General features: G+C 43.1%; 32 protein-coding genes. 20 read left to right on the plus strand and 12 right to left on the minus strand.

What is annotated here, in order from left to right; all coding sequences use genetic code 11:
- Positions 1-159 precede the first annotated feature (159 nt).
- The 3 genes from BHV72_RS13110 to BHV72_RS13120 all read left to right on the plus strand — a co-directional run bounded on the left by BHV72_RS13110 (position 160) and on the right by BHV72_RS13120 (position 5,045).
- Positions 160-2,664: an endonuclease MutS2 gene (locus BHV72_RS13110; protein WP_286856134.1), complete on the plus strand. Its 2,505-nt coding sequence runs from the start codon at positions 160-162 to the stop codon at positions 2,662-2,664.
- A gap of 102 nt (positions 2,665-2,766) precedes the next feature.
- The gene (corA, locus tag BHV72_RS13115) at positions 2,767-3,819 is read left to right on the plus strand and encodes a magnesium/cobalt transporter CorA (RefSeq protein ID WP_005677627.1); all 1,053 of its coding nucleotides are present in this window, start codon (positions 2,767-2,769) and stop codon (positions 3,817-3,819) included.
- Positions 3,820-3,836: 17 nt separating this feature from the next.
- Complete coding sequence (locus tag BHV72_RS13120) at positions 3,837-5,045, plus strand: L-serine ammonia-lyase (RefSeq protein WP_286856135.1); 1,209 nt, start codon at positions 3,837-3,839, stop codon at positions 5,043-5,045.
- A 116-nt stretch (positions 5,046-5,161) separates the two neighbouring features.
- Here the strand turns inward: BHV72_RS13120 and BHV72_RS13125 are convergent, their stop codons facing one another.
- The 3 genes from BHV72_RS13125 to BHV72_RS13135 all read right to left on the minus strand — a co-directional run bounded on the left by BHV72_RS13125 (position 5,162) and on the right by BHV72_RS13135 (position 6,967).
- Entirely contained in the window at positions 5,162-5,665 is a 504-nt protein-coding gene (locus tag BHV72_RS13125) for a PepSY-like domain-containing protein (RefSeq protein WP_005677625.1), read from the minus strand.
- A 45-nt stretch (positions 5,666-5,710) separates the two neighbouring features.
- Positions 5,711-6,157, minus strand: coding sequence for a PepSY-like domain-containing protein (locus tag BHV72_RS13130; protein ID WP_005680368.1), 447 nt, complete (start codon positions 6,155-6,157; stop codon positions 5,711-5,713).
- A 261-nt stretch (positions 6,158-6,418) separates the two neighbouring features.
- Positions 6,419-6,967, minus strand: a complete 549-nt coding sequence (locus tag BHV72_RS13135; protein ID WP_005677623.1) for a DUF4738 domain-containing protein — start codon at positions 6,965-6,967, stop codon at positions 6,419-6,421.
- 147 nt (positions 6,968-7,114) lie between these two features.
- Between BHV72_RS13135 and BHV72_RS13140 the strand changes: the two genes are divergently transcribed.
- The 7 genes from BHV72_RS13140 (at position 7,115) to galB (ending at position 23,826) form a co-directional block, all read left to right on the plus strand.
- On the plus strand, positions 7,115-10,660 hold the full coding sequence (locus BHV72_RS13140; RefSeq protein ID WP_022042055.1) for a two-component regulator propeller domain-containing protein: 3,546 nt from the start codon (positions 7,115-7,117) through the stop codon (positions 10,658-10,660).
- Positions 10,661-11,230: 570 nt separating this feature from the next.
- A complete protein-coding gene (locus BHV72_RS13145) occupies positions 11,231-13,837 on the plus strand; it encodes a glycoside hydrolase 5 family protein (protein ID WP_286856136.1) in 2,607 nt (868 codons plus the stop codon).
- Positions 13,838-13,906: 69 nt separating this feature from the next.
- A complete protein-coding gene (locus BHV72_RS13150; RefSeq protein ID WP_286856137.1) occupies positions 13,907-16,882 on the plus strand; it encodes a SusC/RagA family TonB-linked outer membrane protein in 2,976 nt (991 codons plus the stop codon).
- A gap of 23 nt (positions 16,883-16,905) precedes the next feature.
- Entirely contained in the window at positions 16,906-18,483 is a 1,578-nt protein-coding gene (locus tag BHV72_RS13155) for a RagB/SusD family nutrient uptake outer membrane protein (RefSeq protein ID WP_286856138.1), read from the plus strand.
- Between the two features lie 23 nt (positions 18,484-18,506).
- Entirely contained in the window at positions 18,507-20,270 is a 1,764-nt protein-coding gene (locus BHV72_RS13160) for a DUF5114 domain-containing protein (RefSeq protein ID WP_286856139.1), read from the plus strand.
- A gap of 13 nt (positions 20,271-20,283) precedes the next feature.
- Positions 20,284-21,378, plus strand: coding sequence for a glycoside hydrolase family 53 protein (locus tag BHV72_RS13165; protein ID WP_286856140.1), 1,095 nt, complete (start codon positions 20,284-20,286; stop codon positions 21,376-21,378).
- Positions 21,379-23,826, plus strand: coding sequence for a beta-galactosidase GalB (gene galB, locus BHV72_RS13170; RefSeq protein WP_217298763.1), 2,448 nt, complete (start codon positions 21,379-21,381; stop codon positions 23,824-23,826).
- Between the two features lie 130 nt (positions 23,827-23,956).
- On the opposite strand, the gene BHV72_RS13175 is transcribed toward galB, so the two are convergent.
- Genes BHV72_RS13175 through BHV72_RS13185 form a run of 3 tightly spaced genes read right to left on the minus strand, consistent with a single transcriptional unit; the run spans position 23,957 to position 27,536 of the window.
- The gene (locus BHV72_RS13175) at positions 23,957-24,988 is read right to left on the minus strand and encodes an endonuclease/exonuclease/phosphatase family protein (RefSeq protein WP_005677613.1); all 1,032 of its coding nucleotides are present in this window, start codon (positions 24,986-24,988) and stop codon (positions 23,957-23,959) included.
- A 27-nt stretch (positions 24,989-25,015) separates the two neighbouring features.
- Positions 25,016-25,702, minus strand: a complete 687-nt coding sequence (locus BHV72_RS13180; protein ID WP_005677612.1) for a potassium channel family protein — start codon at positions 25,700-25,702, stop codon at positions 25,016-25,018.
- A gap of 4 nt (positions 25,703-25,706) precedes the next feature.
- A complete protein-coding gene (locus BHV72_RS13185; RefSeq protein WP_286856141.1) occupies positions 25,707-27,536 on the minus strand; it encodes a TrkH family potassium uptake protein in 1,830 nt (609 codons plus the stop codon).
- A gap of 134 nt (positions 27,537-27,670) precedes the next feature.
- Between BHV72_RS13185 and BHV72_RS13190 the strand changes: the two genes are divergently transcribed.
- The 6 genes from BHV72_RS13190 (at position 27,671) to nfo (ending at position 34,405) form a co-directional block, all read left to right on the plus strand.
- A complete protein-coding gene (locus tag BHV72_RS13190; RefSeq protein ID WP_286856142.1) occupies positions 27,671-29,041 on the plus strand; it encodes a TrpB-like pyridoxal phosphate-dependent enzyme in 1,371 nt (456 codons plus the stop codon).
- A 278-nt stretch (positions 29,042-29,319) separates the two neighbouring features.
- Positions 29,320-30,054, plus strand: a complete 735-nt coding sequence (locus tag BHV72_RS13195; protein WP_229093675.1) for an anti-sigma factor antagonist — start codon at positions 29,320-29,322, stop codon at positions 30,052-30,054.
- Positions 30,055-30,064: 10 nt separating this feature from the next.
- Positions 30,065-31,015 (plus strand): ABC transporter substrate-binding protein, encoded by a 951-nt coding sequence (locus tag BHV72_RS13200; protein WP_022042062.1) that lies wholly within the window; start codon positions 30,065-30,067, stop codon positions 31,013-31,015.
- 12 nt (positions 31,016-31,027) lie between these two features.
- Positions 31,028-32,962 (plus strand): SpoIIE family protein phosphatase, encoded by a 1,935-nt coding sequence (locus tag BHV72_RS13205; RefSeq protein ID WP_286856143.1) that lies wholly within the window; start codon positions 31,028-31,030, stop codon positions 32,960-32,962.
- 12 nt (positions 32,963-32,974) lie between these two features.
- Positions 32,975-33,382, plus strand: coding sequence for an ATP-binding protein (locus BHV72_RS13210; RefSeq protein ID WP_005680355.1), 408 nt, complete (start codon positions 32,975-32,977; stop codon positions 33,380-33,382).
- Between the two features lie 189 nt (positions 33,383-33,571).
- The gene (gene nfo / locus BHV72_RS13215; protein ID WP_286856144.1) at positions 33,572-34,405 is read left to right on the plus strand and encodes a deoxyribonuclease IV; all 834 of its coding nucleotides are present in this window, start codon (positions 33,572-33,574) and stop codon (positions 34,403-34,405) included.
- Positions 34,406-34,484: 79 nt separating this feature from the next.
- On the opposite strand, the gene BHV72_RS13220 is transcribed toward nfo, so the two are convergent.
- From BHV72_RS13220 to BHV72_RS13245, 6 genes are all read right to left on the minus strand, one after another.
- A complete protein-coding gene (locus tag BHV72_RS13220) occupies positions 34,485-36,056 on the minus strand; it encodes a ClC family H(+)/Cl(-) exchange transporter (protein WP_055170788.1) in 1,572 nt (523 codons plus the stop codon).
- Between the two features lie 87 nt (positions 36,057-36,143).
- Positions 36,144-38,894, minus strand: a complete 2,751-nt coding sequence (locus BHV72_RS13225) for a TonB-dependent receptor (RefSeq protein WP_286856145.1) — start codon at positions 38,892-38,894, stop codon at positions 36,144-36,146.
- Between the two features lie 52 nt (positions 38,895-38,946).
- Positions 38,947-39,504, minus strand: coding sequence for a DUF4890 domain-containing protein (locus BHV72_RS13230; protein WP_122118449.1), 558 nt, complete (start codon positions 39,502-39,504; stop codon positions 38,947-38,949).
- A gap of 33 nt (positions 39,505-39,537) precedes the next feature.
- Complete coding sequence (locus BHV72_RS13235; protein WP_005677598.1) at positions 39,538-39,894, minus strand: hypothetical protein; 357 nt, start codon at positions 39,892-39,894, stop codon at positions 39,538-39,540.
- A gap of 4 nt (positions 39,895-39,898) precedes the next feature.
- Positions 39,899-40,438 carry an RNA polymerase sigma factor gene (locus BHV72_RS13240; protein ID WP_022042070.1) on the minus strand — a complete coding sequence of 180 codons (540 nt, stop codon included), beginning with the start codon at positions 40,436-40,438 and terminating at the stop codon, positions 39,899-39,901.
- A gap of 200 nt (positions 40,439-40,638) precedes the next feature.
- Positions 40,639-40,815: a DUF4250 domain-containing protein gene (locus tag BHV72_RS13245; protein ID WP_005677594.1), complete on the minus strand. Its 177-nt coding sequence runs from the start codon at positions 40,813-40,815 to the stop codon at positions 40,639-40,641.
- Positions 40,816-41,264: 449 nt separating this feature from the next.
- On the opposite strand from BHV72_RS13245, the gene BHV72_RS13250 reads away from it, so the two are divergent.
- From BHV72_RS13250 to BHV72_RS13265, 4 genes are all read left to right on the plus strand, one after another.
- Positions 41,265-41,702: a DUF8440 family protein gene (locus BHV72_RS13250; protein WP_005677593.1), complete on the plus strand. Its 438-nt coding sequence runs from the start codon at positions 41,265-41,267 to the stop codon at positions 41,700-41,702.
- A 97-nt stretch (positions 41,703-41,799) separates the two neighbouring features.
- Positions 41,800-42,435 (plus strand): DedA family protein, encoded by a 636-nt coding sequence (locus BHV72_RS13255; protein ID WP_022042071.1) that lies wholly within the window; start codon positions 41,800-41,802, stop codon positions 42,433-42,435.
- 78 nt (positions 42,436-42,513) lie between these two features.
- The gene (locus BHV72_RS13260) at positions 42,514-43,161 is read left to right on the plus strand and encodes a DUF47 domain-containing protein (protein WP_022042072.1); all 648 of its coding nucleotides are present in this window, start codon (positions 42,514-42,516) and stop codon (positions 43,159-43,161) included.
- 15 nt (positions 43,162-43,176) lie between these two features.
- Complete coding sequence (locus tag BHV72_RS13265) at positions 43,177-44,193, plus strand: inorganic phosphate transporter (RefSeq protein WP_005677590.1); 1,017 nt, start codon at positions 43,177-43,179, stop codon at positions 44,191-44,193.
- The last annotated feature ends 25 nt before the right edge of the window (positions 44,194-44,218 follow it).

Genomic DNA, 44,218 nt, shown 5'->3' on the forward strand with positions numbered 1-44,218 from the left:
GCAATCGACCACTCTGCCACCTCTCCAAAACTCCTTTATCAGAAGTGCTTTCCGTTGAAAGCGGTGCAAAGGTACGAATCATTTTTAAATCTGCAAACAATCTGACACTTTTTTCGTGAATTAATCGTATTTTTGTGCCCAGTTATAAGGAATAAAGATATGATATACCCTCAAAATTTTGAGCAAAAGACAGGATTCGACCAGATAAGGCAGTTACTGAAAGACAAGTGTCTTAGCACTTTAGGCGAAGAAAAAGTTTCAGACATGGGCTTTTCCGAACAATATGAAGTAGTAGAAGAGAATTTAAACCAGGTAACCGAGTTTGTTCGCATCATTCAAGAAGAGGACGGATTTCCCGACCAATTTTTTTTCGATGTCCGCCCTTCACTGAAACGGGTACGGATAGAAGGAATGTATCTGGACGAACAGGAATTATTCGACTTGCGCCGTTCACTAGAGACCATTCGTGATATCGTCCGTTTCCTGCATCGGAACAATGAAGACGAAGAAGAAAGTGATAGCCCCTACCCCAGTCTGAAACGACTGGCGGGAGACATTGCCGTATTCCCCCAATTGATTGGAAAAATAGACGGTATCCTCAATAAATATGGAAAGATAAAAGATAATGCTTCTACAGAACTGGCTCGTATCCGCAGAGAATTAGCCAATACAATGGGAAGTATTTCCCGCTCGTTGAACAGTATTCTGCGCAGTGCGCAATCCGAAGGATATGTAGATAAGGACGTAGCCCCTACCATGCGCGACGGTCGCCTGGTTATCCCTGTCGCTCCGGGCCTCAAACGTAAGATTAAAGGAATCGTCCACGATGAATCGGCAAGCGGAAAAACCGTATTTATCGAACCGGCGGAGGTTGTAGAAGCAAACAACCGCGTCCGCGAACTCGAAGGAGACGAAAGACGGGAAATTATCCGTATCCTGACGGAATTCTCCAATGTGTTGCGCCCGTCTATTCCGGAGATACTCCAGTCGTATGAATTTTTGGCAGAAATTGATTTTATCCGTGCGAAAAGTTATTTCGCCATACAGACCAACAGTCTGAAACCCGCCATAGAAAATGAACAGTTACTGGACTGGACTATGGCCGTACATCCCTTGTTACAACTGTCGCTAGCCAAGCATGGGAAAAAGGTCGTACCTTTGGACATAGAATTAAACAAGAAACAGCGTATTCTCATTATCTCCGGTCCGAATGCCGGAGGTAAATCAGTCTGTCTGAAAACGGTAGGCTTATTGCAATATATGTTACAATGCGGCATGTTGATTCCGATGCACGAACGCAGTCATGCAGGTATATTCAGCAGCATTTTCATAGATATCGGTGATGAACAGTCTATCGAAGACGATTTGAGTACCTACTCCTCTCACCTCACCAATATGAAGATAATGATGAAAAGTTGCAATGAACGTAGCCTCATCCTGATTGATGAGTTCGGAGGAGGTACGGAGCCGCAGATTGGAGGTGCCATTGCCGAAGCTGTACTGAAACGTTTCAACCAGAAAAGGACTTTCGGAGTGATTACCACCCACTACCAGAATCTGAAGCATTTTGCAGAAGACCATGAAGGCGTAGTCAACGGCGCCATGCTTTACGACCGCCATTTAATGCAGGCACTCTTCCAATTGCAGATCGGTAACCCGGGAAGCTCCTTTGCTGTAGAGATCGCACGGAAAATCGGATTGCCGGAAGATGTAATCGCTGACGCCTCGGAAATTGTAGGGAGCGAGTACATCAATGCCGACAAATATCTTCAGGATATCGTGCGCGACAAACGTTACTGGGAAGGGAAACGCCAAACGATCCGCCAACGGGAGAAGCACATGGAAGAAACGATCGCCCGCTATCAGACTGAAATGGAAGAACTGCAAAAATCACGGAAAGAGATTATCCGGCAGGCTAAAGAGGAAGCGGAACGAATGTTACAGGAATCGAATGCCCGTATTGAAAATACGATCCGTACCATTAAAGAGGCACAGGCAGAAAAAGAAAAGACCCGCATGGCCCGTCAGGAGCTGACTGACTTCCGTACTTCTTTGGATGCATTGGCTTCCAAGGAACAAGAAGAAAAAATGGCTCGGAAAATGGAGAAACTGAAAGAGAAACAGGAACGGAAGAAGAATAAAAAGAACGAGCAGAAAGCGGCAAGTTCCTCAACAACCGCTACTCCTAAAGTGGCTCCTATCTCCGTTGGCGAAAATGTGAAAATTAAAGGCCAGACCAGCGTCGGGCAGGTAATGGAAATCAGTGGCAAGAATGCAATCGTCGCCTTCGGAAGTATCAAGACAACCGTCAAGTTGGACCGTCTCGAACGCTCCAACGCGGCCCCCAAGACGGAAAGCATGGCCAAAAGTACCTTTGTCAGCAGCCAGACACATGACCAGATGTACGAAAAGAAACTTAGTTTCAAACAAGATATCGATGTGCGTGGGATGCGCGGAGACGAAGCGTTGCAAGCAGTCACTTATTTTATTGACGATGCCATATTGGTCGGCATGGACCGTGTACGTATTCTTCACGGAACAGGAACAGGAATCCTTCGTACACTCATCCGCCAATATCTGTCCACCGTACCGAGTATCCGCCATTATGCCGACGAGCATGTGCAGTTCGGAGGTGCCGGAATCACAGTAGTAGATTTTGATTGACCCGGATATAAGACATATTGTAAACAAAACGTCGCAAGAACTTGTTCTCATTTAGAAAACCACTACCTTTGTTGCGGTGGTTTTCTAAAACGAGAATAAAGCATGAAAAATAACCTATTAAGCGAAAAGCTCATTTACACAGGGGACAGCCTTACTCCTACCCACATTCATCTCTGCACCTACAATGCCACTGAGATGCAGGAAAGCTCCGGCGACACCTTCCAATCCGTCAAAGCAACATTAGACAGTGCGCGAATCAACTGGTTGCAAGTGCATGGTTTAAAAGATACGGAAACAATCCGCGAGATTTGCGCTCATTTTGAAATAGACTTCCTTGTTTTGCAGGATATCCTGAACGCAGACCACCCGACTAAAATCGAAGAACATGATAAATATATCGTTCTCATCCTGAAATTATTCTATCCCAACACCCATAAGGAGGAAAACGAACTGGACGAACTGCTCCAACAGCAAGTCTGTGTCATTCTGGGAAGCAACTATGTGCTAACCTTTCTCGAACAGGAAACCGACTTCTTCGATGATATTAACGCTGCCTTACGCAATGATGTACTGAAAATACGTAGCCGTCAGACGGATTATTTGCTCAGTGTACTGCTGAACAGTATAATGACCAATTACATCTCAACAATTTCTTCTATCGACGATGCCCTCGAAGATCTTGAAGAGGAGTTGCTGACTATCACCGACGAAAATGATATAGGTATCCAGATCCAGTCACTCCGGCGTCAATATATGCTGATGAAGAAATCCATTCTTCCCCTGAAGGAACAATACGTAAAACTGTTACGGGCGGAAAACCTGCTTATCCATAAAGTAAACCGTGCGTTCTTCAATGACGTGAATGACCATTTACAGTTCGTTCTCCAGACTATTGAAATCTGCCGTGAAACGCTTTCTTCATTAGTCGATCTATATATATCCAACAATGACTTACGCATGAACGACATCATGAAACGTCTGACCATTGTATCCACTATCTTCATCCCTCTCACCTTTTTAGTCGGAGTATGGGGAATGAATTACAAATGGATGCCGGAGCTTGATTGGCGATACGGATATTTATTTGCATGGATTTTAATGGGAGTTATCGGTATTGTTGTATATTTGTATTTTAGAAAAAAGAAATGGTATTAATTAAGCACACATAACTCATGAAATCAATTAAAGAGCTATATCGAATCGGTACTGGTCCTTCCAGCAGTCACACAATGGGTCCACGCAAAGCTGCAGAAATGTTCGTAGAACGTCATCCGGATGCAGCCTCTTTCAAAGTAACACTCTATGGAAGTCTCGCCGCTACCGGAAAAGGGCACATGACGGATGTAGCCATTATAGACACACTCAAAACTACCGCCCCGGTAGAAATCATCTGGCAACCGAAAGTCTTTCTTCCTTTCCACCCGAACGGAATGACATTTGCCGCTTTCGACGCCAACAACAAGATTCAGGAGAATTGGACAGTTTATAGTATCGGCGGAGGCGCACTAGCTGAAAACAACAGCAATCCGACAATTGAAAGTCCTGAAGTATATGGGATGAACAGTATGACGGAAATTCTGGAATGGTGCGAACGTACCGGAAAGAGTTACTGGGAATATATGAAAGAGTGCGAGAATGAAGATATCTGGGATTACCTCGCTGAAGTATGGGATACAATGAAAGAAGCCATCCACCGCGGACTGGAAGCGGAAGGAGTGCTCCCCGGCCCATTGAACCTGCGACGGAAAGCTTCTACCTATTATATACGTGCTACCGGATACAAACAGTCCCTTCAATCGAGAGGACTCGTATTCTCTTATGCACTGGCGGTAAGCGAGGAGAACGCTTCGGGGGGAAAGATAGTAACTGCCCCCACCTGTGGTTCCTGCGGTGTCATGCCTGCCGTACTTTATCACCTGCAAAAGAGCCGTGATTTTAGCGATATGCGTATTTTGCGTGCATTGGCTACTGCCGGACTGATCGGAAACATCGTCAAATTCAATGCGTCTATCTCCGGCGCGGAAGTAGGTTGCCAAGGTGAAGTAGGCGTTGCCTGTGCCATGGCATCGGCAGCAGCCAACCAATTATTCGGAGGTAGTCCGGCACAAATTGAATATGCAGCAGAAATGGGATTGGAACATCACTTGGGTATGACTTGCGACCCTGTATGCGGATTGGTACAGATTCCCTGCATCGAACGGAATGCCTACGCTGCCGCCCGCGCACTCGACGCAAATCTTTATTCCGCCTTTACGGACGGTATGCATCGTGTATCTTTCGACAAGGTAGTGCAAGTGATGAAACAAACCGGACATGACCTTCCCTCACTCTACAAAGAGACGAGTGAAGGAGGATTGGCCAAAGATTACCAGCAAATGTAAACCTACAATTATAGTGACGCTATCTTATCGGAAGACCGTCACTATACTAACAAAAGAGTGACGCTATCCTGACAAGATACCGTCACTCTTTCCATTTCAGTTAAATGGATAAGAAATTATTCAGCCGGAGGCCAAATCGTATCATCCCCATTACTGATATCCTTTTCGTGCAGCAATCCACCATCCTGCGAGAAAACCAGTGAATAGCGCCGGCTTCCCTGCTTCACCTGAATGACAGATTCCGTAGGATTCTGCGGATAAACGAGTACATAGACATCGGTCACCACCCAAGAACTGTATTTGGTATTATTGAAAGCAGTATATACAGCCGGAACTAAACTATCTATACTTTCCAGTTCATTTTCTGTCATCAGCCAATTCGCATTCCCGTCAAACCAGACTTCCAGTTCGTCATCGGCCACCCAGCAATCGGCCACATAATACACATCTTTCATTTCCCATTCTATATTCTGAGCTGCCGGATATAATTGTTTCAAGGCTTCCGTAATATTGGAAGGCGGATTGAAAGCCGGATCATCATCTTCATCGGAACAGGCACCGAATGAAAGGGCAGCCAACATCAGAACCACCGCCCAGGCGCCAAACTTAAATCTCAACATAGTTACTTTTTTGGTTCAGGTTTATTATTATACTATCACTTATACTTAATCGTCCGCTTTAACAAACTTCCCTTTCTTGTCAAACTTGAAAGAGACGCCTGTGGACAATTCAACTTCATATCCCTTACGGTCACGCTCCACTTTCGTCACTCCTTCAGCAGCAAAATTATGTGCTTTCAGATAATCAACGGCAAAGTTCGGAACAATACTTGCAGGAATCACCTGTCCTTTTCGGGCACTTACTTCTTCCCAGTTTCCCTTGCTGTCGAATTCTATTTCCGTACCGTCTGTCAGTAACACCTCATATTTGGTAGCCTCCAGCATTTCCTTATCAATCTTGATATGAGACACTTCGGGTTTAGTAAAATGACGGTTAATAAAATTGCGTGCCGGAAGCGGTAACTGATTCATGTCTTTAGTTATCACATCAGCAGCCCATGAAAATTGTACGGCAACAATAGCCAACACGAGTAAAGATAGAATTTTCTTCATAATCATTATTTTTTTAACGTTAATACTATACTTTATTTTATACAGCAAATAACGATACAGATTTAGGAAAGATTTGGGAATAACCGAAGAACAGTCTTTTTTTGTGTTCTTTAACTTTCAGTCCTCGGTATACAAATAAAAACAGGACAGCAAATTTATCAACGGTACAAAAATATGAAAGGCAACCTTTTTCGGTTGCCTTTCGTTTGTCTCAAATGTTTTCACATTTGTGCTATTCTACTAAAAAGCCTGTTCACAGGCTTAATCGGGTGTTTCTTCTTCATACGCGTCTTCCAGCATATCAACTTTCTGAATACTCATCTTTCCGTCGGCGGTTATCGTTATGGAAAGCGGGACATACAAATCCGTCTGCGGATAGCAGACACTCGCTGCATATACAATGCCTTGCGGAGTTGTTTTATCATATACGATTCCTTCGAGCACGGACTTTGCCAGAAAGTCGGCATCCACTACCGAAGAAAAATCATTCTTGGTGAAGGTCTTGTTGAACACTGATTCACCGCCGCGCGTCAGACGCAGCACGATTTTATTATCCATATACGTATCCCCCATTTCATTGGTAACATGAGGCAGGCTCTCGTCCGGTGTACGGGAAACGAAAGAACGATAATCCTTCCCTTTGAATTTGATGTCTATTTCACTTTTAGAAGTCTGCATCCGTTGTATTCCACGGGCGTCTACGCTATCCTGCGTTGCCAATACCGACTCCTTTTTCGAGTTTACTTTACCGCCACAAGCAGTCACAGCCACAACCAGCGGCAACAAAAGCAGATAAATAAGCTTTTTCATCCTGAAGTTTTCTGTTTATAAATAGACGACAAAGGAACAAAAAGACGGTGAGATTTACAAGAGTAACCGGCATTTTTCCTACATTTGCAATAAAGAACAAAGTTATTTGCAATAATTACTGATTTAAAAACCTGCAAACCTGACAATATGTGCCAACGAATGATAACGATTCTTTTTCTTGTCTGTGCATTCTGTATAGGCGGCAGTGCATACGGGCAGAAAGTGAATTATCAACAATTCGAGAATATCTACCTCGGTGCCGAAGCATCGGTCATCAGTTGCTTCCTGCAAGACAGCGAAGGGTTGATATGGATAGGTTCCAACAAAGGGTTATTCAGTTACGACGGATATTCCACACAGCAGCACTTCACTTATGGAGAACGCAATAACACGCGCATTTACTGCGGAATAATAGCAGACAATACTTATTTATATTTAGGGACAGATAACGGAATCCTCGTCTACAACTACCGGACGGACAAATACGAACAACCGGAAACGGATTTCCCGACAGATGTACGGACAATGGCGCTTCAAGGAGACACCTTATGGATAGGTTCGTTGAACGGTCTGTATACGTATCAACTCAACACAAAGAAACTGGCTTCACTCGACAGTAAGAGCAACGGACTTCCCCATCACACTATTTATTCTATCATCCGCACAACGGACAATCAGATATATGTAGGCACCTACAATGGTTTATGCCGATATATAGAGGAAAGCGGAAAGTTTGAAAATATCCCGTTGCCCGTCAACCGGAGCGTGAGCAATCTCTTTGTCAACTCTTTGTTGGAAGATACGTCCCGCCAATGTATCTGGATCGGAATGGAAGGATCTCTTTTCCAATATACTCCGGCCACGGGACTAATGAAACCGATAGATGCCTTCCACAACAATTCCATTAAATCACTGGCTTTGGACGGGGATGGAAATTTATTAGCGGGTACCGATAACGGACTTTATGTTTACCAGAACGATAATGGGACACTGCAACACATCGTACACGACTCCCGCAATATCCAGTCGCTAACCAACAATATTATCTGGAATATATTTGCCGATCAGGAACAGAACATCTGGCTGGGAACGGATTACGGCATCTCCCTTTCACGCTACAACAGTGCATTGCAATTCATTCCTATCTCGCAAATCACGGGTACAGGAGACGGAAACCAGTTTTATTCCCTGTTCCGGGATTCCAAAGGGTTCTACTGGTTCGGAGGAACTAACGGAGTCATCCGTTTTACCAACCCCACCGGTAACAAGCACGACGCTGTCTGGTACAGAATGGGAGATAAGCACCATCCGTTGTCCCACAACCGTATCCGACACATCTACGAAGACAGAGAACAACAACTCTGGATAGCCACGGACGGCAGTATTAACCGTTACGACTACAAGACTCACCAATTTGTACACTACAACATCGTAGACAGCACAGGAACAAACAACACCAACTGGGCTTATTACCTGTTTGAAGACACCGACGGAAAACTCTGGATAGCAACCTGCCTCGGAGGTATTTTTGTAGTAGACAAACAAAAACTGGTACAATCTTCCGGCGGAACCTACATAGCCGAGCAGAACTATTCCACTCGCAACGGCCTGTCAGGAATGTTCATCAACCAAATTGTTCCCGATGCGGAAGGTAATGTATGGGTATTGCTCTACAACAGCAAAGGAATAGACAAAATCAATCCGCGCACGCAGCAAGTAACCAAATTGTTTGCCGAAGAGTTGAGCGGTGAAAAGAGCCCGAATTATCTCCTACGAGATGAGGACGGTATGCTCTGGGTAGGATTTCACGGTGGGGTCATGCGCATCAATCCCCAAGATTCCGGTCAGCAAAGTATTACCTTCGGCAGCTTCAGTAACAATGAAATTCTGTCTATGACTTCCGTAAAAGAGCATATCTGGATTTCTACAACCAACGGGCTTTGGATTGTCGACCGGAAAACAATGGATGCACGCCAACAGAACATGACAGACAAGCGTTTCACAAGTCTTTTCTTTGACCCGAAAGACGAAAACATCTATTTGGGAGGTGCGGACGGATTCGGTATTTCCCGGCCGGACATACAGGCTATGAATCAACCGGAACGCCCGATCCTGCTGACTGCTTTATATATCAACAACCAGTTGATGTCTCCGCACACCGGAGAAAGCATACCTAATATCCGTTATACGAACTCTATCGAACTGGCATATAACCAGAATAATCTGGCTTTCGAACTTTCCGACCTCCCCTATTCGCTAGAGGAAAAGCATGAATTTGTCTATCGGCTGGAGGGAATGGACAAAGAATGGAATTTCCTGAAATCGAATACAAACCGCATTACATACAGCAACCTCAACTACGGAGATTATCAATTAATTATCAGTAAGGTGGAAAAGAGTGGCCACCCGTCCGAACATCCTTATATTTTGAATATCAAGATCCTGCCTCCGTGGTATTATACGGTTTGGGCAAAGGTGATTTATGTTCTTTTGTTCCTCAGCCTCATCATCTGGACAATCAATTTCTTCCGCGTCAAGAACCGGTTGAAAATGGAACGTATGGAGAAAGAGAAGATTCTGGAACAGTCACGCCAGAAAATGGCTTTCTTCAGCAACCTGTCCAATGAGCTAAAGACACCGCTTAGCCGGATTATTGCACCCGTGAGCCAGCTGCTCCCTGCGACGGAGGAAGCGCACGAGAAACAGACATTGGAAGAAGTGCAACGCAATGCGATGAAGATTAATTCGCTGATTCATCAGGTGCTCAACTTCAACCGTATAGAAGATAACGAAGATTCACTACTAATACTGTCGCGTATCGAACTTGTGTCATTCAGCCACAGTCTGTTCTCCGTCTACGAAGAAGACAAGCGGCTGACTTTCCTTTTCGAGACAAACAAAGCGAAGATTTATGCCGATATGGACGCTATCAAACTGGGAGTGATACTAGACAGTCTGCTTTCAAATGCAGTGAAATTCACTCCGGACGGCGGCAGTATCCGGTTGTCTCTTTTCTATCGCGAAGAAACCGGCTTAGTGGATATCTGTGTATCGGACACAGGATCGGGAATCCCGCCGCGGGACATTCCTTACATCTTCCAACGTTTTTTCCAATCCCCCCACTCCGGTAATAAGGAAGGTACGGGTATCGGGCTTTATCTGGTAAAAACTTACACAGAACTGCACGGCGGACACATCACCGGCGTCACCTCCGAAGAAGGAAAAGGGACTTCCGTCGGATTGAATATTCCCGTCATAGCAGTGGAGGAAGAGGAAATCCCCGCGACACAGGAGAAGAAGCGACTGGAATCGTTGCCCGTACTCAAACCGATTGAAGCGGAATCGCAGGACGAGAAATTCCTGTCGAATATAATTCGCCTGATTGAAGACCATCTTTCGGAGTCGGAACTGAATGTGAATGCTCTTTGTGAATTATCCGGTATCAGTAACAAACAGATTTACCGGAAAATTAAGCAATTGACCGGAATGTCTCCCGTAGAATACATCAAGTCAATCCGGATGAAAAAGGCTGCCATGTTATTGCAGCAAAAGAAGTTCACCGTTGCCGAAGTAATGTATATGGTGGGCTTCTCCAACCATTCTTATTTTTCCAAATGTTTTCAGGCTGAGTTCGGAAAAACGCCGAAGCAATATATGCAGCCTGCTGTTGACGAAGAAAATCACAATAAATAAAGCACTTGCGGGTGAGGATGAGGCATTAATTGCTGTGTTTTTACCTTTCATCATGTAGCGCTTTGTCCATTGCAACCTATCATCTTTCTTCCGGTCTATTGTTAGATAAATCCTGTTGCATTAGAAGTTAACTTTTTCCGGTCTAACGGTTAAGTTGTTTTTGATAGTATATAAACTATAAACGCAAGTTCTAATTATATAAACGCAAGCTTCATTTTTATAAATGCAAGTTGCGTTTATAAAAATGAAGCTTGCGTTTATAGTTTGCAGCAGACGGAAAGAAAATTTGCCGTTAGACCGGAGAAAATTTGTAAAGGAGGGAAAGAAATTTATCTATAAGTAGATTGCATGGAAGAACGGTAACAACCAGTTCATATTCTACGGTTATTCTGTGCAAGAGGTGAAATAGACGAACCTCATAAAAGCACATATTGGAACTAATTATGGCCTAATCGCGGCTGAAAAGCACCTTTCGTCCTATTTTTATCCTTATATGTCCAATCTGTGCTTTCATCAAATCAGCACCTATCTTATCTTTGCCGGTATAAATAACCCGCCAAATTTGATAGCATGAAAAGACAGTTTATTCTTACCTTTATTTGTCTGTTGTTTACCTTCACCGGTATGCAGGGGAAAGTAACTACACCTATAATATATATAGATGGAAACGGAGTGATGCGCTGGAGCGACACCCACGAAGAGGCCTCTTTCTTCGGAGTAAACTACACCCTGCCTTTTGCCCATGCCTACCGCGCACTCGGCTATTTGGGAGTCGACCGCAAAGCTGCCATAGATAAAGATGTATATCATCTCTCCCGCTTGGGACTGAATGCTTACCGTATTCATCTATGGGACGTGGAGCTGACAGACGGGCAAGGTAATCTCCTTGAAAACGAGCATATTGACCTCATGGATTATCTAATTGCCAAACTTAAGGAGCGCAATATCCATATTGTCATCACCGCACAGACTAACTTCGGAAACGGATACCCCGAACGGAATATACAAACCGGCGGTTTCTCTTATAAATATGATAAATGCGATATGCATTCTAATCCGGAAGCGATTGCCGCACAGGAAACTTATCTCCGCGACTTGGTGAAACATACTAATCCTTATACAGGACTGGCTTATAAAGACGATCCTTCTATCGTAGGTTTTGAGATCAATAACGAACCCTGCCATTCCGGTACGAAAGAAGAAGTAAAAGCCTACATCAACCGTATGCTGAAATCAATGAGCAAGGCGGGAAACCGTAAACCAGTATTTTATAATGTAAGTCACAACGGATATGTGGCAGAAGCCTATTATGAAACGACTGTTCAGGGAACTACCTATCAATGGTATCCTATCGGGCTCGTATCCGGACAAACACAACAAGGGAATTTCCTTCCTTACGTAGACCGTTATGACATTCCTTTCGCCGGAAAAGTGAAAGAATTCAATAAGAAAGCACGGATGATTTATGAATTCGATCCGGCGGATATTATGTACTCTTATATGTATCCGGCCATGGTAAGGACTTTCCGCACGGCCGGTTTCCAATGGATTACGCAGTTTGCTTATGACCCGATAGACCTTGCGTTCGCCAATACGGAGTATCAGACTCATTTTCTGAATCTTGCCTATACTCCGAATAAGGCTATCAGCATGAAAATTGCCGCCGAAGCTGCACGGAGTTTGAAAAGAGGAGAATCGTATGGGAGTTATCCTCAGGATACCATATTCGGTAATGGCTTTCGCGTCAGCTATGCGGAAGATTTAAGCGAGTTGAATAATGGAGAGAAGTTTTATTACTCTAATCAGACACATACACCACCCAAAGATGCATCAAAGCTGGTTTCAATCGCCGGATGCGGAAGCTCGCCGATAGTGGACTATGAAGGTACGGGAGCTTATTTCATTGATTGCCTTGAATCAGGAGTATGGCGACTCGAAGTAATGCCGGATGCGGTAGTAGTCAATGACCCTTTTGCCAAGCCGTCACTCAAAAAAGAAGTAGTCAGCATTATCTACGGTACTTGGGATATGGCATTACGAATTCCGGATTTGGGCAAAGTGTTTACTCTCACAGCTCTCGACAAGAAGAACGACCGGAAAGAAGAAACAGTGACGAATGGAGTGATTTGCGACCTTCGTCCGGGGGTTTACCTGTTGAAACGAAACGGTTGTACCCCGCAACAGAACTGGAAAGCTGATTCACGTTGGAATTCGATTCGTATCGGAGAGTTTGTAGCTCCCACTCCCCGTACTATGGATTATAAGGTCACTCATACTCCGGCAAGCATTGCCGAAGCAGGCAAAGCATTGATTATTAATGCGCAAGTAGCAGGAAGCGTTTTTCCGGATTCTGTCATTATATACACGGATAAGGTGTCTTTTTGGAACGAGCATAACCCGTATATAAAGATGAAACGTACAAGCGGCTATACATATCAGGCTATCCTGCCCGCTGCAGATATAAAGGAAGATTGTTTCAAGTATAACATCATCGTCTGCCGGGGCGACAGCACCCATACTTATCCCGCCGGAAATTCCGTCACCGGAAGTTCCTCGGGAATCCAAGGAAGTCCATTGGACTGGAACTATACTTCCGATTTCTACTGGACTACACGTGTTGTCGCTTCTGGTAGTGCGATACAACTACTGAAAGTAACGGATACAGATAGCCGGATAGAAGCATATACACTTCCTGAATGGAACGACCTGCAACGTACCTTACTTGATTCTTCTCCGACTGAGAAGCCGTTGCTCCGGTTCTGTTTCACACCGAAAGGAAAAAATCCGCAACACTTCCTCCGCGCATTCGTAAAAGATGAAATCGAAGGAAGAAAAGATAAAGTGAAAAGTTGCACTACGCTCTGTATTCGTGTAAATAGAAACAAACCTCTTCCGCAAGGACTCAGCGCATGTTTTGTCACTTCGGACGGATATACCTACAAAAGTCTCTGCCCTGCTCCGTCAGCAGAAGGCATTGTACGGATTCCTCTGAAAGAACTGCGTCTAACGGATACCGCATTGTTGCCCATAGCTTATCCGACATTCCTGAAACAGTATTTCCACCCGGAGACGGTAATTCCTTTCCGACCGGAGAAGATAGAGAAACTGGAACTGTCAATGCCTGGAACCGGCAAACCAACCGTAGAGATTGAACTTGGAGACGTGTGGCTGGAATAGCCGGATATGTTCACCCAGCGTCCCAAACAATAATAATACAATAAATCTATTATCAATAACACATTAATTATGAACAGGAATATCTTAAATCTACGCCAACTGACTGTACTCCTTATATTGTGTACAGCCTTTTTAGGAGGTATCATTCCTGCCTTTGCCCAACAGGGCGGCAAGAAAATCACCGGACAAGTGATTGATGAGAACAAAGAACCGATGATCGGAGTAAGTATCCTCATCGTGGGCACTTCTACCGGTACGGTTACCGACTTTGACGGTAACTACACATTGAACGTACCGCAGGGCAACAAAGAGTTGCAATTCTCTTATGTGGGATATGAGACTAAAATAGTTGCCCTTCCTACAAGCGGCTCTGTACTGAACGTACAGATGAAAAGTGATTCACAGGTATTGAGTGATGTAGTTGTTATCGGATATGGAACGCAACGAAAAAGCGACCTGACCGGTTCGGTAACAAACGTCAGCAGCAAAGACTTCAATATGGGACTGGTCAGCTCTCCCGAGCAACTGATTAACGGAAAAATCTCCGGCGTGCAGATTATGTCCAATAGTGGTTCGCCTACGGCGGGAAGTACCATCCGTGTGCGTGGCGGTGCCTCACTGAATGCCAGCAACGACCCGTTGATTGTTTTGGACGGTGTTCCTTTGGAACAGGGTGGTATCAGCGGGAACGACGGAAACTTTCTGAGCCTCATCAACCCGAACGACATTGAAAGTATGACCATTCTGAAAGATGCTTCTTCCACCGCTATCTACGGTTCGCGTGCATCCAACGGGGTAATCCTTATCACTACCAAGAAAGGGACTTCGGACAAACTGCAAATCACATTCAGCACTACCAACTCCATTCAGACACGCACCAAACTGGCGGATATGTTAAGCTACGACCAATTTGTCAACACGATTCGGACACAAGGAACTTCTGCCCAGCAAGCTCTGTTGGGAACAGCCCACACGAACTGGAACGATGAGATCTATCAGAATGCTTTCGGTACGGATAATAATCTGAGCGTCTCCGGAAAGATTGCCAAGAACTGGCCGTTCCGTGTGTCGGTAGGTTATTATAACCAAAGCGGTCTGCTACGCACTGATAATGCGGAACGCTATACGGGAAGCATTATGCTGACTCCCTCTTTCTTCAAAGACCACCTGAAGCTGAATATTAACGCCAAGGGTTCTATCAACAACAATACATTCGGCAATACAGACGCTATCTGGGCAGCCGCTACCATGAACCCGACCATTCCCGTTTATTCAGGACTGGATACCTTCGGCGGATACACGGAAGCGACAGACAACACAGGCGCCCCTGTCAACGGCGCCGTAATGAACCCCGTAGGACTTATCAAGATGAATGATTCTCAAAGTAACGTAAGGCGTTTTATCGGAAATGTCGATGCGGATTACCGTGTTCACTTCTTCCCCGATCTGAAACTGCACGCTACACTGGGCTATGACTACGCACAAGGTAAAGGTAGCGTATATGTTCCGGCAGAAGCGGCACAGAACTACAATACTTCCGGTCTGGATTACAGCTACGGCCCCGAAAAGAAGGAGAACCGTCTACTTACCTTATATGCCAATTACAACAAGCTCGTCGAATCTATCAAGAGTAGCTTTGACGTGACAGCCGGTTACGACTATCAGTACTGGAAATCGACTACACCGCTTTATAGCGAAATGAACACGTTGGGAGAGATACAAAAGACATCCAAAGCGAAGGATGAGCGCCACGTGTTGCTCTCCTACTACGGCCGTCTGAATTATTCTTTCGATTCACGCTATATGCTGACTACGACTATCCGCCGGGACGCCACTTCCCGTTTCGCCAAGAATGTACGTTGGGGTACTTTCCCTTCGGTAGCTTTAGGCTGGAGAGTGACAGAAGAATCTTTCCTGAAAGACAATAAAGTATTGAGTAACTTGAAGCTCCGTGCCAGCTATGGTGTGACCGGACAGCAGGACGGTATCGGCAATTATAATTACCTGCCTATCTACACTCAAAGCCAAAACGGTGCGGAAGCCAGCATGGGTAACGGATACATTCATACCTACCGTCCCAGTTCCTATGTGCCCGATTTGAAATGGGAAACAACTACTTCCTGGAACGTCGGATTCGACTTCGGCTTCCTGAAAGACCGCATTACAGGTAGCTTCGACTACTACACCCGCCAAACAAAGGACTTGATTGCCACGGTTCCCGCCGCAGCCGGGACGACCTTCGATCGTAATATCACTACAAACGTAGGAAATGTAGACAGTCAGGGTATCGAATTCAGCATAAACGCAACCCCTGTTCAAACTAAAGACTGGAACTGGGATATCAGTTTCAATATGACATGGCAAAAGATGAAAGTAAAGAACCTGTCTCTCGTAGCCGGTGCTGCCGCAACTAATACTTCGGTCGGCCCTTATATTGACAGCTATCAGGTACAGACGTTGACCGAAGGATATGCCCCCTATATGTTCTACGTCTATCACCAGCTCTATGACGAAAAAACCGGGAAGCCCGTAGAAGGCGCTTATGTAGACCTTAACGGAGACGGAGAAATCAATACGGAAGATTTATACCGTTACCACTCTCCCGCTCCTGACTATATCCTCGGTTTCAGCACTTCCCTACGCTGGAAGAAATGGACGTTGAGCACCAGCCTGCGTGCCAATATCGGTAACTATGTTTACAATGCTATGGCTATGAATGCCGGAGCCTGGGAAACAGTGAGCTACAACTCTTATCAGTTGAACAACCTGTCGCGTAGTTATCTGAAAACCGGCTTCAAGTCCCGCCAATACTTGTCCGATTACTATGTGGAGAATGCTTCTTTCCTGAAAATGGATAATCTGTCATTGAACTATAACTTCGGGCAGATTTGTAAAGGATGCAGCTTGAATGTCAGTGCAATGGTTCAGAATGTATTCTGTATCACGAAATACAGTGGTGTAGACCCGGAAGTCCCCAACGGAGTGGATAATTCCTTCTACCCCCGCCCACGTACATTCTCACTTAACGTAGGTTTCAACTTCTAATTACTTTTAAAAACAAGCGAATCATGAAAAAGATATTATATACAGCTTTCTATTTTTGCAGCGCATTGCTGTTGAGTTCCTGTATAGGCGATTTGGACCAATATCCGCATGAAGACGAAACATCTTCCACGATCTACACAAGTGCCGATAACTATAAAGCCGTTTTAGGGAAAATATACGCTGCTATGGTAACCACCGGTCAGGAAAAGGGCGGTGATCCGGATTTGAGCAGTAACAGCGGTCAGGATTATATGCGTTGCTTCTTCAATCTACAAGAATGTGGAACAGATGAAGTAGCTTCTACCTGGCTGTCGGGTGATAACGTTACCGGTCTGACTTACTTGAGCTGGGACGCCAATGACCCTTGGGTATCGGATATGTACTATCGTATTTATTACAACATTGCATTATGTAACGAATTTCTTCGTAATGCTACGGATGAGAGCATTGCCCGGTTTACGGAACAGGAACAGACTGAAATTCGCCATTACCGTGCCGAAGCCCGTTTCATGCGTGCCTTGTTCTATTATCATGCAATGGATTTGTTCCGCAACATCCCGTTTGTAACAGAGAACGACCCGACTGTCGGCTATCTGCCACCACGCTACACGGCTGCACAAGTTTTCAGCTATATTGAATCGGAACTGACAAGTATCACAAGCGATATGCTCGACAGAGCCAACTGTCCTTACGGACGGGCTTCCCGGGGAGCTGCTTATACCTTATTGGCCAAGCTGTATCTGAACGCGGAAGTTTACATCAATACACCGAAATATACCGAATGTATCAGTGCTTGTAAAGAGGTTATCAAGCAAGGGTATTCATTGGAAGATGATTACAACAAGTTATTCAACGCTGATAACGATAAACGTACTGCTAACGAAATCATCTTCACTTTGCCGGTAGACGCTACGCATACCGTTTCGTGGGGCTCTTCCACTTATATTGTCTGTGGTGCGGTTAGTAATACTTCGGATTTGCAGAAGCCGGAAGATTACGGAGTGAAAAGCGGTTGGGGTATGTTCCGTGTACGCGGAGAAATCCCCTCCCTGTTTACCGGAGAAGAAGATAAACGGGCCATGTTTTTCACTGATGGGCAAACACTGAACCTGGATAAGATTGACGACCAAAGTAACGGTTACTTTGTAGAGAAATGGACGAACCTGACGGATGCAGGAGAAACAGCTTCCAATACCGCAGACGGTGGCGTAAACACGGATTATCCTTTGTTCCGCCTGGCAGATGTATATCTGATGATAGCAGAAGCCTTTGTACGAGGTGGAAGCGGAACAACAGCAACGGAAGTTGTCGGTTATATCAACCAAATCCAAGAAAGAGCATACGGTGACGACAGCAATAATAAAAACGCAAGCCAAATCAATCTATCGTTTATTTTGGACGAACGCGCCCGCGAACTTTATTGGGAAGGACATCGCCGTACCGATTTAATCCGCTACGGAGTATTCACTACCAATGGTTACTTATGGCAATGGAAAGGCGGAGTAAAAGAAGGAACAGCGGTAAACAGCCGGTACAATATTTACCCGATACCGACTACCGAGTTAACCGCCAATCCGAACCTATACAATGAAAACTATTAATCATGCTTATTCGATACAACAATATGAAAAAAATAAATACCCTGTTGGCTTTACTCTCCGCACTCCTTTTATTAGGAGCGTGTGAGAAAGACGGAGAGAAATTCTATCTCTCCAGCCCGGTGGAGAGTGACTTAATCGCTTCTACCAATGCCGTTGTACTGACGGAAGCTACTGCCAAGCTTTACGCATTATCCCTTGCCTGGAGCGACCAGACATTGCAAATCAGCGACCCGAGATATCAAGCGACCAGCGGCATTCAAACTACCGTACAAGTATCCCGGTCTGAAGATTTTTCAGGCAGCATTATCGAATCTACGGAAAACGGAGTATCCAAAAGTTATACAGTCGCCGCTCTGAACATCATTGCTTACAAACTAAATGCACCGGCTGAAGAAGCCGCTCCTCTTTATTTCCGACTGGCAGGAAGCAATGGCAGTAACATCGCTCCTGTATATAGCAATACAGTGGCAGTCACAGTGACTCCTTATCCTATTGATATGCATTACGCCAGCATTATCAACAAGGGTAGCGGTCAAGATTCCGGTCAGGATTTCTATTCGGCAAATGCTGACGGACAATATAGCGGATTCTTCGGGGCAGCGGCTTGGGAAGGCATTTACGTACAGGAAGCAGACGGAACAACCTGGCATACAGCCCAATCCGGCGGAGTAGGAACTCCATTCTTGTTGACAACAGACGCAGCGGAAGGAACATGGGATATGTGGTTCCCCGGTCAGTCGGGATGTTATTTCGTGAATGTAAATACCGCCCAGAAACAATGGAACGCCTTACTGATACCCGAACTGAATGTAAGCGGCATAGAAGGTATCAATATGCAATACAGCCGTACAGATAACCAATGGAAAGGTGTATTTACGGGTACGGAAGGTACGAATATCAACATTCAACTTCAAGGAACAGGTAAGTTTTACAACAATACCAGTGTCAGCGGTTCCGATAATGCCATTGACGATACAAAAGCCAAAGATACCCCATTTGCTTTCGGTGGAACTGCCGGACAACTGACATTCAGTACAGGTGAGACTGCAACAGCCGGAAATATAACGGTAAGTGTTCCGGCTACGGGAGAATGTACGCTGGTTATTGACCTTAATAATCCCGAACAATGGACTGTTAGCGTTACGGAAGGTGGAAGTAGTGAACCTACTTATCCTTCTTATCTGGAAATGCAGGGTGTAGGAAACATGGATGGAAAGGGCTGGTTAGCTACATTAAACCCTGTTTACGACAATAGCGGCGAACATCACGGAAGTTATCAAGGTGTTTACCAAATGACTAATGGTTGGGATAATTTTAAGATTGTAGACCAAACAGCCAGTATCTGGTATGGATGCGACTCCAACGATGAATACAAACTGGCGGACGGTGGACAGAATATCTGGTTCCACCAGGAAGAATGTCGTACTTTCATTGTCACAGCCAGTCTGGCCGACATGACTTGGGGAGCAACAGAAATAACCCAAATCAATGTCTGTGGTGAGTTTAACAATTGGGATTTAAACAAAGATTTGATGACATACGATGAAACAAACAAAGTTTGGAAAGCCACCGTTATCATTGATAATCTGGGCAATAACTACGGTTTCTACTTCCTGCTTAATAATGCAGAAAACGGTTTGGTATGGAACTGGGCATTAAAGGGAAATAAAGAAAAACTATACTTGACCGACAGTAATGGAAGCGGAAGTATTGTTCCTGCTGAAACCGGTACTTATGCAATTACCCTTGACATTGCTTCCCTAACATTTACTATGGATAAACAATAATCAACAGAACATTATGAAACGATTTAAACAGATTCTATTCATAGCTTCCGCCCTACTTGGCGGAAGCCTTTTCACCGCTTGCAGCGATGACAATGACACACCGGTCTTCCCGGAAAAGGAAGAAGTAACTTATGATATGTCAGGTTTCGCCAGAGGAGCCGATGTCAGCTGGTTAACGGAAATGGAAAGTTCCGGATATAAGTTCTATACTGCCGAAGAAAAAGAACAGGAATGTATGTCCCTATTACGTGATTTAGGAATGAATGCCATTCGCCTGCGTGTATGGGTAAATCCGGAGAATGACACTGATGATGTGAGAGGTTGGTGTAACAAAGGAGATGTATTGCTCAAAGCATGGAGAGCCCATAACTTGGGCTACCGTATCATGATTGACTTTCATTACAGCGACCGTTGGGCTGATCCTTCACAGCAAGCTAAACCCCAAGCATGGGCAGATTACTCCGTAGAGCAATTGAAGCAAGCTATCGCCGACCATACGAAAGATGTACTCAGTACATTGAAAGAGAAAGGTATTGACGTGGAATGGGTACAAGTGGGTAACGAAACACATCAAGGAATGTTGTTCCCTACCGGACAAACTACAAGTGAAGAAGGAAGGGTTAATTTCGCATCATTTGTCACAGCGGGTTACGATGCTGTAAAAGAAGTCTATCCGGAAGCCAAAGTTATTGTTCATCTTGACCAAGGAAATAATGCCAGCCTGTACAATAGGATCTTCGGCTACTTACACGAAAACAATGCCAAATGGGACATCATCGGTATGTCACTTTATCCGGACATATCAACCGAAGACGCACACACACCGGACGACTGGGAAGCGATGAATAATGATTGTATCGCCAATATGAAAGCGTTAATAGCCAAATACAATACTCCGGTAATGATGTGTGAAATCGGTATTAGTTGGGATTACGAAGAAGCGGAAGCCTTCTATACAGACTTCGTTACCAAAGCCAAACAAGTAGACCAATGTCTGGGAGTATTTACCTGGGAACCTCAATGTTACGGTAACTGGAAAGGTTATAGTAAAGGGATGTTCGATGACAGTGGCAAACCCACCAATTCATTTAATGCTTTTAAGAGATAAATGAACATGAAACACCAAAAACAGTTAGCAACTGCACTTTTGTTGGCAGCTGCTTGCAGCCTGCAAGCACAGCGTAGCGAGACATTGCTCGAAAAGAACTGGAAATTCAGCAAAGGAGATATCAAAGAGGCCAGTCAGCCGGAGTTTAATGACACCCAATGGGAATCAGTCGTCCTTCCACATGACTGGGCTATCTTTGGTCCTTTCGATATGAACAATGATCTTCAGAATGTGGCCATCACACAAAATTTTGAGGAAAAGGCGTCTTTGAAAACAGGACGCACAGGGGGACTGCCTTATGTAGGTTCCGGCTGGTACCGTACTAGTTTTGATACTCCCGCCGACAAAGAAGTGACTCTGCTCTTTGACGGTGCTATGAGTGAAGCCCGCGTTTATGTGAATGGTAAGGAGGCTTGTTTCTGGCCCTTCGGTTACAATTCTTTCCATTGCAATGTCACTCCTTTCCTGAACAAAAACGGAAAGAGCAATACACTGGCCGTACGGCTGGAAAACCGTCCGCAATCTTCACGCTGGTATCCGGGAGCGGGCTTGTACCGCAATGTACACCTGATTGTTACTGATAGAATCCACGTGCCTGTATGGGGAACACAGATTACGACTCCTCATGTCAGTAAAGAATTTGCAGCCGTACGCCTGCAAACGAGGATAGACAATGCCGGTGAAAAAACACAAATCCGCATGGAGACGGAAATTCTTTCCCCAGACGGAAAGGTGGTTACCCGCAAAGAAAATACCGGCCGTATCAATCACGGACAGCCGTTTGAACAGAACTTCATCGTAAATGCACCTGAACTCTGGTCGCCGGAAAGCCCGTCGCTCTACAAAGCGGTTTCTAAAATCTATGCAGATAATAAGTTGGTAGATACCTATACGACCCGCTTCGGTATCCGCAGTATTGAATTTATCGCCGATAAAGGTTTCTACCTGAACGGAGAACACCGGAAATTCCAGGGTGTATGTAATCATCATGATTTAGGTCCGTTGGGAGCAGCTATCAATGTAGCGGCACTCCGCCATCAACTTACTCTTTTGAAGGATATGGGTTGTGATGCTATCCGTACATCGCATAATATGCCGGCTCCGGAACTCGTTGAATTATGTGATGAAATGGGATTTATGATGATGATTGAACCGTTTGACGAATGGGATATTGCCAAATGCGACAACGGTTATCACCGTTATTTCAACGAATGGGCAGAACGCGATATGATAAATATGCTTCATAATTACCGCAACAATCCTTGTGTAGTGATGTGGAGTATCGGTAATGAAGTACCTACTCAATGCAGTCCTGTCGGTTATAAAGTGGCCAAGTTCTTGCAGGATATCTGCCACCGTGAAGACCCTACCCGTCCCGTGACTTGCGGTATGGATCAAGTGTCTTGTGTGCTTGCCAACGGCTTTGCAGCCATGATTGACATTCCGGGACTTAATTATCGCACACAGCGTTATAAAGAATCTTACGACCAGCTTCCGCAGAACTTGATTCTTGGTAGCGAGACGGCTTCCACTGTCAGTTCACGCGGAGTCTACAAATTTCCGGTAGAAGAAAAGAAAGGTGCCAAATACGAAGACCACCAATGTTCTTCGTATGACGTGGAAGCATGTCCGTGGTCGAATATCCCGGATGAAGATTTCGCCTTAGCCGATGATAACCACTGGACTATCGGACAATTCGTATGGACAGGATTCGATTATTTGGGCGAACCTTCACCATATGATGTCAATTCATGGCCGAATCATAGTTCTATGTTTGGTATTATCGACCTTGCCAGTATCCCTAAGGACCGTTATTATCTCTACCGTAGCGTATGGAACAAAAATGCAGAAACACTACATATCCTTCCTCATTGGACTTGGCCGGGACGCGAAGGTGAAGTGACCCCGGTATTCGTATATACCAACTATCCTACTGCCGAACTGTTTATCAACGGAAAAAGCTACGGTAAACAAAGCAAGAATAACAGTTCTTTAAAGAGCCGTTACCGCTTAATGTGGATGGATGCCGTATACGAACCGGGCGAAGTAAAAGTTGTAGCCTACAATAAGGACGGAAAAGCAGTAGCGGAAAAGACAGTACGCACTGCCGGAAAGCCTCATCATATCGAACTGGTCAGCAACCGCAACGAACTGACAGCCGATGGAAAAGACCTCGCCTACGTCACTGTGAAAGTGGTAGACAAAGATGGTAACCTCTGTCCTACCGATAGCCGCCTGATTCACTTCTCCGTAAAAGGAGCCGGTAAGTTCCGGGCTGTTGCTAACGGCGACCCTACCAATCTGGAACAATTCCACCTTCCGAAGATGCACGCTTTCCATGGAATGTTGACAGCGATTGTACAGGCAGGAGAGATTGCCGGAGATCTTGTACTGACTGCCAAGGCAAGTGGAGTGAAAACCGGAACAGTCCATCTTCAGGCAAAATAAAAGGGTAGAATTATAAGAAATAGAGAAATCCATCCTACCCTATACTATTATTTAGGCACAGATTACCCTGTTGCTTTATGCAATCATAGTTCTAAAACCGTATAATCTGTGCCTAAAATATTAAAGTCGATTATTTACAGATAAATGTCACTAGCAATCCCTTATGGTCTGTCGGCCACACATCAAGCGGTACTATGAATTCATCTTTTGATGTTTCCTCTACACGTTGAGAGCGGACAATAGATTCTTTCGGACCAAACAAAACGGCTTTCTTTGCTTTCAATCCTTTTCCTTTATAGAAGATAAAATCAATACGATCCCGTTCGTCCGCTTTAGGAGCCCATGTTATCTTTTCCGGAGTTTTTGCCAGGTTATCCGAAGGATAGGTAAATCCCGGATGCGTCAGAGGATTGGGATAAATCTTACGGTAGCTGTCAATAAAGCCAGCTTCTTCCAACAAAGTGGTAACTGTCCAGGGTACAACAAAGCCGTTGTGGTCGTACAAGTTCTTATTTTTCTCAATCCAATCGCGATGAGAAGGTTCGTTGAAGTCTCCTCCCACGATCACCCGATAGCCGTTTGCAAGGTCTTTCTCAGCCTGGGCGATAAACATACGAATCGCATCATCCCGCTGAGAGGCTACATTGACTTTCATAATTTCATCTACTGACGCCGGCAGTGGAATTTCTTTCCAGGTAGAGCCGTCATAGCCACGGGCGTTATAATATGCACAGTCCAGATAATCCAGGTGGGCAGTATAAACCGCTACCTTCTTTCCGTTCACGGAACTTGTTAGACGATAAATACTTCCATGGTCATTCTTTTCCGGAAAAACCGTCAAAGAGTCCGTGATAGGATGCTTGCTTAGTAAACCGGTATCATAAGTATAAAAAGAATAATACTTCAGCCCCTTTTCCTGAAGTGAAGCGCACACACGTGCCGTGAAATTCGTTTTATTGTAATTCCTCACCTCACTGAAAGTCACAAAGTCAGGCTTCAGACGGACTATCTCATTGATAATAGCATCATATCCGCCTGGTATCATGGTACCTTCCTGCCATACATTCCATTGCAACACTGTAAATTCATTACTCTTTTGTGCCTTCACAAAAACAGAAACCAGCAACAAAATAGCCGGTAATAGTAGTCTTTTTAATCGCATTTTTTTATATTTAAAGATGAATAATAATCAAATAGCTTTCCAAAAGGATTGGAAGTCACGATATTTACCGTAGCACACCAATTCATCCCCTTCTTCTACTTTCTCGTCCCCCGGAAGTTCATTCTTCACATGAAGCTCCATTAAAGAAATACCCAGACAATTAGTTACTTTATCCGCCCGCTTCAATCCGATTAGTTTTAAGTGAAATTCTTCGTCCAGATTCAACTCATTGACAAAGTATCCTACAAACTTTTTCGGGACTGTAAACTTGACGACATAATATTCCGAATCGACACGGAAAGCTTCCACGCTTGTTCCAAAATCCAGCAGTTGCACCAGACTGCGGGCCGCATCTTCTTCCGGTGTCAATATCTTCTCCAAGCTGAATGCTTCAAGCACGGCTTTATGCACCATATCAATGGCACGGGCATAGATATGAGCAACCTTCTTTTGTTTCAGCAAAGCAACCACACGCACCGATGCGCCGAAATTCTCACCTATGGCGACAATCACTATATCGACACTGTTCAGAGGAAGCACGGACAAAGCCTGTTCATCCGTTGCATCAATCACAAATGCAGTAGCAACCTTATCTTTTATACTATCTACGCGGCTTTCACTAATATCCGCACCAATAATCTCGTGTCCCAGTGCCGATAACTCTTCAGCCAACACACGACCGTAGTTTCCTAAACCGATAATAATGTACTTCATATCTTTAGTTTATGATAATGTTATCACTCGGATAACGGTATTTTGTATTCTTTTTCTGTTTGATAATTCCCAGCATTAACGTTATCAAGCCCACACGCCCGATAAACATCAACAACGCCACTAACAATTTACTTGCATCACATAAATTAGGTGTCAGATTCAGACTAGAACCTACCGTACTAAGCGCCGACACACATTCGAAAGTCAATGCCATTAGAGAGGCTTGCGGTTCCAGTATACTTAATATAAAGATAAAAAGAAACAGTACGCCCAACGACATAACCACTGTCGCATTAGAACGACGGATAGAATCATGAGAAAGTTCCCTTCCGAATACCTCCACCCGTTCCGAGCCACGCAACACGGCCACAAGATTCAGGACAACCACTGCAAAAGCATTCACTTTCACCCCACCGGCAGTAGATTGAGCACCACCACCAATCCACATCAGCACTAAATAGACCAACAAAGTCTGTACACTCAAAGAAGCTAAATCAACACTGCTGAAACCAGCCGTCCTCGGACAAGTAGCATTGAAGAAAGCCTGCGTCCACTTATCTGCAACAGGCATACCGGCAAACGAAGCATTCCACTCAAAAGCGGCAATCGCCAATGTGCCGGTTACCAAAAGCAGAAATGTCATAATCAACACAATCCTCGTATTCAGATTATACAAATGCGACACCTTATGCCTTTCTAACTTGCGCGTACGTACAAACTTCCAGAAATGACGCAAATGATACAGTACAATATCTTTGAAATTAACCAGAATAGGAAAACCGATACCTCCCAGAATAATCAGAAAAGAGACGGAAATAAACAGCCAGTTATGGTTGGTCATTACCATAGAGTTTCCCAAATTACCGGAAAGTGTAGAGAAACCTGCATTACAAAAAGCGGAAATAGAATGGAAAGCAGCAAAAGCCAGTTCGCCTTCCAAAGTCATTCCAAGTGTTCCGTGGATGCTGAACCAGATAGAAATCATGCCGATACCTTCAATCACCAATGTAAATCCCAAGATATATAATAACGTGGACAATAAGGAGCCCAGCGAATTGGAGCTAACCATATCACGTACCACTAACTGATTGTAAAGAGAAGTATTTCCCATAAAGAACATAGCGAAGAAACTGGTCAATGTCATTACACCTAATCCTCCTACCTGGATCAGCAGGATGATAACAACAAGTCCGCCGGTAGTAAATGTAGTCGATACGTCAACGGGCACCAGCCCCGTCACACATACCGCACTGGTAGCCGTAAACAATGAATCCACCCAGGTAATGCCATTCACCGTGCATCGTGGCAACATCAATAACCCCGTACCAATCAGAATGATAGTCAAAAAGCTGACTGCCAATATCAGAGAAGGATTAGTGCGACGCCCCAACAAACGGACCAGTCCGTTGGACAAATTCAGAAAAGAAAAAATTAGTAATAAGACAAGATGATAAAACTTCCCGTCCAGAAACTCCCAAAATTGCAGGATTGCCCCTTCTTCTTCCGGACGATGAAAAATGACCGGTATCAAAGTCAGATACAGCAAACCGCTCAAAATCCAGGCCAACCGCCGGTATTGTTTCTTTGTACTTCTATATTCAAGTGAGATATGAAGAGTCACATCAACCAGAAAAATAATCCATACAGCCTTATACAGGACCTGAATTTTCGCCACTTCATCAACCGATAGCGGAAAGCCATGTTCGTAAATCACTCCGACGATCAACAACAAAGACGCCAGATAAGTAAGTGCTTCTACTAAACCCAATAAGATACGTACATAAGGTTTCAGTAGTTTGTTCTGATACAACAAAAACTTATGATAAATCTTCATATCGCATTTTTTATATAATGCCGTGCAAACTTAACTAAAATAACAATCGAATCCGATTCTTTGTTGACAAAAACATCCGAATATTAAAAATTTTGTCTACATTTGGCAGCGGAAAACTAAAAAACCACAATATTATGAGTGACAAAAGAAAACGGTATATCCTGCCGGAAGAAGAAATCCCACACTACTGGTACAATATTCAGGCTGACATGGTCAATAAGCCAATGCCTCCTTTGCACCCGGGAACAAAACAGCCGCTGAAAGCGGAAGACCTGTATCCTATTTTCGCTAAAGAACTGTGTCATCAGGAACTTAACCAGACCGATGCATGGATTGAAATCCCGGAAGAAGTCCGTGAAATGTACAAATACTACCGCAGTACTCCGCTTGTTCGTGCTTACGGACTGGAAAAAGCGCTCGGTACTCCGGCACACATTTATTTTAAGAATGAAAGTGTAAGCCCTATCGGCTCTCATAAGTTGAACTCCGCTTTGGCACAAGCTTATTACTGTAAAGAAGAAGGCGTTACCAACGTGACTACCGAAACCGGTGCCGGACAATGGGGGGCCGCTCTTTCTTATGCAGCCAAAGTTTTCGGACTCGAAGCTGCCGTTTATCAGGTGAAAATCAGCTACGAACAGAAGCCTTACCGCCGTAGTATCATGCAGACTTTCGGAGCACAGGTTACTCCTTCTCCGTCCATGTCTACCCGCACCGGAAAAGATATCCTGACTGCACACCCTACTTATCAGGGTTCACTCGGAACAGCTATTTCCGAAGCTATCGAACTTGCTCAAATGACTCCTAACTGCAAATATACACTTGGTTCCGTACTTAGTCATGTTACCCTTCATCAGACAATTATCGGTCTGGAAGCGGAAAAACAGATGGAAATGGCCGGTGAATACCCGGATGTAGTAATCGGATGTTTCGGAGGCGGTTCCAACTTTGGTGGTATTTCCTTCCCTTTCATGCGTCATAACATACTGGAAGGCAAGAAAACCCGTTTCGTTGCCGCCGAGCCCGCTTCTTGCCCGAAATTGACACGCGGCAAGTTCCAGTATGATTTTGGTGATGAAGCCGGATACACCCCATTACTCCCGATGTTTACATTAGGACACAACTTTGCTCCGGCCCATATCCATGCAGGCGGCCTTCGTTATCATGGTGCAGGTGTCATCGTTTCACAATTACTCAAAGATAATCTCATGGAAGCGGTAGATATCCAGCAACTGGAATCGTTCGAAGCCGGTTGCCTGTTTGCACAAATGGAAGGTATTATCCCTGCTCCGGAGTCCTGCCATGCTATCGCAGCAGCCGTTCGCGAAGCCAATAAGTGCAAAGAAACAGGAGAAGAAAAAGTAATCCTGTTCAACCTTTCCGGGCATGGGTTGATTGACATGGCTTCTTACGACAAATATCTGGCAGGTGATTTGGTGAACTACTCATTAACCGACGAAGATATTCAAAAGAACTTGGATGAGATAGGCGATTTAGCTAAATAGTCTTCTGATTTCAACATCCGAACAATAAAATAAGCCCGGTATCTTATGCCGGGCTTATTTACTTTTCATTACCATATCTCTGAAAAAGAAAGTTGTCCAAATAAGATTTCATGCTAAAAAATGATTTATCGGCTAAAAGATGTCCTTTCCTAAAGATTTTCGCCAATATCGGAAGGATTTCATCTGAATTAATTTCCTATTCTTAACAGAAATCCGTACTTTTGCGCAGCATTCAATCAAACAAAAGCCATACAAATATGACACGCTACTTAAAAAACATGGAAAAAGAAATTATCATTGATAATCAGTTGGATGAAGTTGCAAGAATTGCTCTATTTATCGAAGAATTAGGAATGTCATTACAATTACCGGCAGGTATCACAATGAGCCTCAACCTCGCTATTGAAGAAGCGGTTACCAATATTATCCGTTACGGCTACCCTTCCAATAAAGAAAGTGAAATCATCCTTCGAACATCTGTTGCTCCCGGAATGCTGGTTACACAAATTATAGACGACGGAATTTCCTTCGATCCTACTGCCAAAGAAACATCTGACAATGTACAATCTCTCGACCAACAACTGACACAAGGCCTGGGACTTTTCCTGATCCGGCGTACAATGGACAAAGTAGAATATCATTCCACAGATAATCATAACGAATTAATTCTTACCAAGAATATAGATATGGACTTCAAGCCTGAAGCTACTTTGAAAACCAATCTATGCCAAATAGAAGAAGTGACGATTCTCACTATTGAAGGGCGTTTGGATACAGCAAATGCCAATACATTCAATACAGTATTACAACCTCTTTTAGCTAGTAAAACTCCAAATATAATTGTGAATTGCGAAGGCTTATCATACATTAGCAGTTCCGGTTTGCGAAGCCTGATTACACTGCAAAAGAGTGTCATGCAACATGGAGGTCAACTTGTCCTGGAGGCGATGAAACCAGAAATACGTAAAATATTCGATATGACCGGATGCTCCGGACTTTTTACAGTACGCTAACTCATACTGTATGAAAGTAATCCGCATCATAGCCTGCATCCTGCTACTATCTGTATTTTCATTAATAAACGTAGTTCATGCACAGTCTGTTACACTTATCCCCAAATGGACGGCACAGGCACAATTTGCAGGTTACTATGTAGCGGAGAAAATGGGCTTCTACAAAGAAGAAGGACTTGATGTACACGTGAAACATCCGTCTCATTCGGAAAACTCATTCCAGTATCTTAAAGAAGGAGAGCCGCAGGCAGTTATCACCAATCTATCACAAGCGTTAATGGAATACTTTGCAGGAAAACGAATTGTAAATATCCTGCAAACTTCACAGGAAAACAGTTTGATGCTAGTCAGCCACTCACCATTAAAAGGAATTCCGTCATTACAACACAGAGAAATTGCAGTATGGAATCATCTTACTCAGGAACTACTCGACCGAATCGCGAACAAATACCAAATTGAAGTAGAATGGATACGGTTTAACAGTGGTATCAATCTATTTCTATCAAAAGCAGTAGATATTTGTATGGTGGGAAGTTATAACGAGTTTCCACAACTTGCCGAATGTGGAATGCAGATAGATTCTACTCATATCATGCGTTTTGCCGATTATGGATATAACTTGCCCGAAGATGGACTTTACGTTACTGAAGAATTTTATCAAAAGCATCCCGAAACGATACAGAAACTAGTCAGAGCCTGTATCCGTGGCTGGAACTGGGCGAACGAGCACCCGGAAGAGACTCTTGACATTGTAATGGAGCAGGTACATCATTACAATATAGGAACCAACCGATATCACCAGCGTAAAATGCTGGAAGAAATACTGCGATTGCAAACAGACAAAACAGGGCAACGCCCTTATCGGCTGAGTCGTGAAGGTTTCGATCTGGCAATTGATATTTTACTGCCACCAGACATCTCAAAGAAAAAAAGTATTCGTTACGAAGACTTTGTAAAATAACCAATTCACGACATGAAACACACATTTTCCCATTCTTTTGCAACCCGGTTAAGTATCTACGTTTTCTCATTCACGTTGATCGTCTTTGCTACTATCATGGCATTGTTCTACAATTATAACCATGAAAAGGTAACGAGTTACGCCATTGAACGTACTCACGGATTATTGAGTAACATAGCAACAGAAATCAGCAGCCAGCTAATGTCGGTAGAAACAACTATCAATCAATCTACATGGGTATTGGAAAGAAACATAAACCTGCCGGATTCATTGCATCTTATCATCGAATCAGTCGTAAAGAATAATCCACTTATTGTCAAAAGCGGCATAGCTTTCACCCCAAACTACTATAAAGAAAAAGGCAAGTATTTTATGCCTTATGCTTCGCTCGATAACAAAACAAATCATGTAACCTATCAGGTATTAGGCAGTCAGAATTATGATTATCCTTGTATGGACTGGTATCTTATCCCTAAAATGCAGAAACAAGCCTACTGGAGTGAACCTTATTATGACGACGGAGGCGGAAATATCATTATGAGTACTTACTCAAAGCCTTTGTATGACAACCGTGGCGAACTGTTCGCTGTCTTTATCGCCAGTATATCCCTGACGCAATTCACCGATACGATCAGTCTCCTGAAACCATATCCCTCCAGTTATACTTACTTAATCAGCCGCAACGGAAGTTTTCTGACTCATGCAGACCGGGATAAAATAATGAATAAGACCATATTTTCCGAAGCCTTTGCCACAGAAAACCATTCACAGGAACAGATAGGACGTGAAATGCTGGCCGGTCATACAGGTACTATACGCTTCGACAACCAAGGAAATGATTCATACGCATTCTATACTACTATTCCCCAAATCGGTTGGTCAGTATGCACGGTATGTCCGAGCCGTATTATTCTTCAGGAGCTGGACAGTACTTCCCGAAAAATCATTTATACTTTTCTGGTCGGTATACTGATATTACTACTTATTGTATACAGTATTATCCGGCGTTTAGTCCGTCCATTAGAGAAATTCTCGGAATCCGCTCGTGAAATTGCCACAGGGCGGTTTGACGTGACACTACCCCTAGTCCGCTCGAATGATGAAATCAAAGACTTATATGATTCATTAGTCTACATGCAAAAATCATTGTCGACTTACGTGAATGAACTGAAAGAGACTACTGCAAGCAAAGAACGTATTGAAAGCGAGCTTTCCATAGCACGGGAAATACAAATGGGCATGCTCCCTAAAATATTTCCTCCTTATCCGGATCGTAATGATGTGGATTTGCATGCCATACTGCATCCCGCCAAAGAGGTGGGTGGCGACCTTTATGATTTCTATATGGACGGCAATCATCTCTATTTCCTGATTGGGGATGTATCGGGAAAGGGAGTACCCGCCTCACTATTTATGGCTATCACCCGTAGCTTATTCCGGACGTTATCCCAGCATGTACTTTCACCTGCCAAAATAGTTACGGAAATGAACAATTCTATTTCCGACAATAATGAATCCAATATGTTTGTCACCCTCATTGTCGGCATACTCGATCTGGAAACAGGCATACTGAAACTTTGCAATGCCGGTCACAATCCTCCCATACTCATTTATCCTGATGGACAGGTTTCATATTTGGAATTCAAAACTCAAATATTTGTAGGAGTCGTCGAAGATTTTAAATACAGTGATGAAGAAGTTGTATTGGAAAAAGAAAGCAAATTGTTCCTTTATACCGACGGAGTGACAGAAGCTGAAAATATAAATAAAGAACTATATGGAGAAGAAAAGTTATTGGAAATGTTATCAGATAATGCCTCGTCGGATGTGCGTACTACAGTCAACGTTGTTGTAGACTCCATTGCAAGCCATGTCAAAGAAGCCGAAGCAAGTGATGACCTCACCATCTTACTAATTCAATATGAACCCGGAACAGCAAACAGTTAAGTTATTATCAGTATGGAAAAAGAAATTAGAATCTCAAACAATTTGAACGAGATAGTAGTTTTAGCCAGTTTTATAGAAGAACTGGGCGAGGAACTTTCCCTGCCGGCAGAAACGGTTATGAATATCAATTTGGCACTGGAAGAAGCTGTAGCCAATATTATCATGTACGCTTACCCTCCCAAAGAGCAACATATTATCTTACTGAAAGTTACTTCAACCGAAAAACAACTGATTTTCCTTCTCACAGATAAAGGAGCTTCTTTCGATCCCACGCAAGTAGAGGAAGTAGATATCACACTTCCAATTGAGGAACGTCCTATCGGTGGGCTTGGCATTTTCCTGATTCGCAGCATCATGAATGAAATATCCTATCAACGCATCGATAACGAAAATCGACTAATAATGAAAAAAGACATTTAACATAAGAACGAGAAGATATTCCAAACGTGGGAACTCCGGTTCCAAGGCTGGAAACTGGAGTTTCTAACTAAGGAAACCTCAAGAAACTCATGGCTTGCTTTTGAAGAAGAACAATCTTAATTGTTCATTCAAACATCCGTTCCTCTAAAAATGTTATATTTGCAGATTATAATCAAAAAAGAACAAAATATGAAATATATCGGAGCACACGTAAGTGCATCCGGCGGCGTAGAATTCGCCCCCATAAATGCGCATGAAATAGGAGCAAATGCTTTTGCACTGTTCACTAAAAATCAACGCCAATGGATTAGCAAACCATTGAGCGAAGAAAGTATCCGGCTTTTCAAAGAGAATTGTGATAAGTACGGTTTTCAGCCTGAGTATATCCTACCTCACGATAGTTATCTTATTAATTTAGGGCATCCTGAGGAAGAAGGACTGAATAAAAGCCGTGCCGCTTTCTTGGACGAAATGCAACGCTGCGAGCAACTGGGCTTGAGACTTCTGAATTTTCACCCCGGCAGCTCTCTTAATAAAATAGCAACAGAAGATTGCCTGTCACTTATTGCAGAAAGCATTAATATCACTCTGGAAAAGACAAAAGGAGTAACAGCCGTTATTGAAAATACTGCCGGACAAGGCAGTAATCTGGGAAGCGAGTTTTGGCAATTAAAATATATTATTGACCGGGTAGATGATAAAAGCCGGGTAGGCGTTTGCCTTGATACTTGCCATACATATACAGCAGGTTACGATATTGTGAACGATTACGATAAAGTATTCGAAGAATTCGACAAGGAAGTAGGATTCAATTATCTGCGTGGTATGCACTTGAATGATTCGAAGAAAGCACTGGGTACCCACGTCGACCGTCACGACAGTATCGGCGAGGGACTAATTGGAAAAGCATTCTTTGAAAGATTAATGCAAGATTCAAGATTTGATAATATATCTTTGGTACTCGAAACTCCTGATGAAAGTAAGTGGGCAGAGGAAATAGCCTGGTTAAGAAGTGTTGAGTAAAAGACAGATAACAAAAGACATTGATATACCAAAATAGCTGGCAGACAGGATCTATCAGCTATTTATATATAACGGACAGCTAATAAATATTCGCCATACTGACTAAAGGTTCATACAGTTTTTCTATATCCTGTGAATCCATTTCGATTTGTACCTGATCACCGGGCATTAGTTTCTGCCCTTTAGGAGTCCAGTCCTTCCGGTCGCGATGAACATTAATAATAATACAACGCTCCGGCAGACGAAGCTCATCCACAATCTTTCCGTCCAGATAAGAACCGCTCATGACCTCAACCGATAATGTGTAGCGTGCTTCTTCTTTGAATGCAGGTGAATGAATCATGTCTTCGTATAAAGTCACATTGAGAGGTTTTATTTGAAGCATTTCAGTGAAATAATAAGTTAATCCCCCAACTACGATCGAAGGATAGAATACTTCTAAATGTCCCGTTATCTCGGTTATCAGCACGATAGCCGTTAATGGAGTGCGAACTACTGCCACAAGAAAAGCGGACATACAAATCAACATGATATAACTGATATTCTCGTATGCAATAAGTCCCTGTCGCACCATAATCAATGCTACGATTTGTCCGAGAAGTCCTCCTGTCACCAATGTAGGAATAAAATTTCCACCCGGCAAGCCCGAGGAAAAAGAAAATATGCTAAAAACCAAATGTAATAGCATCATACCGACAATCCAAAGAATATGTGTATCCGGATGCATGGCCTGTGAAAGCAAGAATTGCTCTCCTCCACCGGTCAAATTGAACTCCGCCATAGAGATAAGAAAAGCAATAAAGAGCAGGTACAGCATTTTCACGTATTCCGGATGTTTAATGGCAGGATAGATACGTTTGACCTGAAGTGTGGTGATAGAAAAGAGTTTTCCGAAAATGGAAATTACGGCGGCCAATAGAAGAAACAGTTTCACCTGCCCCCCAAAAGTCATTCCCGGCACAATGGCATCTATATGAAAATAAGGATTCATAGGGAAAATCCAACTGGCGACCCCACCGGCAACCACTCCTGCCAGCAGCGTAGTAATAGCCGTTTTAGGCGCATCGAACCGTTCAATGGATTCTATAACCAGCAACGACGAAGCCAATGGCGCAGCAAAAGCAGCCGCTAATCCGGCACCTGCACCGGCAGCTAATAACTGCTTCCGTTCGCCGCTAAGCACCCGCCCCCATTTGGATACCAAGTATCCCACATATGAACCTATCTGTACGGAAGGTCCTTCACGTCCCAAAGACAGTCCGGTACTTAATGCGAGTATTCCACCTACAAACTTAGCCATCAATTCCCGAAAAGGATGTTTGTAATCAACCCGTCCGTTAATGACTCCACGTGTCTGTGGAATCCCTCCACCCGTAATGAGAGGCATTTTTTTTACGAGCCAGGAAACAAATAGAAGAATTCCCCACATCAGCAGGAAAAGAGGAATATACCAATACCACTTTAAATGGGCATCAAAGAAATCGTGACGAAGATTGAAGAAAAACTGCAATAGATAATGGTAGGGCACTGCAACAAGCCCCGTCAGCAGCCCCACAAAGATACTAACAAAGTAAAGCCGCGCGTCAATCAACTTCAGTTTAAAGATTCGCCAACGGCCCTTATCCTTCAATTTATTGACAAAATCAAACATTCGGCAAGGTTTTCATTGTTTTCACGTACGACAACAACAATCAAAACCCTGCTGTGGTTTTCGGATAAATAGAAATTTAATTCTCAATTATCGCCCCATCATATTCAAACGAAGAATAGCATGCACCATGAAATAGGAACCCAGCGCATTGTAATCAGTATCACGAATAGCAGTGGCAGTAATCGTACGTATCATCGAAACGTCCTGATGAAGAATATCATATATTTTGAAACGGAGCAGTAGTTGTTTCCGTTTCAGAAAGGCTTTCGACAACTGACAATTCCACATCAGGTTTTCGCGGGCATTGCCACTATATCCATAGCCGGAACGTTGAAAACAGGTAAGGTCGCTGAACAGTTCTATCCCCCATGGGAAATAATATTGTACTTCCGTGCCAAAGCGGTAATCGTAAGTTTCGGTACGTGTCTCTTTCACATTATTATGGGAATTGTTGTACAGCAATTCTGCACGGGCACTGATTTCCATTTGCTTCGTGCGGTATGTTAATTGCAAGCGTTGGCGGGCTGTGAGATGTTTCACTGTACTTTTTACAGGAGCTTCTTTATTTATAGTGCTATACCCGTTCTGGTTTCTGTATTGCAGATATGAATATGTACGGAATCGCCAACTACGATTCTTGAAAGGAGTATTGAGAGAAAAAGAGCCCATAGCACGCCAGTTACCGTTCAGATTAAGAGGAGTGGTAGTTCGCACACCGGATTCGCTATCATAGGTCACTTGGTTGGTTATACTATTAATGGTATTCTCCGCCAAGACGGAAGCAACCATATTCCGTTGGTGTTTGGCATTATAGGAGTTGAAATTTAATGTGAAAGTATTCGTATACGAAGGCTTCAGCAAAGGATTACCGACACGGATATTCAACGGGTTGGTGCGGTCCGTCACCGGTTGAAGGTCGCGTATATTCGGCTGACGGCTTTTTCCCCGATATACAATCTGCAAACGGGTACGTTTGGAGAACTTATAACGGAAATTGACGGTAGGAGAAATATTAAAAACAGACTTTCGCAACGGTTCTTCTGCCGGAGTTGCCTTTTCCAAAAGAGAACGGCTGACAGACTTTTGAGGTTCAAAGTCAGCACCGATATTATAATTATATTTCTTACGGGAGGTACGGACCGCAAGATTAAACAGGTGATTACTATACTGATTTTCAAAACAATTGCTTGCGTCCTCGTCATAATCAGGAGCAAATTCTTCCAGTTCCTTGTTCCAGTTGTAAACAAAACGGTCGGAGTTGTTCACCCGATGCTGGTAACTGTAACGGAACTGAAGAAAATGAAACCAGGGCAAAGGTTCTACATAAACTAATTGTAACCGGTAGTTATACCCCTCCATTCTATCTTCAATCTTTTGATTCTTTACATTCTTAGCATTGTTTTTGAAGTAATGGGTAGTGGAAAGGCTGGTTCTGTCGGTGGAAGATTCATTTGTACCATAATCAACTTTCAAGGCTATATTTCTTCCCATTCGGCTAAGTTTCCGACTAAGTTGCAGCATCATGGTCAGATTATAGGATGAGCTATGAGTTGTGCCTGATGATTCCCGCTCATTCAGTAGCACATCATTGCCCCACCCTTGCTGAAAACCGTTACTACTTCTATCATTGGCAGCCGTACGGTATTGAGGGCGAAAAATCAATGTTGTAACAGAATCCATTTTCCACTCCAAGAAAGCATTCGCTACCAAGTTATCGTTTCCCTGTCGATTGTGTCCGGTACTTTCGGTGATAGATTTGTCTTTACGAAGATAATTGTCTACCGTAGTACGACTGTCCTCCAGACGGTCAGTGCCCATATATTGAATGTTCGACCGAAATTTGACGCGCTTCCAGTCATGAGTGGCATTCACTCCCAAAGAACGGGAAGTAGTCAGCCCTTTTTGAGTACGAAGATTACCGGAAGAACTGGCAGACTCCCCCTGCATTTCAGAAAAGCCTTGGTTGTTGGTGTTATTCAGATTCCCGATAACAGTCAATTGGGAGTTATCCCGGAAACGGTTTAAAGTATTGGCTAGTTCATAACGGTCTTTACTTCCATAACCACCCATAAAATTTTCCATCCACCCTCGTTTCATATTCTTCTTGACCGACAGGTCGAGAATCATTTCTTCTTCACCATCGTCAATACCGGTAAGACGGGCAAGATCGGACTGGCGTTCGTATGCTTTCAGCTTTTCTATCATCTCTACCGGAAGATTTTTAAGAGCTGCTTTCGGGTCGTCGGAAAAGAATTCTTTTCCGTCCACCAAAATCTTTTTCACTTCCTTTCCATGAATCAGCAGTTTGCCGTCCTCATCTATTTCTCCACCGGGAAGTTGTTTCACCAGTTCTTCCAGCATGGAGCCTTCGGGAGTACGATAAGCCGAAGCGTTAAAGACGGTAGTGTCTCCTTCGGTCACCGCCATAGGTGCTTGTCCCACAACAACGGTTTCGTTTAATGAAATACTCTCCGGACTCAAAGATATATTACCCAAAGTGGGTGTCTTATTATTTGCTGAAACAGATATAGTCCGATAAACAGAGGTATATCCGATATAAGAGATATGCAATAGAATAGACTTGCTTTTCGGAATAGTAACAGCTAACTGAAATTTACCTTGTATATCCGTAGCTCCTCCCACTAATAAGATGCTATCCGGTAAAGCCAAAAGCCGGACCGTAGCAAACGGTACCGGCTGATTGGTTTCAGTATCAACAACACGCCCGACAAAACGCTCTTTGCCGGACTGTGCATAAACAGCCAAACTTATCAGTAACAGGACATAACAACTGATCAAACGGTACTGAAAAGAATAAATACGTCTGTCTATGCTCAAGTTGTGTTGATTTAGTAAAACAGAAACTTATAATATAACCTAATCCCTATTGTTATCCTTGGCGCGGAGCACGAGGTCTTTGTCCCTGATGATGTCCCTGCCCCGGTTTCTGACCTTTTCTGCGGTCAAACTCTTTCCTGAATTTATTCATATTACTCTTTTCCTGCTGATAGATTTTCATAATCTGCTTTTGAGAAAGTATCTTGCTGAATTCATTATAATACTTCTCACGAATATCAAGCATCTTACGGCTTTGAGCAAACTGGTTTCTCAACATGGTAGCAATCTGTTCGTCAGTCATTACCGGTCGCGAAGCATCCTTTTTATCGGTAGCCGATGTTCCTTGAGCTTTTTCGGCTCTTGGTTTATGGTTCATCATGCGGCACTCGCGCAGTTCTTTCAGATATTTCTCGTAAACCGGTGTAAACTTGGCGGCTGTCGCATCATCCAGCATCAAGGTTTTAACAATCTGATTCGTCTGCATCTGCATCATCTGCTCTTGTGTGGGACGTTGTTTCTTCTCCTTATTATCTCTATTTTGAGCTGAAAGGGTCATCTGGCTTCCCAACAAGAGAGCAGCCAAAACTACATAAATAAATTTCATCTTCATAATCTTTACACTTTTAATCATTGATTGAGTTACTTAATTCAAAAATATATCGTTTTCAGAGAAGCTGACGAGCTCTTCCAACTCCTCATCCGACAATTCTTTAATCCATTTGTCTACCGGATCCGTACCATTACTTCTGTCGACAGCCAATGTGTTCGAAGAAGACGATTTGACCTCATCCATTTGACGCAAGGACGGAACGAATAAAATTCCAGCTAATACTGCCGCTATGGCAACTACCGTAGAAATAATCAGCTTCATGTGAGACTTCCGCTGTTGTTTCACCCCGGTACGTTCCATTACCTTTCGTTGCACATCCTCGAAGAATCCGTCGGGGGTAGTGTAAGGGGTCCGTTTACCAATATCGTCAAAATCAAAATCCTTTTTCATCGTTCTACCTATTTAGTATATATTCCTTTATTTTTTCTTTTGCATAGTGGTAATTCACTTTCAGTGTATCCACCTTACTATCCAGCACCCGCGCAATCTCTTCATACTCAAGTTCATCGTAATAACGTAAGTTGAATACAAGCCGTTGCTTCTCCGGCAAACTCAAAATGGCTTCTTGAAACTTCACCGCCAGTTCGTTCTCATAATCTATATAATCAGAAGCTTTCAGTTTGCTCATCAATTCTTCCTGTACATCCTCCGCTGATACGACTCCTTCCTCTTTACGACTATTCAATAAGCGTAAACTTTCATTCGTCGCAATCCGGTAAATCCAGGTTGACAGTGAACTTTCTTCGCGAAATTGATCGATATGTCGGAATATCCGGATAAAGACCTCCTGAAGCACATCTTCCGCATCTTCGTGAGACACGACCAGCCTACGGATATAATTATATATCGGTACCTGAAAAGAGTTCATCAGCATCTTGAATCCCCGTTCACGATCCGAGGAACAAGCTTCACGAATTTTATTCTCGTTTATCATCAATTCTATATCTGAGCTTTATTAGTTAGAACGCAGAAGGGTGTGGAAGTTAAATACAAGAATTCGTATTTTGCTTTTATTAACAAGAAAGAGGAGAAAAAGAAGTAGGATACAAGGAAAAGAAATTGCCTCCAAGACCTTTACAGAGGCTTTAGAGGCAATTCGAATACTTTATCTATAAATTGTAAATAAGAAGTCTGTTACCAGAACTTATTGTGTTCCGCACTATATTCAAAACCGACAGCTTTCAACTGATTCACTAATTCATCCTTATTTACGTCCATATCTTCACAAAGTTCGTCAAGTGAAGAATAGCAATCACGCAACTTCATATTGATAACGCTAAACAGCATCATCGGGTCTTTGGGTAATTCCATAACATACAATCTTTTTAAACCGGACGCAAAGTTACAGCAATCTCATTGAATGGCAAAACAAATCAATCTTAAAGGAAGCAGAAATTCGGGTATATCTTTTATAATATCCATTTGAGAACAAGGAAAATAGCAAAATAATAAATAAACAGTTATCCAACCAAGTGCTTTTCTACATTTCTCATACTGATGCTTCTTAAAGGTTAATAAATTACATTTCTACTAATAAGAGTGCTCAGACAGAAAAATGACTGTCCATTCATCCACATACGCCATTCATTTAGGATTTAAAAGATGAATGAGAAGCAATGTACTAACGGGATAACATATACTCCAATGAGATTTATGAGAGTAAATGCAGAAAACAGTTCCCGACAGCCGTAGATATAATTGTTAATTATACTTGTGAATATGTATTTCATATAAAAATAGTTCCTACATTTGTGGCCGTTATGATGAAGTACATATTCTGTATATTATTAGGTATATTTCTAAGTTGGGGATTCCAGTTGATTTCCGACGAAAGGCAAGAAGCATATCGGCCAGAAACCGGTAGTACCTATATACAAACTTGTGTTAATGCTTTTCATCCCGAAACTAAAACTATGATAAAACAACTAGGGAAAGAAAAGAAACTCGTCAAAGCAAAAGAAAATACAGGAAAGCAGGACTACAATGACAGTGACGGTGTCTTAAATCCATCCTCCTTCCGTTATTTCTCTCCTTCAAAGTTACTTAGATTCAATATTCATTCCGTTACTATCCGGATATTAAGTTCTTTAAAGATTCAACTTCCTAAGAATCAATGGACAGGTTTCTCATTCTATACTAATTTTATCAAATATTCCGATAGATATCACATCTATACATTAGGTCATATACTCATTTAGCCATTTTATACCTTTTATAGACATAGAAAATTCATATTTTCTATGCCTTATTTGTTGTTCCTATCTTTTCCTTTTAATAACAATCAAAGTATATAAAATGGATTTTTTACTCAATTTTATACTCCATATTGACCAATATATGGTCATGATTGTGCGTGATTATCATGCATGGACCTATGCTATCTTATTCATCATAATCTTCTGTGAAACCGGATTAGTAGTCACTCCTTTCCTCCCGGGTGACTCTTTACTTTTCGTTGCCGGAGCGATCTCTGCGTTACCCGATATGCCTATCAGCATACACATACTCGTTATCATATTATTTGCTGCTGCCATATTAGGTGATTCATGCAATTATATGATTGGGCATTTCTTTGGTCGAAGGCTATTCAACAATCCTAAATCCAAGATATTCAAGCAAAGTCACTTGGAGAAAACGCACGAATTTTATAAGAAGTATGGTGGCAAAACCATTATCCTGGCACGCTTTATCCCCATAGTACGTACATTTGCCCCCTTCGTTGCAGGAATGGGGAAAATGAATTACTACTATTTTATGGTATATAATTTGGTTGGTGGAGCTGTCTGGGTAACTATATTCTGTTATGCAGGATATTTCTTCGGCGATCTCCCGTTTGTGCAGGAAAACCTAAAACTACTCATTGTAGCCATTATATTCATATCCATATTGCCTGCCGTAATTGAGGTCATACGCGCCAAGTTGAAATTTTAAACTGCCCAAACCATAGTCTGTATTCATTTGTTACTAATATAAATAAAGTAGAAAAAACAATTTAAAGTTTTTACACTTATGAAAAATTCTTTTTTTAGTCGGTTTACCCCAAAGGAACCGAAGTTTTTCCCGTTACTGAAACAATTATCAGAAGTACTTTCTGCCTCATCTGTTGCTTTAGTAGAAAGTCTGCAACATGACCAACCGGCAGAACGCTCGGAGTACTACAAAAAGATCAAAGACCTCGAACGGGAAGGAGACAGACTGACACATCTGATTTTTGATGAATTAGGAACTACATTCATCACTCCCTTTGACCGTGAAGATATTCATGACTTAGCTTCTTGTATGGATGATGTCATCGACGGAATAAACAGTTGTGCCAAAAGGATTTCCATTTATAATCCTCGTCCTATTTCTGAAAGCGGAAAAGAACTGAGCCGTTTGATCCAAGAAGAAGCTATATATATTTGTAAAGCTATGGATGAACTCGAAACATTCCGCAAAAAGCCGACACTCCTCCGAGAATATTGCTCCAAACTGCATGAAATCGAAAACCAAGCGGATGATGTATATGAGTTCTTCATCACCAAACTCTTTGAAGAAGAAAAAGATTGTATCGAACTTATCAAGATTAAAGAAATCATGCACGAACTGGAAAAGACAACCGATGCTGCAGAGCATGTAGGTAAAATTCTGAAAAGCCTGATTGTAAAGTACGCATAAAAGAAGCCTGAACACATGGAATTATTAGTGACTATCATTATCCTAGCTCTGATATTCGACTATATCAACGGCTTTCACGATGCTGCAAACTCCATTGCCACTATCGTATCTACGAGAGTTCTTACCCCCTTCCAAGCTGTATTATGGGCTGCCTTCTTTAATTTCGTTGCTTTCTTTATCGCTAAATATATAATAGGCGGATTCGGAATTGCCAACACTGTATCCAAAACCGTAGTAGAGCAATATATTACTTTACCGATTATATTAGCAGGAGTTATTGCCGCTATCACTTGGAATCTGATTACTTGGTGGAAAGGTATCCCCTCCTCTTCTTCTCATACCCTTATCGGAGGATTTGCAGGAGCAGCTATCATGGCAAACGGATTTGAAGCTATTCAACTTAATATCATCCTAAAAATTGCAGCATTTATTTTTTTGGCTCCTTTTATTGGCATGGTCATTGCATTCGGATTCACTTTGTTCGTACTTTATATCTGCCGGCGAGCTCATCCTCATACCGCAGAGCAATGGTTCAAGAGATTACAACTTGTATCCTCCGCCCTTTTCAGTGTCGGACATGGTCTGAATGACTCTCAGAAAGTAATGGGTATCATAGCTGCCGCCATGATAGCCGCACATTCCATGGGATTGGGGATGGGCATAAATAGTATCAATGATCTGCCCGACTGGGTTGCCTTCTCCTGTTTTACGGCCATTTCACTCGGAACCATGTCCGGAGGTTGGAAGATAGTAAAAACAATGGGAACCAGAATCACCAAAGTAACTCCACTGGAAGGAGTGATTGCCGAAACAGCAGGTGCTTTCACTCTCTACATCACGGAAATGTTGAAAATTCCTGTAAGTACGACACATACTATCACAGGAGCAATCATCGGAGTAGGCGCAACAAAACGCCTTTCTGCTGTTCGTTGGGGAGTTACCAAAAGCCTGATGACGGCTTGGATTCTTACAATTCCGGTCAGCGGACTTTTAGCAGCCGGTGTTTATTTTATTGTTTCTTTATTTATATAATAAAACATATTCCAGCCATATAAAA

This window comes from Bacteroides sp. 43_46 (assembly GCF_001915455.1).
Taxonomy (GTDB): domain Bacteria; phylum Bacteroidota; class Bacteroidia; order Bacteroidales; family Bacteroidaceae; genus Bacteroides; species Bacteroides caccae.

What these genes read in the sequence shown, in the direction of transcription:
- BHV72_RS13110 (WP_286856134.1), top strand. Translation starts at nt 160, where the DNA reads ATGATATACCCTCAAAATTTTGAGCAAAAGACAGGATTCGACCAGATA.
- corA (WP_005677627.1), top strand. Translation starts at nt 2,767, where the DNA reads ATGAAAAATAACCTATTAAGCGAAAAGCTCATTTACACAGGGGACAGC.
- BHV72_RS13120 (WP_286856135.1), top strand. Translation starts at nt 3,837, where the DNA reads ATGAAATCAATTAAAGAGCTATATCGAATCGGTACTGGTCCTTCCAGC.
- BHV72_RS13125 (WP_005677625.1), bottom strand. Translation starts at nt 5,665, where the DNA reads ATGTTGAGATTTAAGTTTGGCGCCTGGGCGGTGGTTCTGATGTTGGCT.
- BHV72_RS13130 (WP_005680368.1), bottom strand. Translation starts at nt 6,157, where the DNA reads ATGAAGAAAATTCTATCTTTACTCGTGTTGGCTATTGTTGCCGTACAA.
- BHV72_RS13135 (WP_005677623.1), bottom strand. Translation starts at nt 6,967, where the DNA reads ATGAAAAAGCTTATTTATCTGCTTTTGTTGCCGCTGGTTGTGGCTGTG.
- BHV72_RS13140 (WP_022042055.1), top strand. Translation starts at nt 7,115, where the DNA reads ATGTGCCAACGAATGATAACGATTCTTTTTCTTGTCTGTGCATTCTGT.
- BHV72_RS13145 (WP_286856136.1), top strand. Translation starts at nt 11,231, where the DNA reads ATGAAAAGACAGTTTATTCTTACCTTTATTTGTCTGTTGTTTACCTTC.
- BHV72_RS13150 (WP_286856137.1), top strand. Translation starts at nt 13,907, where the DNA reads ATGAACAGGAATATCTTAAATCTACGCCAACTGACTGTACTCCTTATA.
- BHV72_RS13155 (WP_286856138.1), top strand. Translation starts at nt 16,906, where the DNA reads ATGAAAAAGATATTATATACAGCTTTCTATTTTTGCAGCGCATTGCTG.
- BHV72_RS13160 (WP_286856139.1), top strand. Translation starts at nt 18,507, where the DNA reads ATGAAAAAAATAAATACCCTGTTGGCTTTACTCTCCGCACTCCTTTTA.
- BHV72_RS13165 (WP_286856140.1), top strand. Translation starts at nt 20,284, where the DNA reads ATGAAACGATTTAAACAGATTCTATTCATAGCTTCCGCCCTACTTGGC.
- galB (WP_217298763.1), top strand. Translation starts at nt 21,379, where the DNA reads ATGAACATGAAACACCAAAAACAGTTAGCAACTGCACTTTTGTTGGCA.
- BHV72_RS13175 (WP_005677613.1), bottom strand. Translation starts at nt 24,988, where the DNA reads ATGCGATTAAAAAGACTACTATTACCGGCTATTTTGTTGCTGGTTTCT.
- BHV72_RS13180 (WP_005677612.1), bottom strand. Translation starts at nt 25,702, where the DNA reads ATGAAGTACATTATTATCGGTTTAGGAAACTACGGTCGTGTGTTGGCT.
- BHV72_RS13185 (WP_286856141.1), bottom strand. Translation starts at nt 27,536, where the DNA reads ATGAAGATTTATCATAAGTTTTTGTTGTATCAGAACAAACTACTGAAA.
- BHV72_RS13190 (WP_286856142.1), top strand. Translation starts at nt 27,671, where the DNA reads ATGAGTGACAAAAGAAAACGGTATATCCTGCCGGAAGAAGAAATCCCA.
- BHV72_RS13195 (WP_229093675.1), top strand. Translation starts at nt 29,320, where the DNA reads ATGGAAAAAGAAATTATCATTGATAATCAGTTGGATGAAGTTGCAAGA.
- BHV72_RS13200 (WP_022042062.1), top strand. Translation starts at nt 30,065, where the DNA reads ATGAAAGTAATCCGCATCATAGCCTGCATCCTGCTACTATCTGTATTT.
- BHV72_RS13205 (WP_286856143.1), top strand. Translation starts at nt 31,028, where the DNA reads ATGAAACACACATTTTCCCATTCTTTTGCAACCCGGTTAAGTATCTAC.
- BHV72_RS13210 (WP_005680355.1), top strand. Translation starts at nt 32,975, where the DNA reads ATGGAAAAAGAAATTAGAATCTCAAACAATTTGAACGAGATAGTAGTT.
- nfo (WP_286856144.1), top strand. Translation starts at nt 33,572, where the DNA reads ATGAAATATATCGGAGCACACGTAAGTGCATCCGGCGGCGTAGAATTC.
- BHV72_RS13220 (WP_055170788.1), bottom strand. Translation starts at nt 36,056, where the DNA reads ATGTTTGATTTTGTCAATAAATTGAAGGATAAGGGCCGTTGGCGAATC.
- BHV72_RS13230 (WP_122118449.1), bottom strand. Translation starts at nt 39,504, where the DNA reads ATGAAGATGAAATTTATTTATGTAGTTTTGGCTGCTCTCTTGTTGGGA.
- BHV72_RS13235 (WP_005677598.1), bottom strand. Translation starts at nt 39,894, where the DNA reads ATGAAAAAGGATTTTGATTTTGACGATATTGGTAAACGGACCCCTTAC.
- BHV72_RS13240 (WP_022042070.1), bottom strand. Translation starts at nt 40,438, where the DNA reads ATGATAAACGAGAATAAAATTCGTGAAGCTTGTTCCTCGGATCGTGAA.
- BHV72_RS13245 (WP_005677594.1), bottom strand. Translation starts at nt 40,815, where the DNA reads ATGGAATTACCCAAAGACCCGATGATGCTGTTTAGCGTTATCAATATG.
- BHV72_RS13250 (WP_005677593.1), top strand. Translation starts at nt 41,265, where the DNA reads ATGATGAAGTACATATTCTGTATATTATTAGGTATATTTCTAAGTTGG.
- BHV72_RS13255 (WP_022042071.1), top strand. Translation starts at nt 41,800, where the DNA reads ATGGATTTTTTACTCAATTTTATACTCCATATTGACCAATATATGGTC.
- BHV72_RS13260 (WP_022042072.1), top strand. Translation starts at nt 42,514, where the DNA reads ATGAAAAATTCTTTTTTTAGTCGGTTTACCCCAAAGGAACCGAAGTTT.
- BHV72_RS13265 (WP_005677590.1), top strand. Translation starts at nt 43,177, where the DNA reads ATGGAATTATTAGTGACTATCATTATCCTAGCTCTGATATTCGACTAT.